A 57,671-nucleotide genomic window follows, 5' to 3' on the forward strand; every position below is an offset into this window, starting at 1 on the left:
AAGAAAGTCCGGTTCCTGCTTTTGGAGAATACGGCTGGATGGTGTAGCCTTTGTACAATAATCCTTTATCGTACAATTGCTTCAACAGCCACCAAACGGTCTCCATGTATTTCGATTTGTACGTGATATACGGATCATCGAGATCAACCCAATATCCGATCTTTTCGGTAAGGTTGTTCCAGACGTCAGTGTAACGCATTACTGCTTCACGGCACGCTTTATTATAATCTTCAATTGAAATTTTATTGCCAATATCTTCTTTAGTGATTCCTAATTCTTTTTCCACACCAAGCTCTACCGGAAGTCCATGCGTGTCCCAACCCGCTTTACGGAAAACCTGCTTTCCGTTCTGGGTCTGATAACGACAGAAAATATCCTTCAACGCTCTGGCCATAACGTGGTGAATTCCGGGCATACCGTTTGCGGAAGGCGGACCTTCATAAAAAACAAATTCAGGCTGCCCCTCACGAATCTCAACACTTTTATTGAAAGTTTTGTTCTGTTTCCAGAATTCCGCGATGTTCTCGGCTACGTCAATAAGATTGAGGTTTTTGTACTCTTTAAATTGGCTCATTGTAATATATCAATATCGTTGATTAATTAAGTTGGCAAATTTACTAAAATTTACCGGTTTATAATATATGTTTTATTTTGAGACTTCCAATTAAAAAGTTCTTTTTCAGGAAATAAAAATAAAGGTGGATGGTCAGTTGTGAATGGGTCAATTTTTAAAATGGATTTATTGGACATGTTATGGAAAATCTCAGTATCAATAGGAGCGGGCTTTAGCCCGCTTTTAGATTGTAACCGCGCGCATTGGTTTTAACCCAAACTTATTTTTCCTTGAGATTTAAATGCGAACTATTTGAGTTTCTATATATTTTAAGAGGCAAAGAGTTAATTAACAATCTGATTTGATGAAGCTTTGTTTTCACGTTTCGCGCAGCAAATTTATTTGCCTTTGCCATCTTGAATCAACATTACAATAACTAAATCTTTGCGTTTACATTAAAATGCGATTATGTATGAATTCACAACGGAATTTAATTTTTAAATTTTTAATCATTCAATCTTTAATTTTAAATAAATTTGTCCTCTAAAAATAACAACCATTGGAATTCTATCCATCCATCGAAAGAGCAGAAATTCAGGAAATAAAAAAGTTTCAGGAGCAAAAACTTCAGGAGCTTTTGGTGTATCTTGAAAACAATTCACCTTTTTATCAGAGGCTATTCAAAGAAAACAACATCAGGATTGCCGATATCCGAACGTTGGAAGATTTACAGAAAATCCCGGCAACGACGAAAAATGATATTCAGCAGCATAATAATGATTTTTTCTGTGTTACTCCCGACAAAATTGTGGATTACAGCACAACATCAGGAACGTTGGGTGATCCTGTAACCTTCGGGTTATCAGATAATGATCTGGAAAGGTTGGCTTATAACGAAGCTATTTCCTTTGCCTGCGCGGGAATTCAAAAAGGAGATGTGGTGCAGATGATTACAACGATCGACAAACGGTTCATGGCCGGACTGGCTTACTTTTTAGGGTTAAGAAAAATGGGCGCCAGCGTCGTAAGAATGGGGCCAGGAATTCCTGAATTGCAATGGGATTCAATTTTCAGATATAAGCCAAAATATTTAATTACCGTTCCGTCATTTCTTTTAAAAATGATTGATTATGCCGAGAAACACGGAATTGATTATAAAAATTCCAGTGTTTACGGTGCTGTTTGCATTGGAGAAAGTATCAAGAATCAGGATTTTACCGATAATATTTTATCTCAGAAAATTAAAGAAAAATGGAATATTAAATTATTTTCAACGTATGCTTCAACGGAAATGAGTACAGCTTTCACAGAATGCGAGGAGCAGATCGGTGGCCATCAGCATCCGGAACTCATCATCACAGAAATTCTTGACGACGAGGGAAATTTGGTTAAGGAAGGCGAAAGCGGAGAATTAACAATTACAACATTAAGTGTTGAAGCGATCCCTTTATTAAGATTCAAAACAGGAGATATTGTAAAAGCACATTATGAGCCTTGTGCGTGCGGAAGAAATACGATGAGACTCGGGCCTGTGATCGGAAGAAAACAGCAGATGATCAAATATAAAGGAACCACGTTGTATCCGCCGGCAATGAATGATATTTTAAATGATTTCAACAATATTCTGTGCTATCAGATCGTTATCCGGTCGAATGAAATTGGTTTGGATGAAATTATCATTAAAATCAGCACCGACAGCGATTCGGAAAATTTTGTAAATGAGGTAAGAGATCATTTCCGTGCAAAATTAAGGGTAAGCCCAAAAATTGAAATCGTTGAATTTGATGTTTTGTCTAAAATTGTTTTCAATCCGAACAGCAGGAAACCGATTACATTTACAGATCTTCGATAAATCTTCATTTCAAAAAAAACTTTAAAATTAAATTTATAAACTATGAAAAAATTGCTATTGGTCTTTTTGATCTTCTTAACTGGTGTTGTATATGCACAAAAAATGAAAGTTATTTCCGGAAATTTCGACTTTCTTAAAGGAGAGAAGGAGCTGAATTTGCAGATGGATTACAGTCATATTAAATTTTATAAAGAAAATATGGATGAAGCGGCATATATTGCCAAACAGGAAAAAGATATTCGGAAAGCCAATAAAAGCCCTGAAGAATTTGAAGTATGGAAGAAGGATTGGGAATATTCTAAAAATACTCAATTTGTAGATAAGTTTCTGGCTTCTATGAATAAAAATACAGATATTAGAACTTCAGTGGACAATCAATCTGCAAAATATACCTTGTTAGTAGAAACTGTATGGATCTATCCAGGATGGTTCGCTGGTGTAATGAATCAGCCATCAAAGTTGAGTACTGTTTTAAAATTCGTCGAAAAATCAGATCCATCTAATGTTTTATTAGAGATTGAAAGTAAGAACGCTCCTGGTGACAATTTCGTAGGATTGCCGAATAATAATGACAGGATTTCCGAGGGATATGCAAAAACGGCAAAAACATTGGCCCGTATGATAGAAAAGAAAATAAAATAAAAAATCCGCTTCCCGTTTAAGGAAGCGGATTTTTATGCTTGTTCTTTTTCTTTTTTAATAAATTCTGCAAGATTTTTTATCGCAGTATCATGTATTCTTACAAAAGTATTTTTTTTGTCCCATACATAACCCGCGAGTACCGCACAGATTTTTCGTTTTACATCTGGATTTTCCGGTTGATGAAAAAATAATTCCTGAAGATTCCCGGTATACCATTCTTTTACATAGGTTGTGAAAACATCAACGCCGTATAAAATGTAGTCCGAATATTCTTTTTGCCAGTCGATTTTTTCGCCATTCAGTTGTCTTAAGGCTAATTTTGCCGCCAGCATTCCTGATTCTGTTGCAAAAGCCATCCCCGAAGAAAAAACAGGATCAAGAAATTCCGAAGCATTTCCCGTTAAAGCAAAACCGTCTCCAAAAAGGCTTTTTACTGAGCAGGAGTAATCTTTCAAATGCTTTGGTTCAAAAAGAAACTCTACATCCCCAAAACGTTTTACATAATAATCCGAAAGAGAAATGGCTTTTCTTAACGCTTCTGCAGTATCACCATTTTCAGATAGTTTATCAATAAATTCAGTCGGCCCTACAATTCCTACACTCGTATTTCCGTTGGAAAAAGGAATTACCCAAAGCCAGACTTCCGTTTCAATGATATCAAAAGAGATCAATGTTCCTTCCGTGCCTTCTTCTCGGTTGATATCTTTTACGTGAGAAAAAATGGCGGAGTGGGGAGATAATTTTGAAGGTTTTTCTAAGTCTAAAAGTCTAGGCAACACTCTTCCGTAACCACTTGAGTCAATCACGAATTTAGCGTGTATTTCTTTTGTTTCTCCGTTTTTGTTTTTTACGGTAGTTACAGAATCTGTTCCATTGAATTCAATACCGATAACTTCCGTTTCAAATTCAAGATCAATTCCTTTTCTGATCACTTCCTGAGCAAGAACATCGTCAAAATCTGCTCTGGGAACCTGCCAGGTCCAGTCCCAGCCTTCTCCGAATTTATTACTGAAATCAAAAATGCAGACTTCATCGCCTCTTAAAAAACGTGCTCCCAGTTTCTTTTCAAAACCCATTTTATCAAGCGCAGGAAATAATCCTGCTTCATCAAAATGATCCATAACACGCGGAATAAGGCTTTCCCCGACAACCAGTCTCGGAAATTTCGTCTTTTCAACAACTTTTACGTTGACGTTGTTCTTCTTTAAATATGAAGAAGATACGCATCCGGACGGGCCGGCGCCGATTACAAGTACGTCAACAAACTCTTTGCTCATCTTTGATTTTTTATTTTATAAATAACTTCTATCTTTGCCGCAAAATTAATGACAATTAATTAATAATAACAAAATTATCATATTATTACTTTTAATTAATGAAAATAAATAGCTTTTTAGAACTGAAAGACTTTAAAAAAGTCATTATTGAAAAAGAAAAAATTGAACTCGATGAAACGCTTCTTACCAGAGTGGATGAAAGTTTTCAGTTTTTGAAAGAGTTTTCAAAGAATAAAGTAATATATGGTGTGAATACCGGTTTTGGACCGATGGCACAGTTCAAAATCAGTGATGAAGATACGCATCAGCTTCAGTATAATCTGATCAGAAGCCATTCTTCCGGTATGGGAAATCCGCTTCCGGCTGACGAGGCAAAAGCTTGTATGCTGGCACGATTGAATACATTATCTCTGGGGAAATCTGGAGTGCATCATTCTGTTGTGAAACTACTTAAAGAGTTAATAAACAGAGATATTACGCCGTTGATTTTCGAACACGGGGGTGTCGGGGCAAGCGGAGATTTGGTACAATTGGCTCACCTGGCTTTGGTTTTAATCGGTGAAGGTGAAGTTTTTTATAAAGGTGAAAGAAAACCGACCAAGGAAGTTTTCGAAATTGAGGGTTTAGAACCGATCCATGTTGAAATACGTGAAGGCCTGGCTTTAATGAACGGAACTTCTGTGATGTCAGGAATTGGTGTTGTTAATGCTCATAAAGCCAATCAATTAACTGATATTTCTGTTAAATTATCATGTGCTATTAATGAAATTGTTCAGGCGTATGATGATCATTTGTCGGAAGTTTTAAATGGAACAAAACTTCACGCAGGACAGCAGAAAATTGCAGAAAAAATGCGTGCCCACTTGTCTGATAGTAAATTAATCAGAAAAAGAGCAGATCATTTATATACCCACTTTGAAGAGCAGGAAAAAGTTTTCAAAGAAAAAGTTCAGGAATATTACTCTTTACGATGCGTTCCACAGATTTTAGGACCTGTTTTAGATACGCTTGAGTATACGGAAAAAGTATTGGAGAATGAGATCAATTCAGCGAATGATAATCCGATTATTAACGTTGAAGATCAGCATGTTTATCATGGAGGAAACTTTCACGGAGATTATATTTCCTTGGAAATGGATAAACTGAAAATTGTTGTTACCAAACTGACAATGTTGGCAGAAAGGCAATTGAATTATCTTTTAAATTCTAAAATCAATGAAATTTTACCGCCTTTTGTAAATTTGGGTAAATTAGGCTTTAATTTCGGGATGCAGGGTGTTCAGTTTACGGCAACTTCTACGACGGCCGAAAGTCAGATGCTGTCAAATTCCATGTATGTTCACAGTATTCCTAATAATAATGATAATCAGGATATTGTAAGCATGGGGACAAATGCAGCTGTGATCTGTAGAAAAGTTATTGAAAATGCTTTTGAAGTGCTGACGATTGAAGCGATTACCATTGTTCAGGCGATTGAATATCTTGGTTTTCAGGATAAAGTTTCGACCGCAACGAAGGAATTGTATGACGAAATAAGAAGCATCATTCCGGCATTTTCCAATGATATGGTGATGTATCCGTATCTGGAAGAGGTGAAAAAATATTTAAAGACCATGTAATTTTTAACTGAGATCAGTTGTCTTTTAAATAATATAAAATTAAAAACAAAAACTAACATATAACGCAACACATGAAATGTGCAATCATCACAGGTGGCTCTAGGGGAATTGGAAGGGCAATCTGTATAAAACTGGCAGAAGAAAAAAATTATCATATTCTGATAAATTATACTTCAAACGAAGCAGCAGCAAAGGAAACATTGGCTAAAGTTGAAGAATTGGACTCTACAGGCGAGATCCTGAAATTTGATGTAGGAAATGCAGAGGAAACCCAAAAAGTTTTAACAGAGTGGCAGGAAAACAATCCAAAAGCAATTGTAGAAGTTATTGTAAATAATGCCGGAATTACCAGAGACGGATTGTTCATGTGGATGCCAAGTGAGGATTGGAACGCTGTGATTAACACCAGTTTAAATGGCTTTTTCAATGTGACCAATTTCTTTATTCAAAAACTGTTGCGTAATAAATACGGCAGAATCATCAATATGGTTTCTGTTTCCGGAGTAAAGGGAACAGCAGGACAAACCAATTATTCTGCGGCAAAAGGGGCTTTGGTCGGTGCTACAAAAGCGTTGGCACAGGAAGTGGCAAAAAGAAATATCACCGTAAATGCGGTAGCTCCGGGATTCATTAAAACAGATATGACCCAGGAATTCAATGAAGATGAATTAAAGGTGATGATTCCTGCTAACAGATTTGGTGAAGCAGAAGAAGTTGCTGATCTGGTTGCATTCTTAGCTTCAAAAAAATCATCGTACATTACCGGTGAAGTAATTAATATTAACGGAGGAATCTACTCGTAAATAGTATAACAATGTAACAGTCTAACAACGTAACAATCAAAATGTTTAAAATACAATCCCGTTTACTAGAGGATTAGATTAAAAATTGTTACAAAATTGTTACACTATTACATTGGTAAATTGTTACATTTAATACATGGAAAATAGGGTTGTCATTACCGGAATGGGAATTTATTCCTGCATCGGAACTTCTTTGGAAGAGGTGAAAGAATCTTTATTTCAGGGAAAATCCGGTATTTATTTAGTGGATGAAAGAAAAGAGTTTGGTTTCAGGTCCGGATTAACGGGTGTGGTTCCAAGACCGGATTTAAAGAATCTTTTGAGCCGCAGACAGCGTGTAAGCATGGGCGAGGAAAGCGAATATGCATACGTTGCAACACTTGATGCTTTAAAGCAGGCAAATATAGACCAGGAATTTTTAGACCGGCACGAAGTCGGAATTTTATACGGAAACGACAGTGTTTCTCAGGCAGTTGTTGAATCTATCGACATTGCAAGAGAGAAAAAAGATACTACTTTAATGGGCTCAGGAGCGATTTTCAAATCCATGAACTCTACCGTAACGATGAATCTTTCCACCATTTTTAAATTGAGAGGGATCAATTTGACCATCAGTGCGGCGTGTGCGAGCGGTTCTCATTCTTTAGGACTGGCTTTCATGATGATTAAAAACGGCTTTCAGGATATGATTGTGTGTGGAGGCGCACAGGAAACCAACAAATATTCCATGGCAAGCTTTGATGGATTGGGCGTTTTTTCTGTAAGAGAAGATGAGCCTACAAAAGCTTCGCGGCCTTTCGATTCCGGGAGAGACGGTTTGATTCCAAGCGGAGGCGCAGCAACCTTAATTGTCGAAAGTCTTGAATCTGCACAGAAAAGAGGTGCCAATATTATTGCAGAGATTGTTGGTTACGGTTTTTCTTCAAACGGTGGTCATATTTCAACACCGAATGTTGACGGCCCGGCTTTGGCAATGGACAGAGCTTTGAAACAGTCAGGTTTAACGGCAAAAGAGATTGATTATATTAATGCACATGCGACTTCTACGCCAATCGGTGATGCCAATGAAGCAAAAGCGATTTATGAAATCTTTGGTAATGAAGTTCCGGTGAGTTCTACAAAATCAATGACAGGCCATGAATGCTGGATGGCAGGAGCCAGTGAGGTTATTTATTCTATTCTAATGATGCAGAATGATTTTATTGCACCGAATATTAATCTGGAAAATCCTGACGATGAAGCAAAAAAGATAAATTTGATCGCTGAAACAAAAAGTCAAAAAATTGACGTATTTTTGTCGAATTCTTTCGGATTTGGGGGAACCAATTCCGCATTAATCGTTAAAAAATTTAATTAAAAACATGGAAAGGGAAAAAATTGTTGCGATCGTCAACGACTTTTTAGTCAATGAATTCGAAGTAGACGGCGATGAGATCAGCAATGATGCAAATCTGAAAACAACACTGGGCTTAGACAGCTTAGATTATATCGATATGGTAGTCGTGATCGAATCCAATTTCGGGGTAAAATTAGGCGAGGCAGATTTTAAAAAAATGGTCACGTTTGATGATTTCTATTCGACTATTGAAAATAAAATCATTGAAAAAAACGCATAAAATAATCTAACAATACATCAATCTGTAATTTATCAATGTTAAATATTGTTACATTGTTAGAATGATACATTGCTAAATTAATGTTATGAACAAGTGGAAAGGTAAATCTAAAGGGACGATTTTGGGCTACAGAATATTCGTCTGGTGTATTAGAAATATTGGAATCCGGAGTTCATATGTTGTGCTTTATTTCGTAGCGGCCTATTATTTTATCTTTGAAAAAAAGAGTAACCGGTATATTTCATATTACTTCACAAAAAGACTGCACTATAGTTTCTGGAAAACCAAGATTTCTGTATTTAAAAGTTATTTTACTTTTGGAAAGGTTCTTATCGACAAAACCGCAATTTCAGCTGGTTTAAGAGAAAATTATACCTATGAATTTGATGGAATTGAAAATCTCAGGAATCTTTTAGCCGAAAAAAAAGGTGGTGTGCTTATCAGTGCACATATCGGAAACTTTGAAATTGCAGAACATTTTTTTGCCGATATCGATTTTGATACTCAGATTAATTTAGTGACAACAGATCAGGAAGTGACGGTCATAAAGGAGTATCTTGAAAGTGTTTCCGTAAAAGAAAGCACAGTGAAATTCATTTATGTAAAAGATGATATGTCGCATATCTTCGAAATTAATGAAGCGCTATCCAAAAATGAGCTCATCTGTTTCACCGGCGACCGTTATTTTGAAGGATCTAAATTTTTAGAAGGAAATTTATTGGGAAAAACGGCGAAATTTCCGGCCGGCCCGTTTCTTATTGCTTCAAGATTGAGTGTTCCTGTGGTATATGTATACGTGATGAAAGAGAAAAATCTGCATTATCATTTGTATGCAAAAGTCGCACAGAATGTGAAAAAACGCGATGCCCAGGGACTTTTAAATTCGTACACTGAAAATCTGGAATCCATGATTAAAAAATATCCGCTTCAATGGTTCAATTATTTTGATTTTTGGGATGATATTGATTAAATTTCCTACTTTTACTTCCGTAAAAACTAATATTTAACTCAAATATTAAGGTTTAGAATTATTATTTGGTTGAGTGTCGTGATTGCTCCGCATCGTTTGTCATTCCGCAGGAACCTGAAACAATGTTGAGATGCTTTCAACATGACAGAAAACAATTGATTCTAAATTCTTAGCTTTAAAAGAAAACCCATCTTCTCCTTTGAAAAAACAATTTGACATACTTGTAATCGGCAGCGGATTGGGAGGTCTTGTTTCGGCTCTTATTTTAGCGAAAGAAGGTCGGAACGTTTGTGTTCTGGAAAAAAATAACCAATACGGAGGAAATCTACAGACTTTCTCCAGGGATAAGCTGATTTTCGATACAGGAGTTCACTATTTAGGTGGCCTCTCGGAAGGGCAGAATCTTTACCAGTTTTTTTCCTATCTGGATATCATAGATGAGCTGAAGCTGCAGAAGATGGATGAGGACGGATATGATAAAATTACTTTCGGAGATGATGAAATCGAATATCCTCACGCACAGGGTTTTGAAAATTTTGTAAAGCAATTATCCGTATATTTCCCGGAGGAAAAAGAAAATCTGGAAAACTACTGTGAAGAAATTCAACGGGTTTGCAGCCAGTTTCCGAGGTATAATGTTGTTGGAAAAGATCATTACAATGAAGAAATTCTCCACTTAAATACCAAAAGATTTATTGAATCGATTACCCCAAACGAGAAATTGCAGGCCGTGTTATTAGGTTCCAATTTTTTATATGCCGGTGATTCGGAAAATGTGCCTTTTTATGTGCATGCGCTGACGGTCAATTCCTATATTCAAAGTGCTTACAAATGTATAAATGGGGGGAGCCAGATCTCAAAATTACTCATTCGCAAACTTCGTGAACACGGTGCTGAGGTTCACAAACACGCTGAGGTTTCAGAATTTATCTTTAATGAAAATAATATTTTAACGGGTGTCAGAACAAACGCAAGGAAAGAATATTTTGCAGAAAAGTTTATTTCCAATATAGAAATTCGTTCAACAATAAAATTGATTGGTGAAGATCGTTTAAAAAAGTCATTTTTAAACCGGATACTGAGTTGGGATCCCGGCCCTTCATGTTTTAGTGTGTATTTTGTTCTGAAACCTAAGAAAATTCGCAATTTCAATTATAATATTTATCATTTTTCATCTGAAGAAATGATTTGGAATGCCTATCAGTATAATAAAAATGAATGGCCGCAAACTTATATGCTGTCTTCTACCCGGTCGAAGCATGATACTGAATTTGCAGAAAGTCTCACTGCCATTTCTTATATGGATTTTGAAGAAGTAAAAGAATGGGAAAATACATTTAATACGGTTACAGATGAACAGAAAAGGGGAGAATTATATGATCTTTTTAAAGCAGAGAAAGCAGAAAAAATGATAACTGCACTGGAAAAGAAAATTCCTGATTTAAGAGATTGTATTAAAAGGATTTATACATCTTCACCGCTGTCATACCGCGATTACATCGGAAGCGTCAACGGAAATATGTACGGCTACAGCAAAAGCTCCGAAAATCCTCTGAAAACAATGGTTTCTCCAAGAACCAAAATTGATAATCTGTTTCTTACAGGACAATCTGTTAATATGCACGGTATTTTGGGTTGTACCATTGGTGCATTCAATACCTGTGCAGAGATTGTAGGGAAAGAGCTGATAGATAAAAGATTAACCCAATTTATTAACAAAAATAAAAGTGAGAAATAATATGCAGTTTGTCATTCTGAATACAGAACGCCGTTCTGAGAAGGATAAGGAAGAATCTAAATTAAAAATAGATTCCTTTTTTCGTAATGCCAGATATTTCATTTTGTTATTTCTCAGCCTCAACCTTATTCTTAGTCTTACTTCATGCGGCGTAAGAAAATCCATAAAACACCTTCCTGATGTACAACAATATTCTCTTGAGATTCCAGAAGTGCATAAAATCAACGACTCAACATTTAGCTTTCATGAAAATTATTTAACGAAAAACAGACAAGGCCTCTGGGAATTGTATGTTAAAGGAAATCCATTGCAGTTAGGTTATAATAACGGAGCTTTAACACAAAGTCTGATGCAGAAGCAGGAAAAAATCTTCTTTTCAAAAGTTGAAGGTTTTGTTCCTTCAAAGTTTAAACAAAATTTGTTGAGAGGTTTTCTGAAATGGTATAACCGTAAAATGTATCTTAATGTAAGAGAAGACTATCAGGCAGAACTTTACGGATTGTCCCGGTATTCCTCTGATGAATATAATTTTATCGCGCCAAAATATCTCCGCAATCTCTATCTGCACGGTGCTCACGATATCGGCCATGCGATGCAGGATTTAATGATGGTAGGCTGCACATCATTGGCTGTATGGAACGAAAATACAGAAGACGGAGAGCTGCTGATCGGGAGAAACTTTGATTTTTATGTGGGAGATGATTTCGCAGAAAATAAATTGGTTGAATTTGTAGAGCCTGAAGATGGAATTCCTTATATGTCCGTCGCGTGGCCGGGAATGATCGGAGTGGTTTCAGGAATGAATAAAGAAGGGATTACTGTTACAATCAACGCCGGAAAATCTAAGATTCCGCTAACGGCTAAAACACCTATTTCTCTTGTAACAAGGGAAATTTTGCAGTATGCTACAACTATTGACGAAGCGATTGCCATTGCAAAAAAAAGAAAAGTTTTTGTTTCGGAATCTATTCTGGTAGGAAGTGCGAATGATAAAAATGCGGTAATCATTGAGGTTTCTCCGGGTAATTTTGGAGTGTACAAGGTTGAAAATACAAGCAAGGTGTTTTGCACCAATCATTTCCAGTCGGAGGCTTACCAAAATGATAAAAGAAACAAGAAACATATTTTGGAGAGCCATTCCGAATACCGTTACGAAAAGCTACAGGAACTTTTACAGGAAAATAAAAAGCTCAATCCCGAAAAAATGGCCGCTATTTTAAGGGATAAGTCAGGACTGAAAGGCAAAAAAATTGGATACGGCAACGAAAAAGCAATCAATCAGTTGCTGGCACATCACGCGGTGATCTTTTCTCCTCAGAAAAAGCTTGTCTGGGTTTCTGCTAATCCTTATCAATTAGGAGAATTTGTATGTTATGATTTGAATGAAATTTTTTCTGATAAAAGACTGGAAAACGAAAAATTTTCAAAATCTGAATTAAATATTCCGAAGGATCCTTTTTTAGATTGTAAAGAATATGAAAATTACGAACAGTACAAAATGATGAGCTCAAAAGTAAATAAAGCTATTGATGGAGAAGAAACTATTACAGATGATTTTATTCCATACTATCAATCTTTAAACCCTGATTTCTGGCTTGTTTATTATCAGGCAGGAAAATATTATTTCAATAAGAAAGAATATTCTAAAGCAAAAACTGAATTTGAAACAGCTTTAGCTAAAGAAATCACTACAATTCCGGACAGAAAAAATATAGAAAAATATTTGCATAAAGCAGTTAATAAATTGAAATAAGCTTTACGATATTTTGAAATTAAATCATTCTTGTTTTGGTTGTTTTTATTAACTGAATTTTTGTTAGAATTTTTATTTTGTAATCTATAAGCTTGTTTTAACAAATTAAATACCTAGAAAAGTATTGTATTTTACGTATTTTTAACTATAATTATGATTTTATTGATAAAAATTTGTTTTTGATTAGATTTATTATTTATATTCGTTTCCTTAAATTGTTAATGAATGAGAAAAATCTACTTGCTGTATTTATTTTGTTTTCTGACTATATTTTCCTGTAAAAGCGATGAGAAAATCGAAAGCATAGAAACTGAAAGTTCTTTTGTTAATTTTAATATTGATGCAGTTCCGTATGCAAAATTATCAACGTATATGTTTTTTACAGGAGATCTGAAAAATCTGCAACCTAATACCAAAGTTATTCCTTATGAACCTGCCAGTTCATTGTTTACAGATTATGCTTTAAAAAAGAGATTTATCTGGATGCCAGGAGGTACGAAGGCAAATTATGACGCAGATGATAAAATATTAAATTTTCCTGTTGGCACCGTTCTTATAAAAAACTTTTATTACAGTACGATACAACCGGGAAATGCTACGAAAATCATTGAAACACGTTTAATGATCAAAAAATCAACTGGTTGGATTTTTGCAGAATATCTCTGGAATGATGCTCAGACAGAAGCAGAACTTGTAACCGGAGGAAATTTTGCAAGCGGAAGCTCTAAAAATATTTCATTTAAAAAGGAAAACGGGGAAATCATTACTACCGATTACAGAATTCCTTCAGAAACCGAATGTCTTGCCTGTCATAAATTAGATAATAAACCAATTCCGATCGGTGTAAAACCTCAAAATATAAACGTAACTTACAATTATCCTAATGGGATTAAAAATCAATTACAAAAATTGGTAGAAGAGGGTTATCTGCAAAGTTATCCTTCCAACATTACTTCTACCGTGAACTATAAAGATACCAGCAAACCTTTGGATATTCGTCTGAGATCTTATCTTGATATCAACTGTGCCCATTGTCATCAGGACAACGCAAGATGTGACTACCGGGCCATACGTTTAAGCTTCAGTCAGACATCAAACCTGACCAAATTGGGTGTTTGTTTAACGGCAGATGAGCCACTTAGCCCAACTTTAGAAAGAATTATTACACCTGGAAATCCTGCCAAATCGGTGATGCATTTCAGATTGAGCTCTATCAATGAAAATAACAGAATGCCACTGCTGGGAAGAACCATCGTACACGATGAGGGTGTTGAACTTTTAACACAATGGATTTCTTCATTAAATCAAACTTGTCCATAAATAATTAATAATAACAAAACTTTTAATTCATGAAAAAAATATTCCCCTTTTTTGTATTGTTATTGAATAGCGCATGGGTGGCTGCACAATTGACCTGTGCCACAGCAGCTACTATAGATATAGGAACAACTACCGCCCCGAATGTTACGGGCGATGCACCCGCAACAGCCTGCTCATTAGGCGCCCCCGGAACAAAAGGTTTGTGGTATAAATATACGCCTACACAAAATAAGACAATTAAAGTTGTTACTTCAGCTGCAGGGCAAAGTGTTGATACACGTCTGATCGTATTTACGGGAAACTGTGGTAATCTAAGTTGCATTGCGGCAAACGATGATTATACAGGAGCATTTTCTCAGGTAACCTTTAATGCAGTTGCAGGGACAACTTATTATATTGTATTTGATAATAAATTCTCTTCATTAGGTTTTAATATTACACTTTCCGAAGTGGTGGCTGTTCCGGACCGTTTGTCTTTTGTAGCGCAACCGGTATCTGTAGCCGGAACTTATAATAATTGTGTTGTAGATATGAATGCGGACTATCTTGATGATATTGTCTCTGTAGTAGATGCTACGCACGTTGTAATTTCTTATCAATTGCCTGGTGGCGGCTTTAATAATGTATCTTATACGGTTCCTTCTACGATCATAACCCCTTCGTGGAGCATTGCAGCGGGAGATTATGATAACAATGGTTTTAACGATCTTATCTATGGTTCTGGTAGCGGAGTTGCTTTTTTAAAGGCTAATTCTACCGGTACGGGATTCACTTCCGACAGAAAATCACAATCGTTTTTGGTACAGAGAACCAATTTCGTAGATATCAATAATGACGGAAGGCTGGATGCTTTTGTTTGTGATGATAATGCGCCAAACAGATATTATATAAATGATGGCACAGAGATGAATCATAATCAGGGTGGATTAGGAGATTTCCCATCCGGAGGGAATTACGGTTCTATATGGATCGATTATGATAACGACGGAGATATGGATCTATACATAGCGAAATGTAGTGGAGGAGGCTCAGGACCCGGAGGAAATATTGATGAGCTTCACCGAAATAATGGTAACGGAACTTATACGAATGTTGCAGCTGCCGCAAATATGGCAAATCCTACTCAGACATGGTCTTCTGCATGGGGAGATTTCAATAATGATGGCTGGATGGATGCAGTGGTAGGAATCAATTCTACAAGCAATGGTTTGAGTAGAGTGATGAAGAATAACGGTGACGGAACATTTACAGATAAATCGGCAGGTTCAGGCTATGATACTACAAATGCACTAAGTAGAGAATATGTAGCGCATGATTTTGATAATGACGGATTCTTAGATGTGCTGGGAGCAGGAAGTAACATTATGTTTGGCAATGGTGATTTTACATTTACACCCAATCCTACACCTTACAATCTCGGCTACTATGATCGTCCTATCGGGGATTTAAATAACGACGGATTCCTGGATATTCAGAATGGAAATGTCATCATGATGAATGTCGGAAATACAAATAAATGGCTGAAAGTAACTCTGAAAGGAACCCAGAGTAACAAAAACGGGATCGGTGCCAGGGTGGAAATATATGGGTCATGGGGGAAACAAATCAGAGATGTACAAAGTGGAACCGGATTTGGAAACATGAGTACATTGAATGTTCATTTCGGAATTGGTCAGGCTACAGCCATTACAAAAGTTATTGTAAGATGGCCTTCAGGAGTGGTGGATGTGATAAATAATGTGACACCAAACACAACCCTGAATGTTGTCGAAGGATCATTCCTGAATACAAAAGAAGTACAGGAAGCCCAAGAGATGCTTACCATATATCCTAATCCTGCACATGATATGGTGTATTTTAAATCTCAGAAAGATTTTATTCCGGTTGAAGCTAAAATATATGATCTTACCGGAAGACTTGTATTACAAACTAAAATTGAACGCGATTCAATTTCTGTAAAAGAACTTAATGCAGGGAACTATATGCTGGTTTTAACAGACAAAAATGGAAAAATACAGTCACAGAAATTAACGGTAAAATAGAACACACTAAGATTAATTAAAATAATTACTGCAAGGTCAAATGGCTTTGCAGTTTTTTTTAATTAAAACTTGTTTAAACTAATTTCAGAATTTTAAAGTTTTCAAAAGAATAAAAATCGAAGATTTTTTTAAGCTATTGTAACCTTTTTCATTTGTAATTATCAACTTTAAATAAAAGTTGAGCTTCCCTTTTGCAACTTTTGCGGTTATATAAAAGTTTAAACAGCCATTTAATCATTTTCAGGACTTACCTTACTTAAAAAAAGAAAAGTAGCAATCCCAGAAATTATTGACATGGTGACAGACAATATGGCACTGCCGATGAGGTATTGCAGTAGATTATTTTTTACCAGTTCAAAATTCAGATCCTGGCTCAGGATATTGCTGTTTCCGCCGACAAATGGTGCGCCTAAAAACAAAGAAGCGGCAATAATAAAGGGTATAAAAGGGGGCAGGCTTACATTTGAAGCCACAAAAGCCAATACTTTATTCAGCTTAAAAAGTACAGCTAAAGAAATAGTTAAAAGCGTATGGAATCCCCAAAAAGGAGAAAACCCTATAAACACACCCAGCGCAATGGAAAATGCTTTCGTACGGTTACTGCCATCACTTTCCAGAACATCTTCCTGTATGAAATTTTTAAAGCTTTTTTTTTTGAAATTATTCACAAAGTTACGCGGAATAATGTACAGTAAAGTAATCGTTACCAGGATCGTATTAAGAATACTGATTCTGGTAAAATCCTTAAATGGCCTGAAATGAGATACTCTTTCTGCAGGATCATACAATACTTTTACAGGAACATTTTTTACCGGAATATGCCTCCATGCTGTCCGTACAATGATTTCAATCTCAAACTCAAATTTCGGGGTAAAATATTTTCTGGGTATTTTATGTAAAGGATAAAGCCGGTACCCTGATTGGGTATCCTGCAATTTAATTCCGGTTTCAAACCAAAACCAAAAGTTGGAAAAACGATTTCCGAAACTACTTTTCTTAGGAATTCCGTCCTGAGACATATTTCGGTTTCCTATGAGAAGTACATCTTCCTTTTCATGAGATAAAGCTTCTGCAAAAACAGGAATATCATCAGGATAATGCTGCCCGTCCGAATCAATTGTGATGGCGTAGCTGTATCCTAACTTTTCAGCTTCTCTAAAGCCTGTTTTCAAAGCATTTCCTTTCCCTCTGTTTTGGGGTAGATGAATTACCTGTATCTGAACATAATCTTTTAAAATAACAGGTGTAGAATCTGTAGAACCATCATTCACAACAACAATATTTTCAGTGTATTCCAAAACACCGTCAATTACTCTTCGCAGCGTTTTTTCATTGTTGTAGGTAGGAATTAAAACGCAGATCTTTTTTTCGGAAATTACATTCTGTACTTCAGCGAATGTCATTATTTTACTTTAAACTGGCTTTTTCAGCAGCTGTCATTGTTTTAGATTGTGCCGCAAATCGTTTTACATAATTTTTTAGCGACCCGCTCTGTTTATTATAATTATTAAGAATGAAATTTTTATCATCTTTCAGACTTCCCCGATATCCCACGATTTTCGGAATATTTTCCTGAACACTCATTCTGATAACACGAAGCTCTATATTATTCGGATTGCTTTTTACAAGACTTTCAAGATTCGTAGCGCCTGATTTTACCAGCGCTTTTCTGTTTTGTTTGGTGATTTTAGCTTCCATAATTTTGGCAGCTGCTTTATAACCTTGTATCACAACATCAGAGCTTGATGCTTTGTCCGCAGTATTTATAAATGTTTCTGTATTAGCATTTGACAAATTGGCTTTGGCGTAGCTTTCTCTCAAAGATTCGAGGCCCGGTTGAAAAAAAAGCAGGATAGCAGCTATCAATGAAAAGATAAACTTCATAATGTCAGTTTTTTATAGTTAACTGACATTTTTAATGCAATAGTCTCGCCAAATGAAGTGATATTTTTTACTTTCACCTCTTCTTCGGTTTGGGTAATATCCAATTGTAAGGTAAGATCCGGCGTTTCAAAAGGATTGATAATCGCCATGAACTTTACATTGGAAGCAGATTTTAAAAATAAATTTAAACCGGTAAATTCTTCAGAAAGTTCCTTCACGATCTGCATCATGCAAACTCCTGGAGTTACCGGATTGCCAGGAAAATGTCCTTTGAAAATGTCATGATCTTTGTTCAGCGAAATATGCGCCGTAAAGCTGCCGTTTTCTGTCTGTTCGTAAGATTGCAAAGTATAAAAATCTGTAAGAATAGTCTGCATAAAATTATTTTTTCATGTTAAATGTATAATATACTCCGGCCTGGAAAGTCACATTTGAATGGTCATTATAGAAAGTGTAAACCGGAATAAAGCCTTTTTTTACTCTTGCTTCAACTCCAAAATTATTGGTAATGTCAACTCCTATACCCGCCGTAATGCCAAGATCAACTTCATTGGACGCTTCAAAGTTTTTCTGTTCAACCAAGAAGTCCATTGTTGGGCCTACATGGATATTAAATTTATTAAAATAAAATTTATTCACGATTTGAAATCCAATATAAGAGGCGGTAATGGTCTGTCCATTCCAGTTATTGATATTAGTATTAAGTTTTTAGCCTTGTCTTGAATAGTTGATTTCCGGCTGTAAAGCATAAAATTTAGCAAAGCGGATATTTCCGAACAACCCAATATAAAAATCTGTTTTATTCTTAAAATCCATGTTGGCTTCCTCACTATTTGAATAATCAAAATCCATGTAAGAATACCACTGTGCTTTATTTGTAAAATGTGAGAAATTGGCGCCGGCCCTGATTCCGGGATTAAAAGTTACCTGAGCAAAAGAAAGTCCTGAAATTATGAACGCCAGTAAAAATAATGCTTTTTTCATGTGAGATTTATTCGTTTTCGGTTATTTGAAATAGTTTTATGTTTATTTTAAAGTCTTTGTGCTGAAGATTCAAACTGTCCGCGAAGATATGTTTTTTTGCATCAAATGTAAAGTCGATTTTTTCCTTATTGTTTTTCGTGTAAATGATTTGTTTCATCAAACCATCTTCTTTGTTAAAAAACAGATAATACGCTTTTTTATCAATCTTTGACAGATAAATTTTTTGATTTTCGTTTTCAAAACTTTCTGTTACAGGATATTTCTGTCTTAAAAGTTCCTGAAAATCATTCTTTAAAAAATTAATGACAATTTTTTTGTCTAAATCCGGCAAGACATAATTTAACTTAAAATCATTCTCCGAAATTTCAAAATCAATCAATTTGTTTCCAAAATCCGATGTTAATACAACGCGATGAGCCGATTCATTAATTTTTTTTAATATCAAAATTCCGCTGACATGGTTTTTGTAAATATCCATCTGACATTTATAGACATAATCTTCATTAGATGAAAAATAAAGATTTTCAACGGTTTTTTTTGAATTTAAAACAGGCTTTGCACCTTCAAGCTTATAAGATTTGCATGAAATAAATGATATGAAAATCAGGCTATAAACTAAATTCTGAAGCAGCAATCGGCGCATTTGTCTTGGTGTTTTTGAAAACAATATTTGTAGTGTCTCCTGAAGCTTCCGTCATATTGACCTGTGAAACCGTTGATTGATTTTTAGGGAAATACAACTCAATCTGCTTAATGTATTTCAGCAGCTGGGCAGATTTAGGAGTAAATTTTGCGATGTTAAAACTGCCATTTTTAAAATAGGAAACAGAGAATTCCGGATCATTAAACATCTGCCCGTTTGAGCTTCCGACAATCAGCTTGTTGATTTTCTCAAAAGTTTTACTTTTTGCATCTACCGAAGACTTTTTCCCCTGATCATTAATAAAAATTTTATTATCCTTGAAAACAATGCTGTAATGATACGGTTTCATATACTTCCAGCTCAGCATGTTAGGCGTTTTTAAAGACATTTTTCCATGTGTTACAATACTTTTGTCCAGAAAATCCATTTTTTTGGTTTGGGTAAAATCTGCCTGTAATGTTTTTATTTGTTTGGTTTCTGACGAAACTTTAGTTACAAATGCTTTTGCCTCTGTCGTCGACATCGCTGTGTTTTGGGCAAAGACAAAAGTCGAAATTAATAAAAGGGTGCTTAAAGCTATATTTTTAATCATTGTTTAACGTTTTTAAATTTAACCACAAGGATGACAAGGGTTTCACAAAGGACACTATTTAAAGAATATTATTAATAACCCTTGTGTTCTTGGCGAAAAATCCTTGTGACTTAATGGTTTTCAAATTTACCAATTGTAAAAGTTGAGTAATTTTTATCCCCCAAAAATACTAATAAATCCTCCAAAACATTGTACGTTTTTTCCGAAGTATCGTGAAGAAGAATGATGCTTCCTTTTTTTAACCCTTTGGTGACTTTCCGGTAAATTTTTTTCTCATCTTCTGTAATCGTGTCTAAGGAACGAACATTCCAGCCTATGCTTTTTTTGTGAGTTTTTCTGATGGCTTTTGCAATATTCGGATTGGTAACTCCAAAAGGTGGCCGGTATAAATTGGTTTTACTATTTCCAATATTTAACATCACTTCATCACATTTTTCAATTTCTTGAATCATCTTTGAAGTAGATAAAAATCCGGTATTATTGGAATGTGAATAGGTATGATTTCCAATAGTATGGCCTTCTGCAACCATTCTCTGGAAAGTTTCCGGGTATTTTTCAATCTGTTTCCCAATACAAAAAAAGGTTGCTTTTATGTTGTTTTCTTTTAATAAATCTAAAAATTTCGGAGTAAACTCAGTAGGGCCATCATCAAAAGTCAAAGCAACTTCCTTGATTTTCGTTCTTTTATGAGTAATGCTGTTGACGAAATATCCTAATCCAATATCAAAAGATCCCCAGACAACGACTGCTGAAAACATCAGGAAACAAAACAGATATACCCAAAATGATCCCTGAAACGCATAAATAAAAACGTTACAGAAAAGATAAAATAAGATAAATAGATAATGTTTCATCTTTATTGCTTTTGAATTTTTAAGTCATTGCGAGGAATGAAATGACGAAGCAATCTTTAATAATAGATTCTTCACTTCACTTTGTTTCGTTCTGTTCTACGTTAAAAATTAATTCAAACTAAGCTTTCCCCAACAAAACCAAACTATGGTCGTTCCCTCCAAGATGATTATAAAGCAAAATATTTTGAATTTCCTCCTTTCTTAAATTGCTAATCATCATTACTTCTGAAATCTCCTGATTTTTAAGAATATGGCAAGCCATAAACGTTGAAAAACCACTCGCAGTATTGAATTCTCCACTCAAATGTTTGTAATACAACAAAGCTGAATTTTCAAATAAACTCATTGCTTTCGTGTAATAAACATCCGATCTTGCATCTCCGCTGAAACCTAAAATTACAGCATCAATTTCATTTTTAGACAAATTATTTTTAGCTAAAAAATCTTCAATAAATTGTTCCGTTTCTTCTAAATCTAATCTGCTATTGATTTGAATATCTTTTAATTGAGCGTAAGAGTTTTCTGTTTTGTATTTTCCCAACACAAAAAAACTGGCACCTTCTCCCCAAATGACGCCGTCAGTGGTAGAATTCAGATAATCAACGGGAAGATTTTCTTCTTTTTTAATGGTTTTGTTTAATTTGTACAATTCCATTGTTCGGTCGGTTTGTTCGTCTGTTGAACCTACTAAGATGTTTTCAGCTTCACCATCGTTGATCTGTAATTTTGCATCCAAAAACGAAAATTCCAGTGATGAAGAAGTGTTCACATAGGTGAAATTGTACGCGTGACATTGCAGACCTAAAGCAATTTGTCCAGCAACGGTATTGTGTGTGGACTGAATAAAAAACGTGGGAGTCAGAAACTCTTCATTGTTATCCAGTACATTTTTTAGAAATTTTTCAGAATCCTGGGAACAACCCATTCCAGTTCCAACAATAATCGCATCAGGATTTTCGATTCCGGCTTCTTTTAAAGCATATTGTGAAGCCACAGAACTCATTTTTACCGTTTTAGACATTCTTCTGCTTGCTGCAGGAGGAATGAATTCTTTGTAATTGGGTTCGATCGCTTTTAAAACCTGAGATGAATTTTCAGGCTTAAGATTTTGGAAAAAATTTTCATTTAAAGTGTCCTGAACCGAGATGCAGGCTGCACTGTTGATGTAAACTGCACTCATGATTTCGAGAAAATTAAGGTTGAACAATTTCCCCCAAAACCAAACGAATTGGAAAGAACATGGTTAATATTTTTCTCTTTGAGTTCAGTGACAGGTATCAAATCAAATTCTTCCATTTTTGTTTTAAAATTCAGATTCGGGAAAATAAGATTGTTTTGGATGGCTAATAAAGAATACACCGCTTCAATTCCCGCCGCCGCCGCCAAAGTGTGTCCTGTAAAAGCTTTCGTAGAACTGAATTCAGGCACTTTTTTCTCTCCAAAAATTCGGATCATCGCAATGCCTTCAGATAAATCATTATTTGGCGTTGCCGTTCCGTGAACATTGATATAATCGATGTTTTCTTTATCTAAGCCTGAAACCTTCAACGCTTTTTCCATCGCTAAATAAGCACCTTGTCCGTTTTCCGAGGAAGCCGTTTGGTGATGGGCATCATTCGCATTTCCGTATCCTGAAAGATAGCCTAAGACTTTTTTATTTTCTTTTTTCACGACTTCATCAGATTCTAAAACGATGAAAGCGGCTGCTTCACCCAGATTTAAACCTTTTCTGTCATTGTCGAAAGGGGTGTTGTAAGAATCAGTTAAGATCATCAGCGTGTTGAAACCATTCAATGTAAACTTTGAAAGAGAATCTGTTCCGCCAACGATTACACGATCTAGAACACCATTTTTAATCAGTTTGGCGCCCATCATGATCGCATTTGCTGCAGAAGAACAGGCCGTACTAATCGTTGAAACCATACCTTTTAGCCCCAAATAATCAGCAATCAGTAATGATGAATTTCCAGCATCGTGGGCATCAATATATTTTTGCTTTTCAGGAAAATCTTCATAACTGTAGAAATATTTTTCAGTCACATCCATTCCGCCAACGCTGGTTGAGGAAATGAGGCCTGTTTTATATTCATTAATGTCCGAAATTCCGGCACTTTCTACGGCTTCTTTTGCGGCAACCATTCCTAGCAGAGAAGTTCTTGTCGCATGATTGTCTTCATTTAGCTGAAGTTTTTCAACAAGTTCTTGATTAGACAATTTTATCTCTCCGGTTTTGATATTTCCGGAATGGCGCGTTTCAAACAGTGTGATGTCTGAAATTCCGTGCTTGCCGGATTTTAGCGAGCTTAAATTTTCCTCCACATTGTTTCCAATGGCGGAAATGATTCCCATTCCTGTTATGGCAATTTTTTGACCCATCTTTACAAATGTAACAATGTATCAATGCAACAGTTTACCAATTGCTAGACTGTTACATTGATACATTGGTATATTAATTTATTTTGTTCTGTTTTCTTCGATAAATTTCGCCATGGTATCAATGGAAGTGAAAATTTCCTTTCCTTTTTTCGGATCGGATAATTTGATGCCATATTCTTTATCCAGAAGAACAATTAATTCCAAAGCGTCGATAGAATCCAGTCCAAGACCTCCTCCGAATAACGGATCGGTATCTTTGATTTCTTCTACTGCAACGTCTTCTAAATTAAGAACTTCGATGATTTTGTGTTTTAATTCTTCTCTTAGGTTTTCCATAAAAATTATTTTAATGTACCAATCTAGCAGTGTACCAGTTTACCAATGGAGAACTGCAAATCATTGTTACATTGTTATATTGTTAAATTGTTACATTAGTTCGTAAGCAAATATACAAAAGCTTTATAACTTTCCTGATAGAGTTCTACCCAGCCACATAATACTTTATCAGCCTTTCCTGACTGCAAAATCTGTTCCGAGTAGTTACTTAAAAATTCTTCGTCAAATTCATCCAGTACAAAAAAGGCATTTTCAGTCTGCATCTTGTGTCTGATACTGATTTCTCCTACGCAGATATTCGGAAGTGTGTAGACAAAAACAGCAGGACTTGGAAAATAGTTTTCCTGAGAATTGATGCTTTCCTGATATTTAAAATCAGTGTCTAAACTTGATGATCTGTTGGCAAAAACCAAAGCTGTGCTGCTGTGATCTTCACCTTTTAAAATCATTTCAGAAGCAAGAAAAGCGAGTTTGCTTAAATTATCCATTTTATGAAATTTAGGATAATTTAATTCTAAACTTTTATAAGCTTCTTTCGCAAAATCTGAAAAATTTTCAGTTGAGGTTTCAAAAATAATTTGGTTATTGCGAACGATTTTTGAATCTTCTATCGTGCAAATGTCTGTTTTCTTCATGAATAAAGTTTAGGGCTTTTTTGTCTGGTTTTGATGCGTGTTGAAAACAGAAAATACCACAACTTCTTTATCAATAATTTCGTAAATTATTACATAAGGAAATTTTTGTATATAAGCTTCACGAAAGTTGTTGCTTTTTAGAGGATAGTGATGAGGACTTTTCGTAATTCTGTCAAAAAACTTTTGGACACATTTTAAAAATCTCAGGCCTAACCCTTTTCTTTTACTTTGATAGTATTCTATTGCTTCTGCTAAATCTTTGTGAGCGTTAGACTTTAATATTAATTTATAAGTCATAATCATTCATCAATCTTTGCTTAACTTCCTCCCATGAATAAGATTTAGTTTCGCCTTTAAGATGTTTTTCTCTTTCCACTTCAAGTTTTTCGTAATACCAGTTTGGAACTGCGGGATAGTTTTCTTCCTCTTCTTCCGCATCAATAATGCTATTGATGATTCTTAAAATTCTTTCATCTGCTATATCGATGAATTCGTGAATTCTTTTTCTGATGTCTACTGTAGATTCCATTTCCTAAACTTTAATTTTATAAAATTACAAAATTATTTTCAGCATTTTTCCAAAACAATGGCCGCATTACACCCGCCAAAACCTGAAGCTGTTTTCAAAATATATTTGATTTCCGCAGGTTGGTTTTCTTTAATGATATTCAAAGGTTGGGAAGTGCCCGTTTCTTCAAAGTTTTTAGATGAAATTAATGTATTGTTTAAAGCAGATTCCATTGAAATAATGGTTTCCAGTAGTCCTGAAGCGCCTAAACAATGTCCGTAATACGCTTTCAGGCTGTTTAAAGGAACGTTTTGCAAATCCATTCGGTTGAAAGCAATGGCTTCCATTTCGTCGTTGTATATGGTTGCCGTTCCGTGGGCAGAAATAAAATCAATTTTTTCTGCTGGAATATTGGCTTCTGTCATAGCATTTTTGATACTGGCAAATAATCCGTCACCAGTCCTTGATGGCCCCGAAATATGGTTCGCATCATTAATTGCTGAATCTCCTAAAACTTTAAAACTAGATTTTTCGTTTTGTGAGATTCTTCCTTCGTCAGAATGACAGTCTGTTATATAAACTGCCGCTGTTGCTTCACCAATATTGATCCCGTCACGGTTTTTATCGTATGGTTTGCAAATCTCTGTTCCGATTGCTTGAAAAGAATTAAAACCTGAAATCACAAATTCCGAAATTTCGTCTCCGGCAACTACAAACGCATCTTTATATTTTCCTGCCTGAATCATATTCTTTGCCACAGCAATTGCCATGACTCCAGAAACGCAGGCATTAGAAACAACAATAGGTTTTGTTTTAAATCCAAAAAAATCAGCAATTTTTTGAGCTAAATTTGAAAGAAAAACACCTTCCGGTAAAGTCTTTTCATTTTTTAATAAGCTGATATTTCCTTTTGTGGTTGATAAAATAAAAGCCGTTTCGCCTGAAATCTGATGTTTTTCAACCAAAGGTTTTAAGCTTAGTAAGAACATTTTTTCAAGTCGTGTAAAATCCTGACCAATGAAGAATTTTTTAAACTCATTTTCTAATTTCTCAGAATCAATCATCGAAGCGTAAAAAGGCTTCTGATTTTCTATGATTTTATGTAAAGCAACACCGGATTTTCCTTCCAAAAGAGCATTCCAGTTCGAAGAAACATCAAAACCTAAAGGCGTGATGCAGTTGTAATCTGTGATGAAAATTTCTTTCTTCATGATAATCCCATTTTATCTTTCCAGGCCTGAAAAAATTCAGGATTATATAAGCATAAATTATTATCTGAATCTAAAAAAACCTGAATGGTTTCTCCTGAACAGACCAATTTATTGTCTTCGTTAAAAAGCTCATATCGGTAAATTAATTTCGCAGAAGTTGAATTCACAAAAGTGGTTACAATTTTAAATGTTTCCCCATATTTTAATGGAAGAAAATGTTCACAAGTACTTTTTACGATCGGTGTAACATAACCCGCTTTTTGAATATCAAGATAGGTCAAACCATGCTGCCTTCCGAAAGCTTCTCTTCCGTCTTCGAAATACACAATGTAGTGCCCATGCCAGACAATTCCCAACGGGTCTGTTTCGTTGAATCTTACACGAACTTCTTCTGTACAGCTTAATATATTTAGACTTTTAGCCATTTTTATATTTGAAACATTAAGGTTTTAAAGATGTTAAGGGATTTAAGCTTAACCTTCTTATTGGTTAAAAATTATTTAGAAATAAACAAAGTTTATTTAATTTAAGAAAATTAAGATTAAAAACATGCTTTATCATTAATAAATCAGTGTTTTTTACACTGCATTTTGTTTTCTTTCGTAAAATAGTGAAATAGTAACCATCGCTACATAAAATAAAAATAAGAAAGTGATTTCTTTCGCAATTCCACCGATTCCGCTGTTTCTTAAAATGATATCGTAATACGCATTTAGGCCCCAGTTCATAGGAGAGAATTTGGCAATGGTTTGCATAAATTCAGGCATTAAAAACACTGGGACCCAGATTCCGCCGACGGCTGCCAAAACCACTACGGAAGTCGCTCCGAATGGTGCAGATTGTTCCTGTGTGTCGGCCACTGTCCCCAACAAAACACCAAAACCTATTGCTGCCAATCCTGCAAAAATAGTCACAATGATCATTTGGAACATCTTTCCGGTCACATCAAACTGTGGCAAATCCATATATGGGAAAAGATAAATTCCTACGGCAACCATCAGTAAAAATTGAATAACACAGATAATAAGGTACGTAAATGTTTTTCCTAAAATATGAATGAAATAAGGAGTTGGGCTGATTCTCGCTCTTACGCTTGTTCCCTGACTTTTTTCTTTCACTAAATTAATCGATAAAGGCACGACAATAAAGAAAATAGCAAATAAAGCCCAAGCCGGAACATTATGCTGAACGGAATTTGGAATAACTTCCATAGCTCCTTTCTTTGGCGTGATTTCCTTAAAGCTGATTAGGTTTTTATTTTCTTCCAAATTTTCTGTTGTTCCCAATTGATCCTGGAAAGCTTTGTAAATCTTTTTATTTTCAATTTCAAAAACCATTTTGTTTACAGCATTCATCACATTGTTTTTGAATCCAATGTTAGTAGCCGGATCAAAATAAAGGTGAATATCCTGAGCTTTTAAAACATTTTTCTTCACGGCTGAAGAATCCGTTTCCAAACCAAATGAACTGACAATGGACTGTACTTTTGAATCTATGTTTGAATTGATGTCTTTCGTTAAATTTTTCGGGATAACAATGGCCATCTGATAATCTCCTCCAAAAACGGCATCCTGAGCTGATTTTTCGGTGAAATTGGTTAAAAGCTCAAAACTTTTACTGTGCTCGAGTTCCTGTTTTATATTTTTTGAGACTTCGGATTTATCATTATCAATAAAAATAATTGGGATTTTTGAGCCTTCCAGATTTTTGAATGTAGAATCCTGAATTAGTGTAATTGTAATGATTAACAATAAAGGCATTACAAAAATGATGACGATCCCTCCGATATCTCTTTTCAGCAAAAGGATTTCCTTAACGAAACTTCTCCACAATTTATACAACAACATCTCTTAATTCTTTTCCGGTTAATGAAATAAAAACATCTTCAAGATTTTCCGCATTTGAAACTCTGTTTACCAGTTCTTCCGGCGTTCCTACGGCATGAATTTTTCCGTGATCAATGATCGCGATTTTTGTACAGAATTCTTCCGCTTCCGAAAGATGATGGGAAGTGTAAATAATGCAGGTCCCTTTTTTATTTAAATCTAAAAGATGGTCAATAATGGCTTTTTTAGACTGAACATCAACGCCAACCGTGGGCTCATCCAGAAAAAGAACTTTTGGGTTGTGAAGGGTTCCGGCAATCAGGTTGCAGCGGCGCTTCATCCCTCCTGAAAACTGTTCTACTTTTTTGTCAGCAAATTTTGATAACCCCATTATTTCTAAGGATTCATCAATCGCGTTCTTTAATTTTTTATGGCTTAAACCATATAGACTTCCGAAAAACATTAAGTTTTCTTTAGCGGTCAAAGTTGGGTATAAAGCATATTCCTGCGGAACGATTCCGATAATCTGCCTTAATTTAAAACCGTTTTTCTGGGGAGTCAGCCCATCAATTTTAAATTGCCCCGAAGTTGGTTTTATCAATCCCGAAAGCATGGAAATCAACGTGGTTTTTCCGGCTCCGTTTGGCCCCAGAATTCCGTAGATTTCATTTTTATTGATGTTTAAAGAAATATCATTCACAGAAAAGTCTTCTGCATTTTTGTATTTTTTATATAGATTTTTTATTTCTATGAAATGTTCCACGTTATATTGCTTTTCTCAGTTTTTTATAGAAAGCTTCTTCCAGGTCTGCAATGTGAAGCATGTTTTTTGAAAGCTGATTGTAGATATCGCTTTTAGAGTTCCTGTTTTTGTACACTCGTGCAATATCTACGGCCAAATCTCTCCAAAGGTCACCGATCGTGGTAATTTCTTTGGAAAGTTCCTTTAGTTTATCATTTTTAAGAATCACGGCTGCTTCCTGTAAAAATGCCCCGTAAATAAATCTGAAACCACCACCACCAGTGCCGATTTCTTCCTGCATACGAATCAGTTGTCCTAAATAATGATTTGTAGTTTTTGTCCCTTTTTTAGCAGCCCATTTCGGGATGCTTTTTGCCACCCATCTGATGGCTTTTACTCCGATAATCGGTACTGGTGCCAGCATATTTTTGCAGGTGTCTTTAATTCCTTTTTTAATTGCTTCTTCTATATTTACATGCTCGGGAATATAAGTAGGGTAGTACATATGACCTTTTGGTGGTAATGCGCCTTTAGCATATCTCACTTTTTCCAATTCTGCTTCAGAAAGGGTGGTGACATAATCCATTACCGGATCGCTAATCAGGAATTTATCATCTTCTTTTCCATAAACAACCAGATTGTGAGCATTAAAGTGGAATTTGTATTCTTCGGGGAAATAGGTAAGATTAAAGACGCCGACCTGTAAACCTGTAGGTATATTTTGATTCAAATTTCTTTCTAATGCTTTTTGAGCATCAGCAGGATTTGAAAATTTTTCTCTTTTAATTTTAATTCCCAATCGTTTTGCGGCTTTGCTGAAGATTGCTCCGGGCATCGGACGATAGCTGAATCCGGGCGCAAAATTTACTTTTAAAAAAGGGAGATAGACAAAGAATAATCCCGAACCGATCCCGAAGATCATGGGTTCGCTGAGTTTCAACCCTTTGTTTAATAATAAATTGGAGGCAACACCGTTTTCGCAATGCGCAGTCTGATGGTGTTCAAAATTAATTTTCATTCTTAGCTTGATTTATTGAACCTTCAATTTTGAGATGAGGTTTATATTTATTTTCCATTGAAATATTTAAGTTCATCTAAAGAAATGCCAAATGTATCGGCATATTTTTTCAGAACAGAATCGCTTAGTGTTTTAAATATTCCAGGTTTTCCGTGTCTTTTTACCCGCCACTGCCACATTCCTACGTAGGCTGCCAGTACCTGAAAGTCCATCTTATTCAGTTCCATAAAATAAATGATAGGACTTACTTTATTATCGGCAACATTTTGTCTTGCTTCTTCAATTCTTTCGTGGATCAGTTCCATCGATTCGTCCAAAGCGGCTTTTTTTGCATCCCATCCAATGCTGTGAGCAGTTGTATAATTATCATTTTCATCCGTAACATAAAGGACTTCTGTCATGTTGGCGGATTGTAAGTTGCTTTCGTCTTGGGGAAGGTCCTGTTTTTTCATTGATATCAGTGTTTTACTTCCTGAATATACAAATTTATTTCAGCTCTGATTAATAATTCATCATTAAGAAAAGTCTCACAAAAAATATTACAGATGTTCTCAAATTGAGAAATCAGTGAAGCTTTAGAGATGATTTTATCTCCAACCTTTGGCAATGCAAAAATTTCGATTTTCTTGATATTGGTGATAAAGCCAATTACTTTTGTATCTGTTTCAGGGTTTTCGAAGAAGCTTTGCCCGAGAATTGATGAACAGGTCTGTGCTGAATTTTCAATCAAACCTGCCTCAACGAATTCATTATTGTGAACAAAAATATTATCTTCTTTTATTTCAAAGGAAGTTATCACTTTTTCCTTGGTCAATTCCAAAATATAATCTGCCATCAGCATCGGATCGCGATGCGGTAGAAAATTATGTATATTGATGATGTTCTCTTCCTTGATTTCCATTCAATTATATATTATTTTGAGTTAAAATTTTAACGCAAAATTCACAAAGATTTTTTTATGCTAAAATATATTTAAGTTAGAAAAGCGTTTGACTTCGTAGAATCTTAACGCAAATTTCTTTAATTCAAATATTACATTACTACAGTTTTCATCTGGGATTTAGCAATAACCTCATCATTGATCTTTGTTACAATATCGACTAATGTTACGCCCATCATTTCATTAATGATAGAAACTTCTGACGTTAGTTGATCTCCCAATTTCGGTAATTGTATGGCTTCAAAAGTTTTGATCGCACCAATGTAACCCGTTGGGGCCTCTTTTCCCAATAAATAATATTTGTAGCCAGTGTGCAAAGCAACACTTTGCGCCTGATGTTCCACCAAACCTGAAGCCTGAAAAATCCCGTCCTGAACAAAAATATTCTCTTCTTTTACTTCAAATCCTGAAACCAATTGTGTTTCAGAGTATTCTGCAATGCTGTTTACCATTACGAAAGGAGATCGCTGAGGAATTAAGCTTTCCACAAAGTTCTGATCGGATGTTGGCAATCGGGTTTCCATTAGCATACTGTCAATAAAGCACAAGAGTAAGCAAATCTTCCGCTTTCAGGAACACAAAGAAGTACTTTTTCTCCTTTTTTCAGTCTTCCGGAATTCATTAACTGTTCCAGAGCGATGAAAATTGATCCGGCTCCGATATTTCCTACTTCAGAAAGATTGTAAAACCATTTTTCCCAAGGGAAATCCAATCCTACGTTGGCAAATTCATTTTTTAAACCTTCTTTAAAATAACCTGACGAAATATGCGCCAGTACATGGTCTATTGTATTTGGATCAAGATTGTGTTTGTCGAAAGACGCTCTTAAACTTTCGGCACCTTTTACCAAAATATACTGATCTAAAATTTTTGTATCCTGCTTCAGTGCGAAAATAGATTGTTTCAGCCATTCATCTGACGGATAATCTGCCCATGATTTTAAACTGCCGTCCTCCTGTTTTTCGCATCCTGCATACATACACGCTTCAATTTCGTGAGCGTAAGAATAGAAATCAATAAATTCTATTTTTAAAGAAACTTCGTTTTCTCTCGGCTTATTTTCCAGAAGAAACGCACCGGCACCGTCAGAAAGCATCCATCTTAAGAATTCTCTTTTAAAGGCGATAATGGGTCTTTCTTCTAATAATGCCAGATTTTCCGCTTCGTGATTGAATTTATCCGCAGTCATCCATGCTGAGAATCTTTCTGAACCAACGCATACTGCATTTTGTTTAACGCCCGCTTTTACGGAAAGAAATCCGTAATTAAAGGCATTCATTCCGGAGTTGCAAAGCCCTGTTGAGGTATTAATCTCAATTGATTTGCCGATATTAAGCTCTCCGTGAACCATGGATGCATGGGAAGGTTGAATCTGATCTGCTGAAGTGGTTCCACATGAAAGAAGCTCTATATCTTCTTTACCGAAATTCTCATCAAAAAGACCTTCTACTGCTTTTGCTGTGATCTGGGCATTGGTGTGGGTAGGTTTTCCTTCTTTATCTAAAGCATAATACCTTGTTGTAATTTTATTGTTTCTTAAAATAAGGGATTTTGCCTTCGAGGGAGCGCCGTTTATATAACCAAGATAGATTTCCATGTCATCATTGGATACCGGTTCATTAGGTAAGTATGTAAATGCTTTTGTTATAAATACGTCGTTCATTCTATTTTATATTAATTCCTTGTAAATATTCTCTTTGTTTTTTTCTTTTAAACCAAAAGATAGGTGTTGTAAGCAAATGTAATACCAGAACTATTGGTGATATAATCCAGATGGCTGCCATCAAATATACCTTAAAGAATTTTATCAGCAAAGGACGCTTTTCTTTTTTCCTGATAATAAGATTTGACCAGACTTTGAAAATCTTATTCCCAACCTTTTCTACCCGAACCAAAAAAGCCCTAATTTCCACCGCTCTGTTTTTTACAAGATCGGGCTGAAGGCTTTCCAGTGTATCTGCAGAAAAATGCTTTTCAATAATCTTGCCGTATTTTCCGGCACCGTTGATTTCTTCATCTGAGACTCCTGCTGCAGGAAGCATGCCGGATTTTTCTTTTTTTCCGGTTGTCATCCATCTAAGGATTGTCAGTACACTCGTATAATTGTCGTGCCTGTCTACGAGTGCAATATTTCCCACCAATTTAGCCTGCATTTCTTTTAAATAGACTTTCAGTTTTTCCTGAGAAAACATCCACATATTTCTGGTTCCTGAAACGGTAACGACAGGCGTGTTTTTAAGGATATTCTCTGCAAAACCACTTTTTAGGAATGATATGATCGGAATCGAAGGGGTAAGATACCAGACCTGATATCCGAAAATCACCAGATCAAATTTTTTATTCAGAACCTCTTCGGGAGGGGGAAGTATTTCGCTCGGAATCTGAAGGTAAGATTCAGGAAAGGTGTTAAAAAATACATCACCAGACCATGGAAAAGGAAAATCTTTTTTTAGTCTGATGTTGTAGAATGTAACATTATATTCCTCACTTTTTTCTTCAAACGGCACGGCAATATTTTTTACAATATTTTCCAGCTGTCCGGACTGGGTATAATATATAACAAGTATATTTTTTTTCATTAATTCTTTTTATCGGTTACAAAAATATGCTTTTCATATTTATTATTCAGAACTAAATACTTTTAATGATTTATAACTGAATTTTAATGTATAATCAGCATTATTTAATACGTTGTTTTTCTTGGTAAAGAAAATAATTGTTTCAGGAAGTTTGTCCAAAGAACTGATGTCAAAATTTTCATCTGAAACCAGCAGTATATCAATATTTTTGGTGATTTCAGTAAAGTTTTTTATATAATTAATTTTCCTTCTTTTTACCAGATAATTCTGTTCTGCAATCTGTCTTTTTTCGTCATCTTTGATATAACTGAAAATTTTTCTTCCTGCCTGCTGAAGAGTCAATACAACATCTTTCTGTCCAAAATCATCAGCAATATGAAGGATATTCGCATCTTTCGGAATATGTTTATTGAGTTCAAAATAAACACTTTTGTTGTTCTGAAAATCTGCTTCAACTTCACTTACAACCTCAGCATCTTTATATAGAAAACTTAAAAACAGTTTTTTCTTAAAATAATTTTCGTCTTCCAGTTCATTTCTCAAGGCTGCAAATTCCTGTCTGAAATAGGCATTGATTTTTTTAGCTCTTTCCGAATAACTTAACCCAAAACTCATATCTTCTTTTTTAATCCTTTCGCCGATTTTTACGGTTATGGCGCCGTCATAAATGATGAAATCTCCTTTTGGCAAAACCTCGGAATTCCCATGAATATAAATCGGCAATATATCCAGGCCAAACTGTTCTGCCAGATAAAAAGCTCCTTTATGAAACCTTTTGATGTCGTTGGTGTATGAACGCTCCGCTTCGGGAAAAACGACAAGAGAATATCCCTGCTTAATTTTTTCTTTCAATTTGTCAACTCCGTTTTCTATACCCTGAGATACCGGATAACATCCCAGTGCTTTTACCATTTTCCCAAAAACGGGAGACTGATATACCCAGTCATTAACCAGGTAAACAATCTTATGAGTAGTCATTGCTATAGCTAAAGTATCCAGAAATGACGTATGATTGGCAATAATGACCGCCGGTCTGCTGAAATCTTCTTTCGTAGCTTTAATGATCTTTTTCCTTACCCATGGATTCGTAAATAGAACAGAAGTTAAAAACTTTGCGGAAATTAATTTAAAAAAGTTTAACGTTCTTCCCCTTGAATTTTTTGTAAAAGGACTGATAAGTAAAGAAAAAAATAAACCTCCCAATCCATAATACAAGAAAGACAACATCGAATGCAAAAAGAGCCTGAACGTAATCGGCGACAGCCCTTTTCTTGCCCTGTTCGTAATCAGCAGTCTAAACCAGAAAGGATATAATGTTGAGGTAATAATAATCACTGAAAACATACCGATCAAGGCGACCAATGCGAGCGAATGAAGAGCAGGGTGTTTAGCAAATATCAACGAACCGATTGATAATATTGTGGTAAAAACTGCCAAAATGATGGAAGTTCTGTAAGTAGGAAGTTCATTCTTTCCGGTAGTGTGTTCTTTCTGCATCGCCTGGGTAAGGAAAATGCTGAAATCATCTCCTACACCGAACACCAAAGTGCAAACAACCGTACTGAAAATATTTAATTCCAATCCTAAGAAATAGAGAATTCCCGCTGTAACGACTCCCGTTAAAACAATTGGAAACATAGTTAAAACCGTTAATTCAAAATTTCTAAAGAAAACGATGATCGTTAAAACAATTGCTAAAAGAGAATAATTAATCAGGGTGTTAAAATCCCTTTTCAGCAATCCCAAGAAGTTTTCATTCATTTGCTGACGATCAATGGCCAAGACATCATGTTTTTTCTCAATATCTTTAATGAAGCCATCTCTTTTGCCCTCATCAACTTTCACCACATTCGAAACGGTAAAGAATCCGTTTTCCTGGCTCAAAAACTCAGAAACCTGCAGAGCTTTAATTTTTTTGTAATCGTCAAGACTTAACGGAACATAATTTTTATTTAAATTATCATTAAATTGGTTAAATGCTGCACTATTAAAACCATATTTATTTCCATTTTTAATCAGTTCGGAAATTGTGCCGGCCTTTTTTCCTTCGGTCCAGAATTCATTCCATTCTTTTATTTTTTCCTGTTGATCTTTCTCTGATAAAACGACTTTCCCAAGAGAATTATAGCTTAATATTTTTCCTTCCTGCTTTTCTTTTTCCAGAAAACCATTTAATGCTGAATTTTTTGAAAGGGCTTCTTCCGCAGAATTTCCATATGAAATCGTATAAATGGATTTGAAGTAATATCAGAAAGCTTCTGTAATTTAGCTTCACTTATTTTCAGATCTTTTGGAATATAATTTAAATCCCCGATATCTTCATTAAATCCGACATGCCTGAAACCGAACAGGCACGCAATAATAATCACCGAGCAGCCAATGATCAGCGGCTTGTTCTTTTCATATGGATAAGATCCGATTTTGTCAATAAAATTGGTATTTGCTTTCTTTTCCTTTTTCGGATGATATAATTGAGGAACGATAATCAATGCCGTTACAGAAGACAAAATCACTGTGATCGCAGCAAAAAGTCCTAAATCCTTTAATGCTTCAGATCGTACGAATACAAGACACAAAAATGAAACAGCAGTTGTTGCGCTGCTTAATATGATCGGCTGCGTGATTTCTTTGTAAAGCTCTTCTATATTGTTATTGTGCTTGTAATGCGTAAGAATATGAAGTGCATAATCGATCGTTATCCCAATCAGAATAGCTCCCACGCTCAGCGAAATAGCCGAAATTTTATCTTTAATAAAGTATAAAATCAACAATGCCAGTAAAACGGAGAAAACCGTTGGCAGAAAAACAATAATCGGAGTAAAAAAATTCCTGAAATAGTAAATCAATAAAATCAAAAGTACAGTCATCGAGATCATCACCGTATTTTGAATATCCTTTTTAATTTGTTGGGCATTTGCAACCGCAATAACCGGAGAACCGAAATAGCTGATCTCTGTTTTTCCTTTGAATTGCTTGTTGAGATTGTCTTTTATCTCATTCAGCTTATTGATAAAAGCTTCATTGTGTTTGGTGTCGTTGCTTTTATTTTTCGGGTCAAGAAAAAGGAGAAGATTTTTTCCGTCTTTGGTAACGATGTAACTGTTTTCGAGTTTAAAATCCTTACTGATATTTAATGCGTTCAGTTTTTTTATCCCTAAAAAAGTAATGCCGAGAGGATCTTTTTTGATGAATTCTTTAGTCACCAGACTGGTTGGAGAAGCAAGTGATATATAATTGTTTTCTACTTGTCTTGCGATACTGTCTTTATTAAGCTTTCTTGCGATTTCTTTATAATCGTTTTTATCTAAAAATAAAGGAAGATTCTGATTGACAAAATCAAATGTTTCTGAAATTTCATTGTCGTTCACCTTTCCCTGAACTGAGCCAATGTACTTTTGTAAAGGCTCGATCTTTTGCAGAAAAGTATCCGCAGTTTCTGAAAGCTGAAAATTATCTTCTTTGGATTTATTTTCAATAATTACGATGATTTTATCAGAAAAGTTAAGTTGTTTGAGAACTTTTGCAGTAAGGTCAGACTTTTCATTTTTTGGAATGATCTGATTGATGTCTTCTTCAAAATTAATTTTTGACGCAAAAAAAAGACATATCAAAGCAATTCCGGCTGCAAACAATACAGACAGAAGTTTGTTTTTAGAAATAAGATAATATAAAAAAATGAAAAAACGATGCATCAGGTTATTGAATCAAGTTTGCAAATTTAATTTTTTCAGTACAGTTTGAAAATTTTTAACATAAGTTTGTCTGAAATCAATAATTTTTTAGTTAAAATAAAAAAAATATATACTTTTGTAAAAGTTCCCTATTAATGACGAAAAAAAAGCCAGGCAGTTGCCTGGAGTTATTATGTTTAAAGCATTTGATGAAAAAACAGACAAATTTTTATTTGTACTCGTTCTCCCGTTTCTCCTTTTTTTCATGTCCTATTACGGATTTGAATCTTCTTATGTCGTAGGAATCAAATCCTGGCAAAAAGCACCCGATTTCATGTTTTCGTCGGTATACGCCTATCGTGTCATACCGAATTACTTAAGTGTTCATGTTACGGAAGCGGTCATATTTATAGTTGATCATTACTTACCTTCTTCGAAAAATTTTCTTTTGAAACAGGGATCTTTTTTTTATCACAGCATTTTTCTTATCAATGTATTTTTCTTTCTTCTAACCTCTGTTTTTTTAGATAAAATTTTAAAGTTGAAGCCGGTCAAGCTTTTGTCAGATGAAAATACAAAAAAAATGCTTCATCTGATTGCCGTATTTTTTATTGTGATCGTGCAGTATGTTCCGACAAATTGTGATTGTATAGCCATTTTTTTTTATGTTTTGGGAATTTTTTATACCCTTAAATATCTGCAAAACAAAAAACGTTTATACCTGATCAGTTTAGGTTTAATCACTTTTATATCAACTTTTACCAGGGAAACTTCATGTCTTACTATAGCTTTTTTTGCAGCAGTTTTTATAGATCTTGAGGATCTTAGGAAAAGGAATTTTGTCTTTGTAAAAGAAATTTTCTTTTTGGTGCTCGCTTTCGTCTTACCATACATTGGCTTACGGTTGATGATCCGGCAACACGCATCGTTTGTGGAAGGAGTTTATTTTATGAAAAATTTTACGAGCCCTTACAATCTTATTGGGCTCTTGTTTGGAGTGCTAAGTATGTATTTCAGTTACAAAATGTCTCAAAAAGTAGGTAGATTGTTGATTTGGAAATATCTTTTTTTCTCTGCACCTTATATTCTGATGATTGCTTCGGTAGGACTTTTCTGGGAAGCAAGACTTTTCCTACCCTTAATTCTTACGGGAATTGTAGCTGTTTCACAAAACGGTACTGAAAGAATTAAGGAAGAAGAAAATTCGAGTACGTATCAATTGTAAATTTTCCTCTTTCGATATTTTTAAAGCTGGAAAAAATAATAAAGTTGAAAAGACAGTAGAAAATAATGATGCCATGTATTATTTTTCTGTTGCCACTATTCGCGGAATACATAGCATATGGCATTAAATATCCTGTTGCCGTAAAGAATATGCCGGTAAGCCGGGAAGAAAATATAGTACTTCCTCTGAATATAAAAAAGAAGCATATTCCTAATACACAAAAATTTCTCATGTATTCATAGTAAGGATACTTTTCTTTCATATTATTGTCAAAGGCAAATAAAAATATCGTGGAAAGTATAGCATTTCCTTCGGGAACTCCAATTCCGCCATTCAGCCTTTCCGTGGTAGTGCTCAGATTGATATAGTTATTGAATCCGGTCATTAAACTGCTTTCTTCGGGAAGAAAACTTCCAAAGTATTTGTATATCTCAAAAGGCGAAAGGATAATTGACCCTATAATGGCAGTTGCCATAATCGTTTTATTGATAGGAACTCGGGCGAGCCAGTACATAGGCAGGAAAAATATACACACATTATGAATCCCCATCGCTAAGTAAACACAGATTAGGTAATACCAGACTTTTTTTTCTTTAATAAAACGTATTGAAAAATAACAGATAATCGTTCCCAGTGCCTGCCTCATCTGACCGTTTTCCCCAATAAAGAAACTTGGAAAAAAAAACAGAAGAATTGTCGTGTAAGGATAAAGTGAGTTTTCTTTAATGTTTATATAATTTAACGGAATGGAAATAAGCGCCAGAAAAAAAGTCACCACATAGAAAGGAGGTGCCAGGAAAACATCAAATATAAGTTTATTGATCAGAATATACAGCCATTCCATATCCAGTGGGCTATCCAATTTAAGGGCTTTCCTGAAAATATCGGTATAATTTGTATGAGAGCTGTACCAGAAATAAATATTCTTATAGCTCCCGTAATCGGGGCCGGCGTCTCTGAAACCGACAACAAGAATAAGCCATGCAGCAATAGGAATCAGGTAGTTTGTGCTGGGTTTTTCGTCCCGGTAGGCTTCGGCAAAGCTTAGGCATAAAATAATGATGACGGGAACCAGATAATAAGGGTGCAGTAGATGCATACATTTGTGTTTTGTATATGCAAAAGTAATGAAATATTTAATATACAATAACTAAAAATAAACAAAGCTTAAAAGAAAATGCGTAATTTAGCGAATCTGATAAAACACAAATCAAACACATTTAAAAAGTGATTAATTCTAACAGAATTAAATTTTAAAGATGAAAAAAAACACATTATATTATCAATTCATTCTCTACCTCATTATTGTTACTTTCTTATGCATTTTTAAAGTATATTTTGCCTACCTCACCTGCAATGGCTATGCATTTGCCGACTGGCTGATTAATTATCAGGAGGCAGGTTTCAGCAGAAGAGGATTGGCGGGAACTGTTTTTGTTTTTTTATATAACGTATTTTCGATAAAGGTTCAATACGCTGTATTCTTCACGCAAACCATGGTGTATGTATTGTTCTTTTATTTTCTCTATAAGCTTTTCAGGGTTAAAAAGGCGAATCTAATTGATGCTCTATTTCTCTTTACCCCATTTTGTCTATGGGGATTTTTTTCAGATCCTGCTATAGGAGCAAGGAAAGATGGTGTCTTATGGCTTCTTTTCGTTGCTTTTACTTATTATCTTTCGCAAAATAAACTTACAAAAACTAAAGAGTACATCTTTCTATTATTGTTTGGCGTTTCGGTTTTTATTCATGAAAGTTTTGTTTTTTATGCCTCATATTTTTTAATTGCACTCTATTTTCATAATGGAAAAATTGATATCAAAAAGTCTATACTTATTTTGCTTTCATTTTGTGTTCCGGCAGGAATTATTTTGTTGACAGGAATCAATACCGATTATCATAAGACCTTACAGATTGTCAGGGAATGCAACATTAATCTTCAGAAAGAAAATATTTTTGGCTGGAAAGAAACACAGCTTATTAAAATAGATTATTATACAAAAGAAATTAAAAACCTGAGTTTGTATGCCATAAGTATAATACTTCAGCTAGGTTTTGTAATGTTTTATATGTTGCTAAAAAAGTTCACGCCGGAAAACAGAAAAAAACTGTTAATGGCTTTTGCCTTTGCTTTTCTTATAAGTATTCCTTTATTTCTGATTGCTATCGATATCGGAAGATGGTTCTACAACAGTTTTATTCTTTTTGAGATACTTCTTATTTCTTTGATTCCTGTTTCAGACATGAAATTTTTCGCCCCTGAAATTTTTAAACACCGAGGAATGCTGATTTTTATTCTTTTGGTTTTACTGGCTGATTTTGTTTACCGCGTTCCCTCTGCATTGATAGGAATACAGATAGGATTGCCTTTAAGGTTTTTTCTGAATATAATAACATAGATATGATCTTTTTCTTCTAAATTTCAAAACACATAATGATGACAAGCAGGATTCTACAACATTTCAACATCAAGATTTTCATTTATTTTCTCATTGCGGTTACCGCTGTTTACACCCTTGCATTTACTTATTACTACAATTTTAAAGACGACGGTTACATTCTCGCTGACTGGCTTATTAATTATGAGGATGGTGGTTTTAAAAGAAGAGGATTGTCAGGAAGTTTCTTTTTTCTGCTACAAGATGTCACAGGAATAAGGCTTAATTATTTAGTATATTTTTCCCAGTTTATCTTTATTTCAGGATTCTTTCTCCTGTACGCCAAACTAATTCGCTATAAGATTACGGATCTGTTGTATCTATCACTATTATTATCACCCATTGGTTTTGTGGGACTTTTAAATACGGTAACTTATGTAGGTAAAAAAGAATTTATTGTTTTCTTCCTGTTTACATGGTTTGTATATGCTTTAGATAATAATAAACTTTCAAGATGCAAAGAATATTTCTTTTGTGTAGCGCTGTTTGTAACAGTTCTTTTACATGAAGTCGTTTTATTTTACATCCCTTATTTTGCTATAGCCTTATATTTAAAAACCGGAAAATTTCAATATAAACGATACATCAAATATTTCCTTTCAGTCGGAATTCCGGCCCTAGTTATCTTTTTATTCGGAAAAAATGTAAATGAGGGAAAATCGTTGGAAATTTTAGCTTTACGAGGAGTTCATCCCATCTATGGAATCTTCTACTGGAATATTGATGAAAGAAAGTATATTTTTGAACACAAAAACGAATATGTACTGTATTTTATAAGCTTAACATTAAGTATACTTCATTTAAGTTATTATTTAAAGTTTCTAAACAACCGAAAGTTTTTGTCTATAGCATTATTAGGAGCATTTGCATTCACTTTACCTTTGTTTTATCTAGCTATTGACTGGGGAAGATGGATGTACATTCACATGATGATGATCATTATACTTTTCTCCCTGCTATTGAAAGAAGCAAGCTCTGCATATGCATTTGAAAGCATTACAATCAATAGAAAATTCTATATAACCATATTCATTATTTTAGCTTCATTACTATACCGAGTTGAGATGTCCGGAAAGGGCTTTACTTTCGAAGGAATTCTCTACAGGGTATTGGTAGCACCGCATGAATTGCTAAATAAAATGTAATTCCAAAAACCTATCTAATAAAAAAACTTTACTTTTGCAAAAATTTTTAGAATGTCGAAAAATTTAGTAATCGTCGAATCACCGGCAAAAGCAAAAACGATTCAGAAGTATTTAGGAAAGGATTTTGAAGTGAAATCCAGTTTCGGACACATCCGTGACCTGCCTAAAAAAGGAATGGGAATCGATTTAGCTACCTTCAGTCCTGATTACGAAGTTTCCGCCGACAAAAAGAAATTGGTGACCGAGCTGAAAGCCGCCGTTAAGAAAGCCGACATGGTATGGCTGGCTTCCGATGAAGACCGCGAAGGAGAAGCGATTGCATGGCATCTTGCCGACGAGCTGAAGCTGAAGCCTGAAAACAGGAAAAGAATCGTTTTCCACGAAATTACTAAAAACGCTATTCTAAAAGCGATTGATAATCCGCGCGATATTGATCAGAATCTTGTGAATGCCCAGCAGGCACGAAGAGTTCTCGACAGAATCGTAGGTTTTGAAATGTCACCGGTTCTCTGGAAAAAAGTAAAACCGGGACTATCCGCAGGGAGAGTTCAGTCGGTGGCCGTAAGACTGATCGTAGAAAGAGAAAAAGAAATCCGTGAGTTCGTTCCAAGGGCGAGTTTTAAGGTGGATGGTGTTTTCCTTAATACAACAAATCAGGAAATTGCCGCAAAGCTTAAAAAAGATTTCGATAAAGAACAGGATGCGGAAAAATTCCTCGACCTTGCAAAGACAGTAGAATTTAAAGTTTTAAATGTTGAAACGAAACCAGGCACAAGATCGGCTTCAGCACCTTTTACGACGTCTACACTACAGCAGGAAGCTTCTTCAAGATTAGGATATAATGTTACCACAACGATGCGTTTGGCGCAGAGATTATACGAGGAAGGTTACATTACCTACATGAGAACAGACTCGGTAAACCTTTCTCAGGAAGCCATCGAAGGCGCCAAAAAACAGATCACTTCAGAATACGGTGCAGAATATTCTTCACCAAGAAATTATACCACCAAATCTTCATCAGCTCAGGAAGCTCACGAGGCTATTCGTCCGACTGATTTTGGTGTAAAAAGCATCGGTGATGTTCAGTTAAATAAACTCTATCAGTTAATTTACAGACGAACACTGGCTTCCCAGATGGCGAATGCCAAAATTGAAAAAACCGTAATCGAAATCGGTGATGTAAAACTGCCTCAGAACTTCGAAGCACAGGGGGAGGTTATCATTTTTGATGGTTTCCTAAAAGCATACGGAATTGTAAAAACGGAAGAAGATGATGAAGAAAACAATGAGAAATTACTTCCAAAAGTAAAAGTTGGGGAAACATTAGATTACAAAAGAATCACCGCTACAGAAAAGTTCACGAGGCCAAGTGCAAGATATACCGAAGCAGGTTTGGTAAGAAAGCTTGAAGAGTTGGGAATCGGTCGCCCTTCTACCTATGCACCGACCATTCAGACCATACAGAATCGTGAATATGTGGATAAACGAGAAATCGAGCCGCAAACCCGCGAAGTGGTTAAGATCTCCCTGACAAAAGATAAAATTAAAAAAGAAATCCTCGAAGAAAAATTCGGAGGTGATAAAAATAAATTCGTTCCTACTGACATCGGTGAAGTGGTGAATGACTTCCTGACAGATAATTTCAAAGAAATCCTTGACTACGGTTTTACAGCCAGAGTAGAAGAAAGCTTTGATGAAATTGCCAGCGGCGACCAGAAATGGAAGCAGATGATGACGGATTTCTACTCAAAATTCCATCCGAGAATTGAAGATGTAGAAGAAAATGCCGACAGAGCCACAGGCGACAGACTCCTTGGAACTGATCCGAAAACCGGTAAAAATGTTCACGCAAGAATCGGAAGATTCGGAGCGATGATCCAGATCGGGGAAACCGATGATGAGGAAAAGCCTGTTTTTGCATCACTAATGGTCGGTCAAAATATTGCAACCATCACACTTAATGAGGCATTGGAATTATTTAAGCTTCCGTTTGATCTTAGTGAAGTTGATGGCCAGCCGGTTTCAGTGGGGGTCGGAAGATTCGGACCATATGTAAAATGGGGAGAAACATACATCAGCATTCCGAAAGGGGAAGATCCGCTTTCCGTAGATCAGAAGCGTGCGGAAGAAATTATTAATGAAAAGAAAATTGCCGACGCACCGATCGCAACGTACAAAGGTGAGCCTGTAACGAAAGGTTCCGGAAGATTCGGGCCGTTCATTAAGTATAAAGATATTTTCGTCAATGTTCCGAAGAGATATGATTTTGAAAATCTTTCTCAAAGTGATATCAACGAACTGATCGATGCCAAGCTTGAAAAAGAAGCCAACCGGTACATCCAGCAATGGGAAAAAGAAAAGATCTCTATTGAGAATGGAAGATGGGGACCGTTCATCAAATTCGGGAAAGCAATGTTCAAGATTCCAAAGAAAAAGGATGATTCTAAATACGATGCCGAAGAATTGAAAGAAGTTTCTTTAGATGAGGTTAAAAAATGGATCACCGATCAGGATAAGAATGCTTTCGCAGAAAAGAAAAAACCTGCCGCCAAGAAAACAGCTGCCGCAAAGAAGACAACAACAGCGAAAAAGCCGGCAGCAAAAAAGCCTGCTGCGAAAAAGTAAAATAATTTTAAATACGAAGCACAGATTTTGGTCTGTGCTTTTTGTTTAACCAAAATGTGAGAAATTCTGCGGAATTTTTGTTAAAGTTTTAAACTTTGACAAAGTTATTAAGCCGTTAACTTTTTGTAAGTTTGTGAAAATAATGCGGACAACAAATGGATTTTGAAGATTTTATCATATCACCCAGAAATTTTAAAACGGAAAGCTGGCAGATCGGAAACAGAATAACAAAAGATATCAAAGAAGACAGCATCGTTTTGCTGTTCATTTCCGATTACAGAGGCGCAAACGGTGATGCCGAAGTACAGGATTTTACCGGAATCAGAAGAGAATTTTACAAGTTGTCACAGCTGGATTTTGAAATTCCGGTAGTCGATCTTGGGGACTTGGTTTCCGGAAAGTCAGTTCAGGATTCTCATTATATCCTTCAGGAAGTTCTGTCGGCATGTCATTACAAAAGAGCCATTCCGGTAATTGTCGGAGGGTCTAATGATTTTGCATTCTCCCTTTTTTCTGCGCTTAATTTTCATACTAAAAATATCAACTATACCCAGATCAGCAATATTATTTCTCTTCAGCAGGGAGAGATGATCAATGAATATACTTTTTTAAGTAAAATTTTCGGAGCGAAGAACTTCTCCATTAAAAATTACCATCATTTAGGATATCAGAAACATTTGAACGAGATTGATTCCGTAAGACTGATAAAGGAAGTGGAATTTGATATCATCCGTCTTGCAGAAATGATGAATTCTACAGAAAAAACAGAACCGTTTTTCAGAAAAGCAGATCTTGTGACAGTCAATTGTGATGCTGTTGAAAGCTTCAGTGAGCCTTTTTCAATGAATCCGCAGGTCAATGGACTGAACCGAAGAGAAATCTGTGCGTACATGAAGGAAATCGGACTGAGCGAAAACCTGAAATCTGTAGGGATATTTAATTATAATATTTATTCTGAAAATCAGCTCAATCACCAGCTTCTCGCACAAATGATCTGGTATCTGATCGAAGGAATCAATATCCAGAGGTCTCATCCGAAAGAAAGGCATTATGAAGTATTTTATGTCCTGATTGATGACCGGCAGTACACCTTCAGGCGGGATACCTTCAGTAATCTTTGGTATTTCGGGGATGATGAAAATGTAGAAAACTGCGTTCCCTGTTCTAGGAAAGATTTTGATGAAGCTAAAAAAGGCTGGCTAAACACACGACTGACGAAAATTTAATATATGAAACATGTTCCCTCAAAAGTTTCTGTTATTGTTCCCGTTTATAATGTTGAAAATTATCTTACACAATGTCTCGAATCATTAGTGAATCAAACCCATCAGAATATTGAAATCCTGGTGGTGAATGATGGAAGTAAAGATAATTCTGAGCAGATTATCAGGGAATATACCAGAAAATATCCTGAAAAGATAAAATCCTTCACCAAAGAAAATGGCGGACTGAGTGATGCCAGGAATTTTGGTATCGACAAAGCAACCGGAGATTTTATTGGTTTTGTAGACAGCGATGATTATGTAAGCCCTTTTATGTTTGAAGAAATGGTAATGCTTGCGGAAAAATATCATGCGGAAATGGTGATCTGCAATATACAAAAGGTAAATGATCGTGGAAAAGTCATTCAGAAGCTTACGCAGATTCCGGATATGCCCGAAAAGATCGACCTTAAAAGGAACTTTTCTGTTTTTTCCGATATCAGTTATTTTGCCTGTAATAAATTGTTTAAGAGTGAGCTTTTTAAAGAAAAACGGTTTAAAAGAAATGTTCATTTCGAAGATATTCAGCTTATTCCGCAGCTTTTACTGGAATGTAAAACAATTGCACAGACTCAAAGTTTTCACTATAACTATCTCGAAAGGGCAGATTCGATCACCAAAACTCATACGGAAAAAGGCCTTGATATTCTGAAAGCAGTAGAAGATGTGGAAGCTTTTTTTGAAAAAACAGCGTATTCTGACAGGTTGCTTGAACTTAAAAATTTCCAGATTTTTGAAGGGGTGTATTCTTTTATTGCTTACCTCGCTTTTGTAAAAGATGATGATGTTTTTTACAAAATGTGTGAAATATTAGAACAATTCATGAAGAAAAGGGACATAAAACTTAAAAATTTATTGAATTATAGTCGTTTTGGTAAGAATTATCTATTATCTTTGTCACTGAAAAAACGCATATTTTATCTTTTGTTTTTTGCTGAGCAAAAAAAACTGATAAGAAAACTAATGTAACACAAATGTAAGTGCTGTTCGGAAATAAGGCAACACAACTTTTTTCCGGTGCATTTCTTCAAAAGAAATCGACAGTACTTTTAAATGAAAAAAGATGAAAAATTTTGAATTGTTCTTAGCTCAATCGGGTCTCCCCATATTTTACATCAAAATAGGACTTGGTTTTTTATTTTCTTTTTTAATCACATTTTTTTCAATTCCAACCATTCTCAAGATTTCGAGAAAGAAAAATCTTATGGATGAGCCTGGGATAAGGAGTTCTCATCTCCGGAAAGTTGCCAACCTCGGTGGGATTGCTATTTTTTATTCTATAGGTATTTGTGCTCCTATTTTTGCGTATGAGCTTTTTGATCTCTATAAATTTCTCTTCGCTTCACTAGTTATCCTTCTTTACATAGGCGTGATGGATGATATTGTCGTTATGAGAGCATATAAAAAGCTTGTAGCCCAGATTGTTGTTTCATCACTGGTAGTAATTGGATCGGATATCAGAATCCGGAATCTTTTCGGGATTTTTGGGATTTATGAGATTAATTACTTCGTTAGTGTGATTTTCAGCATTATTACTTTTATCATTCTTATTAATGCCTTTAACCTTATTGACGGAATAGATGGCCTTGCAGGAGGATATTCTTTGATCTGCAGCGGGCTTTTTGGAATAAGTTACTACCGATTGGGAGAATACAATTATCCGTTGGTAATCCTGTCAGTAATCATTATTGGTTCGGTTCTCGCTTTTCTGTATTATAATCTGTCAAACTACAGGACCAGTAAAATTTTCATGGGAGATACTGGATCAATGCTGCTGGGGTTTTTATTAGCCTTTACTTCAATATCTTTCATTGATATTTTTATAGATAAAAAACTTCCTTATGTGCCGAGGTATCATCTTCAGTCGGCACCGGTTGTGGCAGTAGCCATACTCATTTTGCCAATCGTAGATACACTGAATGTTATTATTATCAGGCTGCTCAATGGAAAATCGCTCTTCGACGCTGATAAAAATCACATTCATCACAAGCTTTTAAAACTTAATCTTACTCATAGAAGATCGTCCTTCTATATTATTCTATATTATCTTTTTGTTGTCAGTCTGGCATATTATTTAAGACATATCAACGTAAACCTCTTACTTCTTATTATCGTTCTTTTTGGTTTTTTAGGGGCATATATACCTCACATCTTTTATGCTTTAAAGCATCTTAAAAACACTAACAATTAATTTACTTTTTGTAATAATTTCAAATATGATGAAACATTATAATTATTTAATTTTTTTAATGCTGCCTTTTTTGATGATATCGTGTATCACTACCAAAGATGTACGCTATATGCAGCCCAGTGAAAGCCTTGTAATCAATGAAGAAGGCCTTATTCCGTACAATATTCCCGTATACAGAATCACCAGAAATGATATTCTGAATTTAAATATTGTGACCACTCCGAAGGGGGATGCCGCTCAGTTTTATTCTTCACTGAATACATCGGGATCAGCCGTAGCGCCGGGTGCCTCAACGGCAGCTTCTGCAGCTGTCCGTGGAACTGGTACCGGAGGCGTGGGAGGAACGGCAACGGGAGGCAATGCAGTATTCTACTTTAACGGATTAAAAGTAGACTCTAAAGGAGATATTAATGTATTTGGGATAGGATATATCAAAGCAGAAGGAAGAACAATTGAGGATGTTTCTCAGGAAATACAGACCAAAGTAAATGAAAACTTCCAGGAAGGAAAATCAGAAGTAAGACTGAATACCGACGGAATTACCTATTATATATTAGGAGATATTGAAACAACTGGACTTACAGGAGAAAAAGTAGCCCATAAGAATACACTCAATATCACCGAGGCATTAGCACTGAATGGAGGACTTAACAGAACAGTTGACAAAAAGAATATTGTGATCCACAGAAAGCTTCCTGAAGGAATAAAAGTGGCGAAGATTGATCTTACCAGGGAGGATATAATGAATTCGCCTTACTATTATGTACAGAATGGCGATGAGATCTATCTTAATACACGAGCAAAAAGTCTTAATGGCTTAGGGAAAGATCCTATTCAGACCTTAACAACGGGAGTGTCAGTCATTACTACTGCTCTATCCATTTATTTACTTCTTAAAAATCTTTAATTTATGATCCCTGGAAAAGAAACTCAGGCAGAGAAGGTTAATTCTCAGAAAGAAAAATATGGTTCTTTCTCACTATTCGATATTGAGCATTTTTTAAGAAGGATTTTAAAAAATTGGTATTGGTTAGTCATGATGCTGATCATCGGGTACTCCATTTCTTGGGTGTATACCAAGTATTATGCTCAAAGCATTTACGCATCAAGTTTATCTTTAAGCGTCTCCAGCGGTACGGCGAGTTATTTTACACCGAGCCAATCTGTGAATCTGATTTGGAATAACGGAGGAAATCAGGATGGAATCTACCTGAAAAAAATGCTTTTATCCAGAACTCATAATGAGTTTTTGGTTAAAGAACTGGGGCTTTATATAAACTACTCTACAAAGGGAGCTATAAAATCAACCTTCTTGGATAAAGATGATATTCCTGTTCTGGTGGAAATAGATAAAAAACATCTCCAACAAACTGATTATCCCGTAACATTGATCCCAAGAGGAAATAATAAATACGAAGTGGATTTACCAGAAGACGGGCAGTCTTCAACGTTATACAGCTATGAAAACGAGGGGTTTTTTACAATTGATCCTTACGATAAACCTTCTAACAAGATTGTTGAAGTAGGAGAATGGTATACCTCTCCCAATCTTCGGTTCAGGCTGGTTAAAAATCCTATTATTCCTAAAATAAATCTAGAAAATGTTATTTTTAAGTTTAGTACGGTAAATAACGCGGTAAATGATATTACCTCCACTATTTCAGTGGATTTTGATAAAGAGATCAACACCATCATGATTATTACCAAGACGGGATATAATCTTAATGGAACAGTAAGTTTTCTCAATAAGTCTGTAAGCGAGCTGCAGAAAAAAAGACAGGCAGATAAACTGATTGTGGATAAAAATACGAATGCTTACTTACAAGAAAATCTTGATAAAATAAGAAAAAAGCTGGATTCAAGCGCCAATGTGCTGAATTATATGAAAACCACTGAAAAGCTTTATGACATTAAAGACAGAGATGAAAAGTCTCTGAATGAAATCAAAGAACTCGAGACTAAAAAAGCAGATTTTGAAAGTAAAATTACTTCATTGAATCAGATAAGACGAATGCTTGCTTCTCAGAACTTTGATAAGATGATCAGCACAACAGCAGCAGGATTTCAGGACGGAATGTTCACAGCATCCGTTACAGAACTCAAAGATTTGTATCTGAAAAGAAGGGAAATGGCTCTTATTTATAAGCCTAATTCAGAACCAATGATTGAGCTCAATAAGCTCATCAATGATGCCCGGATGAATTCCAATAATGTTTTAAAAAACTACTACTCTGATTATCTTAAGGAAATAGAAAAAATTAATCAGAAAGTTTCTACTGCGGATTTAGATCTTCATGCTTATCCGGAGAAAGAAAGAAAATATTTGGATGCAGAGAGAGGGTATAATATGATTGAGGCTACTTACAATAGTTTGCTCACCAGACAAAACGAAACCCAGTTGAAAATAGCGGGAAATCAATCCGATATCAGTGTGATCGACCCTGCCAAAAATGTGGGACAATCTGCAATCGGCCCAAATGTAAGAGCCGTAAAAGCAGGAATTATAAGTGGATTGCTAATTCTTCCGATATTATTTATTTTAATAGGTGAAGTGCTGGATACCAAAATCAGAAATATCAAAGAATTGTTGAATGCTACCAAAATACCTCTTCTGGGTGTTATCGGAAAAAACAATAATGAAACCATGCTTACTGTTTTGGAGCAGCCGAAATCTTCTGTTTCAGAAGCATTCCGAGGGATAAGAGCCAATGTAAGGTTTTTATCAGGCGAAAATGAAAAAAGCAAAGTACTTTTGGTAACCTCTTCAATCGGAGGAGAAGGGAAGACGTATGTTTCCATTAATCTCGCTTCTGTATTGGGCTTAAGTGATAAAAAAACAATTCTTCTGGGAATGGACCTCCGAAAACCAAAAATTTTCGGTGATTTCAAAATTGATAATAAATACGGAATTTCAAACTACCTTACCGGTGAAGTAGAAATGAGCCAGATCATCAATAAGACAAAAATTCATAATCTCGATGTGGCTACTTCAGGACCAATTCCACCTAATCCTTCCGAACTTCTTATGAGTGAGAGAAATATAAATTTTATTCAGGATCTAAAATCAATGTACGATTTTATTATCATAGACTCCCCTCCGGTAGGCCTGGTGGCAGATTCTTATGAACTGATGAAATATTCTGATGCCAACATATATGTAGTTCGTCATGAATATACCGAGAAGTACATGCTGAAGTTGATTACTGAAAAATATCATAATAGAGAAGTGGAAAATTTGGGATTGGTATATAATGATTACAATTCTACACAAGGTTATGGTTATGGCTATGGTTACGGCTACGGCTATGGATATGGTTATTTTGATGAAGATAAAAATTATAAAGAACCGTTGTTAATAAGAATTAGAAATAAAGTACGTGATATATTCAATAAAAAATAATACTTTTAAGCCCTCATTTAACGGGACTTTATAATAGGATAATCATTGTGAATCTATTAAAAAAAGAATAATTTAGCGACTTTATCGTTTACTTTATAACAAATTATGTTTTTTTGTTTATTTTTAACTAAACATTAAGATTATCATTAATATAAAAATGTTTTATATTTGCAAAAATTAAATTTTAAAATAACCATAAATCCATATTCTTTTATGAATAGAAAATTATTGTTTAGCTTCCTTGCCGCACTAGGAACTGTGGTAAGCGTTAAAGCTCAAAGAAACGAACTGGGGGTTCGTCTAGGTATGAGTAACCTAGTTGGGGATATAGGGAGAACGAATTATATTTTACAAAAGCCATTGGATTTACATAGGGTATCGGATTGGGGAGTTCCTTTTTATGGTGGTATTTTATATAGATTTAATTTTAATCCCCATCAGACTGTGAGATTGGATCTCGGATATAATCAGATTCAATTTAATGACAAAGTTGCGAAGGAAGAATACAGACAAAACAGAAACTCATTCGGAAAAAACAATGTTTACGAAGCAAGTTTGGTTTTCGAATACAACTTTTTTCCGGTGAATAATGAGCAGAAAGGTATGGTAAGCCCATATATTTTCGGTGGGGTTGGGGCTTTGATGTTTGATGCTCCGAAAGCTACTCTTATCAATGATTTCAGAAGAGATGCAGATGGTGTTGCACAGGCACCTATTAATGAGCTGGATTTTACAACAACGCCGGTATACTCTACAGGAACAAAAACTACCATGCATATTCCTTTTGGAGTAGGGTTAAAATATAAATTTAATTATAACTGGGCAATCTTTGCAGAAGCTACATTCAGATATACGCTTACAGATCAGCTGGATTATAGCAGAATCCTCAGTAAAGATGTTGTCTCTACATACAATGGAGATATCTTAAGCCCTGTTACCGGAGGGTCTCTCCTTCAGACAGATGCTTATTATGTGGTGTCTAAAGAAAGAGAAGCTGCCTTGATAGGAGAAAGAAATATTGGAGATTCAAAGTCTAAAGACTGGATGAATACAGTAAGTCTCGGTTTGACTTATTCGTTCGGAAGACCTCCGTGTTATTGTGATTAATATGTCGTTGATAAAAGATAAAATAGATCCGGATAATTTACCCAAGCATGTGGCAGTTATCATGGATGGTAATGGAAGATGGGCAAAATCGCGTGGCGAAGAAAGAACTTTCGGTCACCGAAATGCCATAAATGCAGTAAGAAATGCCATAAATGCATGCAATGAAATACATATTCCGTATTTAACGCTTTATACCTTTTCTTCGGAAAACTGGAACCGTCCTGCTGAAGAAGTAAATACTTTAATGAATTTACTTGTAGAAACATTATTGCTTGAAGCAGAAGAAATTTTCAGTAAAGGGCTAAGGATGCATGTCATAGGCAATCTGGATAAACTTCCCCCACTCGTTAAAGATCAGCTTAACCGTGTGATGGAGCTTACCAAAGAAAACACAAAAGGGAATTTGGTATTGGCCATAAGCTATGGCTCTCAGAATGAGATACTGAATGCCGTAAAAAACATAAGTAAAGATGTAAAGGAAGACAAGATAGATGCAGATGATATTGATGAAAAATTATTCGAAAACTATCTTTATACTAAAGATTTCCCCCCTGTTGATCTTCTGATAAGAACCAGTGGCGAGATCAGAATCAGTAATTTCCTCCTTTGGCAGATCGCCTATGCAGAACTGCAGTTTTTAGATGTTCTGTGGCCGGACTTTACAAAAGACATTTTCTTTCAGTGCATTGTTGATTATCAAAACAAAGAAAGAAGATTCGGAAAGACCGGAGAACAAATAAAGATCCAGTAAAATTTAAGAAAAGAAAGACTACGATAAAAATGAAGTTTAGACTATTACCCATCATTATGTTTGTTGCTTCTGCACATTTTTATGGACAGGTAACTCCACAGGACAGCACACAGGTGAACAAATCTGTACAAGCAGAAAACCAGGCAGGAACATACACACTGAAAGACATCGTTGTAGATGGGGTTAAAAAATATACGCCGGCTCAGATTCTGAGATTTACAGGTTTATCTAAAGGCGAAACTGTAGATATTCCGGGGCAGAAAATCAGTAACGCTGTAAAAAAACTTTGGGATACCCAATCTTTTTCCGAGGTTGAGGTGTATGTGCAAAGTATTGAAGGCGAAACGATTATCTTAAGATTCTATTTGCAGGATCTTAAAGATCTTGGTGAAGTAAAATTCACAGGAAGAGGGATCGGGAAATCAAAGAACGAAAAAATGGCGAAAGATAACAATCTGAAGCCAGGAACTAAAATTACACAAAATTTGGTTTCAAGCCTTAAAACTAACGTTCCTAAAGATTTTATTAAAAAAGGATTTGCTGACGCTAAAATTACTATCCAGGATAAGGTAAATGCGGGAGATCCAAATCTGGTAGACTGGACGATCAATGTAGATAAAGGAAAAAGAATCAAAATCGATCATATCGAATTTGAAGGAAATACTGCAGTTTCAGACAGAAAGCTAAGAAAAAAAGGATTCAAAGAAACCAAACAGAAAAGATTTGGTATCGGGGGAATTCTAAAATCCTCAAAATTCATTGAAGAAAAATATCAGGACGACACACAGAATCTTGTAAGCTACTACAATTCATTAGGATATAGAGATGCGAAAATTGTTTCAGATTCTGTATGGAGAAATAAAAGGAATAACTACGAGATCAATGTAAAACTTAATGAGGGTAAGCAGTATTATATCGGGGATATTACATTTACCGGAAATACTGTTTATGCTACAGATTATTTACAGAGACTTTTAGGATACAAAAAAGGAGATATCTACGATGCGGTTGGTTTCAACAAAAAAGTAGGAGAAGACGGAGGTAAAGAAGATGATTCTGACATCAAATCTGTTTACATGAACAATGGTTACCTTTTCTCAAATGTAACTCCTGTAGAAAAATCGGTAAACGGAGATAAGATTAATCTTGAAATCCGTATCAACGAAGGTGAAAAAGCAACCTGGAACCGAGTGACATGGGAAGGGAATACTACAACCCACGACCATGTAATCTTAAGAGCCTTAAGAACAAAACCGGGAAATCTCTTTGCTAAAAGTGATATTAAGAGAACATATTTCGATTTAGCCGGGATGCAGTTTTTTGATCCACAACAGGTTGGTCAGGATATTCAGCCGAACCAGCAGGACAATACAGTAGATATCAACTGGAAATTGGTAGAGAAGGGTTCGTCTCAGGTTCAGTTGCAAGCCGGTTATGGAGGTAACAGCTTCATCGGAACATTAGGGTTGACATTCAACAATTTCTCGTTGAAAAATTTCCTTAGATTTAAAGACTTTAAACCTGTTCCTCAGGGAGATGGACAAACTTTATCCCTTCAGGCTCAGGCAGGACAGTATTTCCAGAACTATGGGGTTTCATTTACTGAACCTTGGTTATTTGGTACAAAACCTACAGCTCTTTCTGTGAGTCTTAACAATTCCAGAGTAAAATATTCTGATGTGTACGGAGCTTCCCAGAAATTGAATATTTTCTCTGCTTCAGTAGGATTAAATAGATTATTGAGATGGCCGGATGATTATTTCTCATTATATACCGGACTTCAGTTCCAGAAATACGACTTTAAAAATTATCCATTTGACTTTGGAGGGACCACAGAATATTATGGTACGGCCAATAACTTTAGTATTAACCTTGGACTGAGCAGAAATTCTGCCGGAATTGATCCAATTTTCCCGACATCAGGGTCAAATCTTGATCTTTCGGTAAAATTCACTCCGCCGTATTCATTGTTCAATAATAAAGATTATTCTACGTTGTCTCCAACGGAAAAATATAAGTGGATGGAATTCTATAAAGTGAAGTTCAAAGCTGATGTTTATAACGAAGTTGTTGGAAAGCTGGTCTTGAGATCTTCTGCTGAAATGGGATTCATGGATGGATATAACAAGAACCTTGGTGCTCCACCGTTTGAAAGATTTTATGTAGGTGGTACAGGTCTTTTCGGAGGACGATATGATGGTAGAGAATTAATCCCATTGAGGGGTTATGAGAATGCATCCACGTATGGAGGAACTTCTGAAGATATTACCCCGACAGGTGGAGGTACTATTTACAACAGATTTACGTTAGAATTAAGATATCCGATTTCACTGAACCAAACTGCGAAAATTTATGCATTGACGTTCGCTGAAGGAGGTAACGTTTGGAATTCGTGGGGAAGTTACAATCCATTCCAGTTGAAAAGATCAGTAGGTGTCGGGGTTAGAGTTTATATGGGAGCATTCGGATTGATCGGATTTGATTTTGCTTATGGATTTGATAAACCTATTGGCTCTTCAGACCCTTCCGGATGGAAGACACACTTCTTGATGAACCAATCTTTATAATTCATTATATGAAAAATTTTAGAATTGTTTTCTCGTTCATTTTATTTTTGCTTTTCGGTTTAAGCAATGCACAGAAAGTAGGCGTTGTTGATACAGAGTATATCTTAAATAAAATGCCTCAGTATAAAGAAGCAGAAGCCAGACTGAATGCGCAGATTGACACCTGGCAGTCGGAACTTCAGAATCTGCAGTCGGAGTATGAGCGTAAAAGATCTGCTTTTGAAAGTGAAAAAGTACTTTTAATAGGCGATCAGCTAAAACTTCGGGAAAAAGAAGTAATGGATTTGGAGAAAAATATCAAAACCACTACAAGTTTACGTTTTGGAGCTACTGGTGAGATAAAAAAGCTGAGAACAAATCTTGTGCAGCCTTTTCAGGACCAGATCTGGGGAGCGATTAAAACAATGGCAGAGAAAAACGGGATAGGTATTGTGCTTGATAAAACAAGCAATAATGTGCTCTTCCTTCAGAAACGATTCGATTATTCAGATAAAGTATTGGATATTTTATTAAAAGATACCGATAAGAAAGAAAAAACTAAAACCAAAAAATAAAAGTTTAACTTTTATTAAATTTACAGATCTAAAAACAAAATTAAATTATTTATTTACCAATTATGAAAAAATTAAGTGTATTATTTGCAGCGGTAATGATGGTTGTATCGGTAGGTATGGCAAAAGCTCAAAAAATTGCAACTTTAGACGTTATAGGTGTTCTTAATGCAATGCCTGAAAAGAAAAAAGCAGATACTGATCTTAAAGCTTTCTTAGATACTAAACAAGCTGAAATCAAGAAAAAAGCAGATGCGGGACAGGCTAAATTAAAGCAATATACCGAAGAAGCTCCTAAGAAAACAGCTGAAGAAAACAAAGCAAGAGAAGCTGAATTGTCAAAAATGCAGCAGGAAATTCAGGAAATGAACGATAAGGCTCAAAAGGATTTCGTAGCTAAGCAAGATGCTGCTTATGAGCCAATCGAGAAAAAGCTGAACGATGCTGTTTCTAAAGTTGCTAAGGCAAACGGATATGATTATATCATGGATGCAAACTCTTCTGCTTTTGTATTCAAAGGAGGTCCGGATGCTACTCCAGCTGTGAAAAAAGAACTAGGTGTTCAATAATTTTTAGAAATTAATAAACATTTATAAAATAACCATCTCTCATCGGGGTGGTTTTTTTATTTTTGCACCATGAATAAAGAAGTATCAACCACGGTAAAGGTGCGGTTTAGTGATTGTGATCCGATTGGTCATTTAAATAATGTGAAATATCTGGACTATATGTTCAATGCCAGAGAAGACCATGTGGAAACATTTTACGGGTTTACCTACGAAGAATATACAAAACTAACCGGCTGCACATGGATTGCCATTCAAAACGAAATTGCCTATCTGAAAGAAGTGAGATATAATACTTCGGTGGTGATCAGCAGCAAAATCATAGAGGTTCAGGATAGAACGGCAAAGGTTGAAATTCTTATGAAAAGTTTAGACGAAAAAACCATTCATGCAGTTTTGTGGGTAACGGTTATTTACTTTAATGTTAAAACAAGGCGTTCAGAAATACATCCTGAAGATATTAAAGAAACGTTCAATAAATTTTATGTAGATTTAGAACAGAAAGATTTTCAGTCAAGAGTTAAATTTTTAAGATCACAGAACGCAAAAAATTCATAATGAAAAAAATATTGGTAATAGGAGGAAACGGGCAACTGGGAAATTGCATCAGAAAAATTGCACCCGATTTTGAATTGGATTATGAGTTTATTTTTACAGATTCGCAAACGCTTGATGTTACAAATGAAGATCGGGTACAATCTTTCTTTTATGACAATAAACCTGACTTTTGTATTAATGCATCAGCTTTTACAGCGGTAGACCTTGCAGAAAGTGAAAAGGAAAAAGCTTTTGCCGTAAATGCACAAGGTGTTGCTCACCTTGCAGAAGCCAGTAAGGAATATAATTCGGTATTGATTCA

At 35.3% G+C, this 57,671-nt stretch carries 56 protein-coding genes (2 of these 56 only partly in view); 27 read left to right on the forward strand and 29 right to left on the reverse strand.

Features of this window, described 5'->3' with window-relative positions; all coding sequences use genetic code 11:
* Positions 1 to 574 carry the beginning of an isoleucine--tRNA ligase gene (ileS, locus tag BMW64_RS14485; RefSeq protein ID WP_090000668.1) on the reverse strand. It extends 2,897 nt beyond the left edge of the window, so only the first 574 of its 3,471 coding nucleotides appear in the window; the start codon lies at positions 572 to 574; its stop codon lies off the left edge, out of view.
* A 538-nt stretch (positions 575 to 1,112) separates the two neighbouring features.
* Between ileS and BMW64_RS14490 the strand changes: the two genes are divergently transcribed.
* A complete protein-coding gene (locus BMW64_RS14490) occupies positions 1,113 to 2,405 on the forward strand; it encodes a flexirubin biosynthesis putative acyl-CoA ligase FlxY (RefSeq protein ID WP_090000669.1) in 1,293 nt (430 codons plus the stop codon).
* 42 nt (positions 2,406 to 2,447) lie between these two features.
* Positions 2,448 to 3,047, forward strand: a complete 600-nt coding sequence (locus BMW64_RS14495) for a hypothetical protein (RefSeq protein WP_090000670.1) — start codon at positions 2,448 to 2,450, stop codon at positions 3,045 to 3,047.
* A 32-nt stretch (positions 3,048 to 3,079) separates the two neighbouring features.
* On the opposite strand, the gene BMW64_RS14500 is transcribed toward BMW64_RS14495, so the two are convergent.
* Complete coding sequence (locus tag BMW64_RS14500; protein WP_090000671.1) at positions 3,080 to 4,324, reverse strand: NAD(P)/FAD-dependent oxidoreductase; 1,245 nt, start codon at positions 4,322 to 4,324, stop codon at positions 3,080 to 3,082.
* 98 nt (positions 4,325 to 4,422) lie between these two features.
* On the opposite strand from BMW64_RS14500, the gene BMW64_RS14505 reads away from it, so the two are divergent.
* The 9 genes from BMW64_RS14505 (at position 4,423) to BMW64_RS14545 (ending at position 16,185) form a co-directional block, all read left to right on the forward strand.
* Positions 4,423 to 5,943 carry a flexirubin biosynthesis tyrosine ammonia-lyase FlxA gene (locus tag BMW64_RS14505; protein ID WP_090000672.1) on the forward strand — a complete coding sequence of 507 codons (1,521 nt, stop codon included), beginning with the start codon at positions 4,423 to 4,425 and terminating at the stop codon, positions 5,941 to 5,943.
* Positions 5,944 to 6,014: 71 nt separating this feature from the next.
* On the forward strand, positions 6,015 to 6,746 hold the full coding sequence (gene fabG / locus BMW64_RS14510; RefSeq protein WP_090000673.1) for a flexirubin biosynthesis SDR family reductase FlxB: 732 nt from the start codon (positions 6,015 to 6,017) through the stop codon (positions 6,744 to 6,746).
* A 136-nt stretch (positions 6,747 to 6,882) separates the two neighbouring features.
* Positions 6,883 to 8,103 carry a beta-ketoacyl-[acyl-carrier-protein] synthase family protein gene (locus BMW64_RS14515; protein ID WP_090000674.1) on the forward strand — a complete coding sequence of 407 codons (1,221 nt, stop codon included), beginning with the start codon at positions 6,883 to 6,885 and terminating at the stop codon, positions 8,101 to 8,103.
* Between the two features lie 4 nt (positions 8,104 to 8,107).
* Positions 8,108 to 8,362, forward strand: a complete 255-nt coding sequence (locus tag BMW64_RS14520; protein WP_090000675.1) for an acyl carrier protein — start codon at positions 8,108 to 8,110, stop codon at positions 8,360 to 8,362.
* Between the two features lie 85 nt (positions 8,363 to 8,447).
* Positions 8,448 to 9,332, forward strand: coding sequence for an LpxL/LpxP family acyltransferase (locus tag BMW64_RS14525; RefSeq protein WP_090000676.1), 885 nt, complete (start codon positions 8,448 to 8,450; stop codon positions 9,330 to 9,332).
* Between the two features lie 199 nt (positions 9,333 to 9,531).
* Positions 9,532 to 11,070: a phytoene desaturase family protein gene (locus BMW64_RS14530; protein ID WP_090000677.1), complete on the forward strand. Its 1,539-nt coding sequence runs from the start codon at positions 9,532 to 9,534 to the stop codon at positions 11,068 to 11,070.
* 1 nt (position 11,071) lies between these two features.
* On the forward strand, positions 11,072 to 12,823 hold the full coding sequence (locus tag BMW64_RS14535; RefSeq protein ID WP_090000678.1) for a C45 family autoproteolytic acyltransferase/hydolase: 1,752 nt from the start codon (positions 11,072 to 11,074) through the stop codon (positions 12,821 to 12,823).
* Positions 12,824 to 13,048: 225 nt separating this feature from the next.
* Entirely contained in the window at positions 13,049 to 14,143 is a 1,095-nt protein-coding gene (locus tag BMW64_RS14540) for a hypothetical protein (RefSeq protein ID WP_090000679.1), read from the forward strand.
* 29 nt (positions 14,144 to 14,172) lie between these two features.
* A complete protein-coding gene (locus BMW64_RS14545) occupies positions 14,173 to 16,185 on the forward strand; it encodes an FG-GAP-like repeat-containing protein (protein WP_090000680.1) in 2,013 nt (670 codons plus the stop codon).
* Positions 16,186 to 16,415: 230 nt separating this feature from the next.
* On the opposite strand, the gene BMW64_RS14550 is transcribed toward BMW64_RS14545, so the two are convergent.
* The 26 genes from BMW64_RS14550 to BMW64_RS20940 form a co-directional block, all read right to left on the reverse strand.
* Entirely contained in the window at positions 16,416 to 17,588 is a 1,173-nt protein-coding gene (locus tag BMW64_RS14550) for a DUF2062 domain-containing protein (RefSeq protein ID WP_090000681.1), read from the reverse strand.
* A gap of 4 nt (positions 17,589 to 17,592) precedes the next feature.
* A complete protein-coding gene (locus BMW64_RS14555; RefSeq protein WP_090000682.1) occupies positions 17,593 to 18,069 on the reverse strand; it encodes a hypothetical protein in 477 nt (158 codons plus the stop codon).
* Positions 18,066 to 18,446, reverse strand: coding sequence for a 3-hydroxyacyl-ACP dehydratase (locus BMW64_RS14560; protein WP_090000683.1), 381 nt, complete (start codon positions 18,444 to 18,446; stop codon positions 18,066 to 18,068). The genes BMW64_RS14555 and BMW64_RS14560 overlap by 4 nt, the downstream gene beginning before the upstream one ends.
* A gap of 4 nt (positions 18,447 to 18,450) precedes the next feature.
* The gene (locus BMW64_RS20720; RefSeq protein WP_228400927.1) at positions 18,451 to 18,660 is read right to left on the reverse strand and encodes a hypothetical protein; all 210 of its coding nucleotides are present in this window, start codon (positions 18,658 to 18,660) and stop codon (positions 18,451 to 18,453) included.
* Positions 18,661 to 18,777: 117 nt separating this feature from the next.
* A complete protein-coding gene (locus BMW64_RS20725) occupies positions 18,778 to 19,053 on the reverse strand; it encodes an outer membrane beta-barrel protein (protein ID WP_177175299.1) in 276 nt (91 codons plus the stop codon).
* A 7-nt stretch (positions 19,054 to 19,060) separates the two neighbouring features.
* Positions 19,061 to 19,696: a flexirubin biosynthesis protein LolB2 gene (locus BMW64_RS14570; RefSeq protein WP_090000684.1), complete on the reverse strand. Its 636-nt coding sequence runs from the start codon at positions 19,694 to 19,696 to the stop codon at positions 19,061 to 19,063.
* Entirely contained in the window at positions 19,662 to 20,288 is a 627-nt protein-coding gene (locus tag BMW64_RS14575; protein WP_090000685.1) for a flexirubin biosynthesis/transport protein LolA2, read from the reverse strand. Before BMW64_RS14575 ends, BMW64_RS14570 begins: the two co-directional genes overlap by 35 nt.
* 110 nt (positions 20,289 to 20,398) lie before the next feature.
* Positions 20,399 to 21,142: a polysaccharide deacetylase family protein gene (locus tag BMW64_RS14580; protein WP_090000686.1), complete on the reverse strand. Its 744-nt coding sequence runs from the start codon at positions 21,140 to 21,142 to the stop codon at positions 20,399 to 20,401.
* A 118-nt stretch (positions 21,143 to 21,260) separates the two neighbouring features.
* Complete coding sequence (locus BMW64_RS14585; RefSeq protein WP_090000687.1) at positions 21,261 to 22,322, reverse strand: beta-ketoacyl synthase N-terminal-like domain-containing protein; 1,062 nt, start codon at positions 22,320 to 22,322, stop codon at positions 21,261 to 21,263.
* Complete coding sequence (locus tag BMW64_RS14590; protein WP_090000688.1) at positions 22,319 to 23,518, reverse strand: beta-ketoacyl-[acyl-carrier-protein] synthase family protein; 1,200 nt, start codon at positions 23,516 to 23,518, stop codon at positions 22,319 to 22,321. Before BMW64_RS14590 ends, BMW64_RS14585 begins: the two co-directional genes overlap by 4 nt.
* Before the next feature lie 78 nt (positions 23,519 to 23,596).
* On the reverse strand, positions 23,597 to 23,854 hold the full coding sequence (locus BMW64_RS14595; RefSeq protein ID WP_089858199.1) for a phosphopantetheine-binding protein: 258 nt from the start codon (positions 23,852 to 23,854) through the stop codon (positions 23,597 to 23,599).
* 95 nt (positions 23,855 to 23,949) lie between these two features.
* The gene (locus tag BMW64_RS14600; protein ID WP_090000689.1) at positions 23,950 to 24,489 is read right to left on the reverse strand and encodes a 3-oxoacyl-ACP synthase; all 540 of its coding nucleotides are present in this window, start codon (positions 24,487 to 24,489) and stop codon (positions 23,950 to 23,952) included.
* A gap of 9 nt (positions 24,490 to 24,498) precedes the next feature.
* Complete coding sequence (locus BMW64_RS21125) at positions 24,499 to 24,792, reverse strand: type II toxin-antitoxin system RelE/ParE family toxin (protein ID WP_090000690.1); 294 nt, start codon at positions 24,790 to 24,792, stop codon at positions 24,499 to 24,501.
* Positions 24,776 to 25,018: a hypothetical protein gene (locus BMW64_RS14610; RefSeq protein WP_090000691.1), complete on the reverse strand. Its 243-nt coding sequence runs from the start codon at positions 25,016 to 25,018 to the stop codon at positions 24,776 to 24,778. Before BMW64_RS14610 ends, BMW64_RS21125 begins: the two co-directional genes overlap by 17 nt.
* Positions 25,019 to 25,056: 38 nt before the next feature.
* Complete coding sequence (locus tag BMW64_RS14615; RefSeq protein WP_090000692.1) at positions 25,057 to 26,208, reverse strand: beta-ketoacyl synthase N-terminal-like domain-containing protein; 1,152 nt, start codon at positions 26,206 to 26,208, stop codon at positions 25,057 to 25,059.
* The gene (locus BMW64_RS14620) at positions 26,205 to 26,633 is read right to left on the reverse strand and encodes an acyl-CoA thioesterase (protein WP_090000693.1); all 429 of its coding nucleotides are present in this window, start codon (positions 26,631 to 26,633) and stop codon (positions 26,205 to 26,207) included. The genes BMW64_RS14615 and BMW64_RS14620 overlap by 4 nt, the downstream gene beginning before the upstream one ends.
* Positions 26,634 to 26,786: 153 nt before the next feature.
* The gene (locus BMW64_RS14625) at positions 26,787 to 28,055 is read right to left on the reverse strand and encodes an ABC transporter permease (protein WP_090000694.1); all 1,269 of its coding nucleotides are present in this window, start codon (positions 28,053 to 28,055) and stop codon (positions 26,787 to 26,789) included.
* Positions 28,042 to 28,797, reverse strand: coding sequence for an ABC transporter ATP-binding protein (locus tag BMW64_RS14630; protein ID WP_090000695.1), 756 nt, complete (start codon positions 28,795 to 28,797; stop codon positions 28,042 to 28,044). The genes BMW64_RS14625 and BMW64_RS14630 overlap by 14 nt, the downstream gene beginning before the upstream one ends.
* A gap of 1 nt (position 28,798) precedes the next feature.
* Entirely contained in the window at positions 28,799 to 29,794 is a 996-nt protein-coding gene (locus tag BMW64_RS14635) for a BtrH-related acyltransferase DarH (RefSeq protein ID WP_090000696.1), read from the reverse strand.
* Positions 29,795 to 29,841: 47 nt separating this feature from the next.
* Positions 29,842 to 30,246 (reverse strand): flexirubin biosynthesis protein DarG, encoded by a 405-nt coding sequence (locus BMW64_RS14640; RefSeq protein WP_090000697.1) that lies wholly within the window; start codon positions 30,244 to 30,246, stop codon positions 29,842 to 29,844.
* Between the two features lie 5 nt (positions 30,247 to 30,251).
* Entirely contained in the window at positions 30,252 to 30,695 is a 444-nt protein-coding gene (locus BMW64_RS14645; RefSeq protein ID WP_090000698.1) for a hotdog family protein, read from the reverse strand.
* 131 nt (positions 30,696 to 30,826) lie between these two features.
* The gene (locus BMW64_RS14650; protein ID WP_090000699.1) at positions 30,827 to 31,258 is read right to left on the reverse strand and encodes a hotdog family protein; all 432 of its coding nucleotides are present in this window, start codon (positions 31,256 to 31,258) and stop codon (positions 30,827 to 30,829) included.
* Entirely contained in the window at positions 31,258 to 32,397 is a 1,140-nt protein-coding gene (locus BMW64_RS14655; protein ID WP_090000700.1) for a dialkylresorcinol biosynthesis protein DarB, read from the reverse strand. The genes BMW64_RS14650 and BMW64_RS14655 overlap by 1 nt, the downstream gene beginning before the upstream one ends.
* 1 nt (position 32,398) lies before the next feature.
* Positions 32,399 to 33,313, reverse strand: coding sequence for a hypothetical protein (locus BMW64_RS14660; RefSeq protein ID WP_090000701.1), 915 nt, complete (start codon positions 33,311 to 33,313; stop codon positions 32,399 to 32,401).
* A 42-nt stretch (positions 33,314 to 33,355) separates the two neighbouring features.
* Positions 33,356 to 35,197, reverse strand: coding sequence for a lysophospholipid acyltransferase family protein (locus tag BMW64_RS20935; RefSeq protein WP_228400928.1), 1,842 nt, complete (start codon positions 35,195 to 35,197; stop codon positions 33,356 to 33,358).
* Positions 35,198 to 35,484: 287 nt separating this feature from the next.
* Positions 35,485 to 37,005: an MMPL family transporter gene (locus tag BMW64_RS20940; protein WP_228400929.1), complete on the reverse strand. Its 1,521-nt coding sequence runs from the start codon at positions 37,003 to 37,005 to the stop codon at positions 35,485 to 35,487.
* A gap of 157 nt (positions 37,006 to 37,162) precedes the next feature.
* Between BMW64_RS20940 and BMW64_RS14670 the strand changes: the two genes are divergently transcribed.
* Positions 37,163 to 38,209, forward strand: coding sequence for a hypothetical protein (locus tag BMW64_RS14670; RefSeq protein WP_177175301.1), 1,047 nt, complete (start codon positions 37,163 to 37,165; stop codon positions 38,207 to 38,209).
* Here the strand turns inward: BMW64_RS14670 and BMW64_RS14675 are convergent.
* Positions 38,172 to 39,308, reverse strand: a complete 1,137-nt coding sequence (locus BMW64_RS14675; RefSeq protein WP_090000702.1) for an EpsG family protein — start codon at positions 39,306 to 39,308, stop codon at positions 38,172 to 38,174. The genes BMW64_RS14670 and BMW64_RS14675 overlap by 38 nt on opposite strands.
* Before the next feature lie 160 nt (positions 39,309 to 39,468).
* Here BMW64_RS14675 and BMW64_RS14680 point away from each other — a divergent pair, with 160 nt between their 5' ends.
* From BMW64_RS14680 to rfbD, 15 genes are all read left to right on the forward strand, one after another.
* Positions 39,469 to 40,608, forward strand: coding sequence for a hypothetical protein (locus BMW64_RS14680; RefSeq protein WP_090000703.1), 1,140 nt, complete (start codon positions 39,469 to 39,471; stop codon positions 40,606 to 40,608).
* A 35-nt stretch (positions 40,609 to 40,643) separates the two neighbouring features.
* Complete coding sequence (locus BMW64_RS14685) at positions 40,644 to 41,792, forward strand: hypothetical protein (protein ID WP_143052709.1); 1,149 nt, start codon at positions 40,644 to 40,646, stop codon at positions 41,790 to 41,792.
* Positions 41,793 to 41,843: 51 nt separating this feature from the next.
* Positions 41,844 to 44,417: a type I DNA topoisomerase gene (gene topA, locus BMW64_RS14690; protein WP_090000705.1), complete on the forward strand. Its 2,574-nt coding sequence runs from the start codon at positions 41,844 to 41,846 to the stop codon at positions 44,415 to 44,417.
* Between the two features lie 155 nt (positions 44,418 to 44,572).
* Entirely contained in the window at positions 44,573 to 45,643 is a 1,071-nt protein-coding gene (locus BMW64_RS14695) for a formimidoylglutamase (RefSeq protein WP_090000706.1), read from the forward strand.
* Positions 45,644 to 45,646: 3 nt separating this feature from the next.
* On the forward strand, positions 45,647 to 46,648 hold the full coding sequence (locus tag BMW64_RS14700; protein WP_090000707.1) for a glycosyltransferase family 2 protein: 1,002 nt from the start codon (positions 45,647 to 45,649) through the stop codon (positions 46,646 to 46,648).
* Positions 46,649 to 46,742: 94 nt separating this feature from the next.
* Positions 46,743 to 47,870 carry a glycosyltransferase family 4 protein gene (locus BMW64_RS14705; RefSeq protein ID WP_090000708.1) on the forward strand — a complete coding sequence of 376 codons (1,128 nt, stop codon included), beginning with the start codon at positions 46,743 to 46,745 and terminating at the stop codon, positions 47,868 to 47,870.
* 25 nt (positions 47,871 to 47,895) lie between these two features.
* On the forward strand, positions 47,896 to 48,777 hold the full coding sequence (locus BMW64_RS14710; RefSeq protein ID WP_090000709.1) for a polysaccharide biosynthesis/export family protein: 882 nt from the start codon (positions 47,896 to 47,898) through the stop codon (positions 48,775 to 48,777).
* A gap of 3 nt (positions 48,778 to 48,780) precedes the next feature.
* Positions 48,781 to 51,270 (forward strand): exopolysaccharide transport family protein, encoded by a 2,490-nt coding sequence (locus tag BMW64_RS14715; protein WP_090000710.1) that lies wholly within the window; start codon positions 48,781 to 48,783, stop codon positions 51,268 to 51,270.
* A 213-nt stretch (positions 51,271 to 51,483) separates the two neighbouring features.
* Positions 51,484 to 52,377: a type IX secretion system protein PorG gene (gene porG, locus BMW64_RS14720; RefSeq protein WP_090000711.1), complete on the forward strand. Its 894-nt coding sequence runs from the start codon at positions 51,484 to 51,486 to the stop codon at positions 52,375 to 52,377.
* A 1-nt stretch (position 52,378) separates the two neighbouring features.
* Positions 52,379 to 53,128: an isoprenyl transferase gene (locus BMW64_RS14725; protein WP_090000712.1), complete on the forward strand. Its 750-nt coding sequence runs from the start codon at positions 52,379 to 52,381 to the stop codon at positions 53,126 to 53,128.
* A gap of 29 nt (positions 53,129 to 53,157) precedes the next feature.
* Positions 53,158 to 55,695, forward strand: coding sequence for an outer membrane protein assembly factor BamA (gene bamA / locus BMW64_RS14730; RefSeq protein ID WP_090000713.1), 2,538 nt, complete (start codon positions 53,158 to 53,160; stop codon positions 55,693 to 55,695).
* Positions 55,696 to 55,703: 8 nt separating this feature from the next.
* The gene (locus BMW64_RS14735; RefSeq protein ID WP_090000728.1) at positions 55,704 to 56,249 is read left to right on the forward strand and encodes an OmpH/Skp family outer membrane protein; all 546 of its coding nucleotides are present in this window, start codon (positions 55,704 to 55,706) and stop codon (positions 56,247 to 56,249) included.
* Between the two features lie 62 nt (positions 56,250 to 56,311).
* The gene (locus tag BMW64_RS14740; protein ID WP_090000714.1) at positions 56,312 to 56,815 is read left to right on the forward strand and encodes an OmpH/Skp family outer membrane protein; all 504 of its coding nucleotides are present in this window, start codon (positions 56,312 to 56,314) and stop codon (positions 56,813 to 56,815) included.
* 69 nt (positions 56,816 to 56,884) lie between these two features.
* Positions 56,885 to 57,370, forward strand: coding sequence for an acyl-CoA thioesterase (locus BMW64_RS14745; protein ID WP_090000715.1), 486 nt, complete (start codon positions 56,885 to 56,887; stop codon positions 57,368 to 57,370).
* Positions 57,370 to 57,671 carry the beginning of a dTDP-4-dehydrorhamnose reductase gene (rfbD, locus tag BMW64_RS14750; RefSeq protein WP_090000716.1) on the forward strand. It continues 562 nt past the right edge of the window, so 302 of the gene's 864 nt are visible here — the first part of the coding sequence; its start codon is at positions 57,370 to 57,372; its stop codon lies beyond the right edge, outside the window. The genes BMW64_RS14745 and rfbD overlap by 1 nt, the downstream gene beginning before the upstream one ends.

Origin of the sequence: Chryseobacterium taichungense (assembly GCF_900109935.1) — a bacterium.
In the GTDB taxonomy this organism is placed as follows: Bacteria; Bacteroidota; Bacteroidia; order Flavobacteriales; family Weeksellaceae; genus Chryseobacterium; species Chryseobacterium taichungense.

What these genes read in the sequence shown, in the direction of transcription:
- BMW64_RS14495 (WP_090000670.1), top strand. Translation starts at nt 2,448, where the DNA reads ATGAAAAAATTGCTATTGGTCTTTTTGATCTTCTTAACTGGTGTTGTA.
- BMW64_RS14500 (WP_090000671.1), bottom strand. Translation starts at nt 4,324, where the DNA reads ATGAGCAAAGAGTTTGTTGACGTACTTGTAATCGGCGCCGGCCCGTCC.
- BMW64_RS14505 (WP_090000672.1), top strand. Translation starts at nt 4,423, where the DNA reads ATGAAAATAAATAGCTTTTTAGAACTGAAAGACTTTAAAAAAGTCATT.
- fabG (WP_090000673.1), top strand. Translation starts at nt 6,015, where the DNA reads ATGAAATGTGCAATCATCACAGGTGGCTCTAGGGGAATTGGAAGGGCA.
- BMW64_RS14515 (WP_090000674.1), top strand. Translation starts at nt 6,883, where the DNA reads ATGGAAAATAGGGTTGTCATTACCGGAATGGGAATTTATTCCTGCATC.
- BMW64_RS14520 (WP_090000675.1), top strand. Translation starts at nt 8,108, where the DNA reads ATGGAAAGGGAAAAAATTGTTGCGATCGTCAACGACTTTTTAGTCAAT.
- BMW64_RS14525 (WP_090000676.1), top strand. Translation starts at nt 8,448, where the DNA reads ATGAACAAGTGGAAAGGTAAATCTAAAGGGACGATTTTGGGCTACAGA.
- BMW64_RS14535 (WP_090000678.1), top strand. Translation starts at nt 11,072, where the DNA reads ATGCAGTTTGTCATTCTGAATACAGAACGCCGTTCTGAGAAGGATAAG.
- BMW64_RS14540 (WP_090000679.1), top strand. Translation starts at nt 13,049, where the DNA reads ATGAGAAAAATCTACTTGCTGTATTTATTTTGTTTTCTGACTATATTT.
- BMW64_RS14545 (WP_090000680.1), top strand. Translation starts at nt 14,173, where the DNA reads ATGAAAAAAATATTCCCCTTTTTTGTATTGTTATTGAATAGCGCATGG.
- BMW64_RS14550 (WP_090000681.1), bottom strand. Translation starts at nt 17,588, where the DNA reads ATGACATTCGCTGAAGTACAGAATGTAATTTCCGAAAAAAAGATCTGC.
- BMW64_RS14555 (WP_090000682.1), bottom strand. Translation starts at nt 18,069, where the DNA reads ATGAAGTTTATCTTTTCATTGATAGCTGCTATCCTGCTTTTTTTTCAA.
- BMW64_RS14560 (WP_090000683.1), bottom strand. Translation starts at nt 18,446, where the DNA reads ATGCAGACTATTCTTACAGATTTTTATACTTTGCAATCTTACGAACAG.
- BMW64_RS20720 (WP_228400927.1), bottom strand. Translation starts at nt 18,660, where the DNA reads ATGGACTTCTTGGTTGAACAGAAAAACTTTGAAGCGTCCAATGAAGTT.
- BMW64_RS20725 (WP_177175299.1), bottom strand. Translation starts at nt 19,053, where the DNA reads ATGAAAAAAGCATTATTTTTACTGGCGTTCATAATTTCAGGACTTTCT.
- BMW64_RS14570 (WP_090000684.1), bottom strand. Translation starts at nt 19,696, where the DNA reads ATGCGCCGATTGCTGCTTCAGAATTTAGTTTATAGCCTGATTTTCATA.
- BMW64_RS14575 (WP_090000685.1), bottom strand. Translation starts at nt 20,288, where the DNA reads ATGATTAAAAATATAGCTTTAAGCACCCTTTTATTAATTTCGACTTTT.
- BMW64_RS14580 (WP_090000686.1), bottom strand. Translation starts at nt 21,142, where the DNA reads ATGAAACATTATCTATTTATCTTATTTTATCTTTTCTGTAACGTTTTT.
- BMW64_RS14585 (WP_090000687.1), bottom strand. Translation starts at nt 22,322, where the DNA reads ATGAGTGCAGTTTACATCAACAGTGCAGCCTGCATCTCGGTTCAGGAC.
- BMW64_RS14590 (WP_090000688.1), bottom strand. Translation starts at nt 23,518, where the DNA reads ATGGGTCAAAAAATTGCCATAACAGGAATGGGAATCATTTCCGCCATT.
- BMW64_RS14595 (WP_089858199.1), bottom strand. Translation starts at nt 23,854, where the DNA reads ATGGAAAACCTAAGAGAAGAATTAAAACACAAAATCATCGAAGTTCTT.
- BMW64_RS14600 (WP_090000689.1), bottom strand. Translation starts at nt 24,489, where the DNA reads ATGAAGAAAACAGACATTTGCACGATAGAAGATTCAAAAATCGTTCGC.
- BMW64_RS21125 (WP_090000690.1), bottom strand. Translation starts at nt 24,792, where the DNA reads ATGATTATGACTTATAAATTAATATTAAAGTCTAACGCTCACAAAGAT.
- BMW64_RS14610 (WP_090000691.1), bottom strand. Translation starts at nt 25,018, where the DNA reads ATGGAATCTACAGTAGACATCAGAAAAAGAATTCACGAATTCATCGAT.
- BMW64_RS14615 (WP_090000692.1), bottom strand. Translation starts at nt 26,208, where the DNA reads ATGAAGAAAGAAATTTTCATCACAGATTACAACTGCATCACGCCTTTA.
- BMW64_RS14620 (WP_090000693.1), bottom strand. Translation starts at nt 26,633, where the DNA reads ATGGCTAAAAGTCTAAATATATTAAGCTGTACAGAAGAAGTTCGTGTA.
- BMW64_RS14625 (WP_090000694.1), bottom strand. Translation starts at nt 28,055, where the DNA reads ATGTTGTTGTATAAATTGTGGAGAAGTTTCGTTAAGGAAATCCTTTTG.
- BMW64_RS14635 (WP_090000696.1), bottom strand. Translation starts at nt 29,794, where the DNA reads ATGAAAATTAATTTTGAACACCATCAGACTGCGCATTGCGAAAACGGT.
- BMW64_RS14640 (WP_090000697.1), bottom strand. Translation starts at nt 30,246, where the DNA reads ATGAAAAAACAGGACCTTCCCCAAGACGAAAGCAACTTACAATCCGCC.
- BMW64_RS14645 (WP_090000698.1), bottom strand. Translation starts at nt 30,695, where the DNA reads ATGGAAATCAAGGAAGAGAACATCATCAATATACATAATTTTCTACCG.
- BMW64_RS14650 (WP_090000699.1), bottom strand. Translation starts at nt 31,258, where the DNA reads ATGGAAACCCGATTGCCAACATCCGATCAGAACTTTGTGGAAAGCTTA.
- BMW64_RS14655 (WP_090000700.1), bottom strand. Translation starts at nt 32,397, where the DNA reads ATGAACGACGTATTTATAACAAAAGCATTTACATACTTACCTAATGAA.
- BMW64_RS14660 (WP_090000701.1), bottom strand. Translation starts at nt 33,313, where the DNA reads ATGAAAAAAAATATACTTGTTATATATTATACCCAGTCCGGACAGCTG.
- BMW64_RS20940 (WP_228400929.1), bottom strand. Translation starts at nt 37,005, where the DNA reads ATGCATCGTTTTTTCATTTTTTTATATTATCTTATTTCTAAAAACAAA.
- BMW64_RS14675 (WP_090000702.1), bottom strand. Translation starts at nt 39,308, where the DNA reads ATGCATCTACTGCACCCTTATTATCTGGTTCCCGTCATCATTATTTTA.
- BMW64_RS14680 (WP_090000703.1), top strand. Translation starts at nt 39,469, where the DNA reads ATGAAAAAAAACACATTATATTATCAATTCATTCTCTACCTCATTATT.
- BMW64_RS14685 (WP_143052709.1), top strand. Translation starts at nt 40,644, where the DNA reads ATGATGACAAGCAGGATTCTACAACATTTCAACATCAAGATTTTCATT.
- topA (WP_090000705.1), top strand. Translation starts at nt 41,844, where the DNA reads ATGTCGAAAAATTTAGTAATCGTCGAATCACCGGCAAAAGCAAAAACG.
- BMW64_RS14695 (WP_090000706.1), top strand. Translation starts at nt 44,573, where the DNA reads ATGGATTTTGAAGATTTTATCATATCACCCAGAAATTTTAAAACGGAA.
- BMW64_RS14700 (WP_090000707.1), top strand. Translation starts at nt 45,647, where the DNA reads ATGAAACATGTTCCCTCAAAAGTTTCTGTTATTGTTCCCGTTTATAAT.
- BMW64_RS14705 (WP_090000708.1), top strand. Translation starts at nt 46,743, where the DNA reads ATGAAAAATTTTGAATTGTTCTTAGCTCAATCGGGTCTCCCCATATTT.
- BMW64_RS14710 (WP_090000709.1), top strand. Translation starts at nt 47,896, where the DNA reads ATGATGAAACATTATAATTATTTAATTTTTTTAATGCTGCCTTTTTTG.
- BMW64_RS14715 (WP_090000710.1), top strand. Translation starts at nt 48,781, where the DNA reads ATGATCCCTGGAAAAGAAACTCAGGCAGAGAAGGTTAATTCTCAGAAA.
- porG (WP_090000711.1), top strand. Translation starts at nt 51,484, where the DNA reads ATGAATAGAAAATTATTGTTTAGCTTCCTTGCCGCACTAGGAACTGTG.
- BMW64_RS14725 (WP_090000712.1), top strand. Translation starts at nt 52,379, where the DNA reads ATGTCGTTGATAAAAGATAAAATAGATCCGGATAATTTACCCAAGCAT.
- bamA (WP_090000713.1), top strand. Translation starts at nt 53,158, where the DNA reads ATGAAGTTTAGACTATTACCCATCATTATGTTTGTTGCTTCTGCACAT.
- BMW64_RS14735 (WP_090000728.1), top strand. Translation starts at nt 55,704, where the DNA reads ATGAAAAATTTTAGAATTGTTTTCTCGTTCATTTTATTTTTGCTTTTC.
- BMW64_RS14740 (WP_090000714.1), top strand. Translation starts at nt 56,312, where the DNA reads ATGAAAAAATTAAGTGTATTATTTGCAGCGGTAATGATGGTTGTATCG.
- BMW64_RS14745 (WP_090000715.1), top strand. Translation starts at nt 56,885, where the DNA reads ATGAATAAAGAAGTATCAACCACGGTAAAGGTGCGGTTTAGTGATTGT.